This window comes from Alteromonas sp. I10, from assembly GCF_003201515.1.
Lineage (GTDB): Bacteria > Pseudomonadota > Gammaproteobacteria > Enterobacterales > Alteromonadaceae > Alteromonas > Alteromonas macleodii.
Genome location: NZ_QJJN01000001.1, coordinates 681,158 through 738,828 on the forward strand (window position 1 = coordinate 681,158; position 57,671 = coordinate 738,828).

The following is a 57,671-nucleotide window of genomic DNA, read 5'->3' on the forward strand; positions in this document are numbered from 1 at the left end:
TGCGCAATGCTTGCACGAAAAAGCTGCATGTTTGTTAGCTGCCCCTGTAGCTGCTGAAACCGAATGGAGAGATAAGAAGTGGCACATGATAATGACCGCCATTCTCATCAAGTTCAAATGTAATATCAATGTGTGGGTAGAAACTTTTGCCATGCGTTTCTACAAGGTAAGGCTTGCAGTGAAAGCGCAGGGTATAAACGCCTGCGGCAAAACCGTCTTCAACGCCCCAGTTGTTAAAACGTCCGTCATTATCCGTTTCACCCGAAAGGGTGCTACCGTCAGGTAGTGTAAGTGTAAGGGCAATGCCTTGTGCTGGCTTACCTAATGTAGTGTCGAGTACGTGGCTAGAAAGCGTATTCATACTGTTTTCCTTAAAAACTATTCAATGCGTATTGACCATTTTTTTGAAAATACGGGGGTTAATCCAGCGCTTTGTTAATACGCAATAGGGTTATCTTTATTTGCTCTGCAGCAGCATTGGTAATCTCTTGCTGTGTGGTATTGGGTAGCCTAGCTTGTAATGCTTCTAACATAGTCTGCGCAGAAAGACCGGTGGCACAAATAATAAAGATAAACCCGTGCTTGTCTAAATAGGCGTGATTGGCTTCTTTTAACTGGCGTAAAACGGCCTCGGACGCGCTGGCTGTACCCGACTGCTCGCCCGCAGCAATGGCTTTAGTATTTGCAAACTTTTTACGCAATGAATCAACGTCGCCAATCATGGGGTGTGCCGTAAAAGCTTCAAGGTAGTCGTCATCACTGCACTTGGCCCACGCGCTCTTCGCTTGATTAACAAGTGCGTCCTTGTCGTTGTAGGGGCGTGCTTTTACCATTTGATAAACCCAGGTTTTCGCCGCGCAGCATTGCTCAAACCAAGATGACGCCTCTTCAGCGCTTAGCGTATTTAATTCTTTAAGTATCACTGATGGTGTCCTTTTCTTTGTGAAACGCTATAGCGGGTTTCTCACTGTATTTGTTACTGTTGCCTGCCGTTACTTCTTTTACATGAAGACGCTCGATAATTTGCGCAGATATAGAAACGGCAACTTCAATTGGTTGCTTGCCAGGAATATCTCGGTTACCTATTGGCGTAAATAGCCTTGCCAGCGCGTTGTCGTCAAACCCACGCTGAGTCAGCTTGGTAATAAAGCGCTTTGCTTTGGTGTCTGAACCAATTAACCCAACAAAGGGGAGGGAAGGTTGCTTTAACGCCTGCTCTGTAATGCGATAGTCCAATTGATGATCGTGGGTGAGTATAATCAGCCAACTGTTCTCATCAAGGTGTCTAACTTCGCTCTCTGGTGCTTCTTCCACGACTTTGTGCACGTTGGCTGGCAAAGACGATGGAAACAGTTCCTCGCGACTGTCTATCCACGAAATGCGTACAGGCAATTGAGCCAAAATAGGCACCAGTGCTTTTGCAACATGGCCAGCACCAAAAATGGCGATGTGCTGCTGATGAACGTTACACACGTCAAATAGCACCTTTACTGCGCCGCCGCAGCACTGTCCTAAAGAACTGCTTAACGGGTAGCTGTGAAGTTCAGTGCATGCTTCGCCCTTTGCAAGGTACTCTCGTGCGCGGGCAATGGCATCAAACTCAAGGTGCCCGCCGCCAATGGTATCGATGCTTTGTGAAGCGGTAACCACCATTTTACTACCGGGTTCACGAGGCGTAGAGCCTGCAGTGCCAACCACAGTCACAAGCACATAGCCTTCATTACGCGCTTGGCATTCGGCTATTCCCTCATACCAGTTTGTTGCACGAAATGATTGGGGCGCGCGAGATGACTTTGCTGCAGTGAGTGTCATAAAACACCGCCTCGACTGGAAGAATGCTGCATAGCACTTACTGCATTTAACACCCGTTCTGGTGTGGCTGGTGTATCTAGTTGCGGATCAACTGTGTAGCCAGATAGGCTAGATATGGCGTCTTTAAGGGCGCACCACACTGAAATAGCAAGCATAAATGGTGGCTCGCCAACCGCTTTTGAGTGGTAAATGCTGTCTTCAGCATTTTTTCTACCGAACAGCTTCACATTAAACTCTTTTGGCGTATCGCCAATGGCTGGAATTTTATAGGTCGCCATATTTTCACTTATCAGCTTACCCGCTTCATTCCATTTAAGGTCTTCTGTGGTAAGCCAGCCCATACCTTGAATAAACGCGCCTTCTATTTGGCCAATATCAATGGCAGGGTTAAGACTGTTGCCAACATCGTGGAGCACGTTAACTTTATCTACCGTATATTCACCGGTAAGTGTGTCGACAGAGACTTCGCTCATTGAGACGCCATAAGCAAAGTAGAAAAACGGACGGCCTTCACCGGTATCGCGGTTATACTGTAATTTTGGGGTTTTGTAGAAACCGCTTGAAGACAAAGATACACGAGCAAAATACGCTTGCTGCACAAGCTCGGTAAAGGTAATTTTGTGCTCATCCAATACCACGTGCTCATTAATGAATAGCACGTCGCCAGCGCGGTCCTCTAGACCTAAGCTTTTGGCAAAGCACTCGGCCAAACGGGCTTTTAGCGTAATACATGCATTTTGTACGGCTTTTCCGTTTAAGTCAGTGCCGCTTGAAGCTGCTGTTGGTGAAGTGTTAGGTACTTTGTCAGTGCGTGTTGCAGTGACTTCAATCATATCCAAATCTAGTCCAAATTCATTGGCTGCAATTTGGCCTATTTTGGTGTGAAGCCCTTGGCCCATTTCAGTACCACCATGGTTCACCTGAATACTACCATCAGTATAAATGTGCACTAAAGCGCCAGCTTGGTTTAAATGCTTCGCGGTAAATGAAATGCCAAACTTAACAGGCGTTAGCGCTAAACCTTTCTTAATCACCGGGCTTTCGCGGTTAAACGCTGCAATAGCTTCACGGCGCTGCCAATACTGAGCGGTTTCTTCTAGCTCGGCAATCATATCGGGCAGAAGGTTATGTTCTACCTTCATTCCGTAGGGAGTAAAACTACCTGTAGTGGGGCCGTATAAATTACGTTTTCTCACCGATAGGGGGTCGCTGCCAATAGCACGGGCAATTCTATCAATCATGGCTTCAGCCATAATCATACCTTGCGGTCCGCCAAAACCTCGATAAGCGGTGTGCGATACCATATTGGTTTGCAATCTGTGGCCAACAATGTCGCTATCACCTAAGAAATAACCGTTGTCCGCATGGAACATGGCTCTATCGACAATGGCGTCAGATAAATCAGGCGAGTGCCCACAAATACCATTGATTGTCATGCGGGTGGCTTCAATTTTACCTGTCTCGTCAAAGGCCACGTCGAACTCGTTTTCGAACGGGTGACGTTTGCCAGTAACATGCATATCAGTGAAGCGTGGTAAGCGAAGCTTAACCGCACATTGATTGCGCGATGCCAGTAGAGCCGCTATACAGGCCCATTGCGCGGCTTGAGTTTCTTTTCCGCCAAAGCCGCCGCCCATACGTCGCATGTCTACCATTACACGGTGCAATTTTACATCGAGCACTTCGGCAACGAGTTTTTGTACCTCACTGGGATGTTGACTAGACGTATAGATTTTCATGCGATCTTCTTCATCAGGGATCGCAAGGCTCACTTGTCCTTCTAAGTACATATGTTCCTGTCCACCAATACTGAGCGTGCCATGTGCTTGGTGGATCGCTTTTTCAAATGTACTTTCAACGCGGTCAGTGTGTTGGCCAAACCGATGTAGGGGACGCACAAACGTTTGCTGCTGGTGGGCAGCTTCGGCACTAAGTATAGGTTTGGCTTCACTCACCTCTAATTTCCCTTTTAGCGCAGCTTGTCGGGCAAGGTTTATCGAAGTGGCAAGTACTGCAAATAAAGGCTGACCGAAGAATTTGATTTCGCCATTAGCAAGTAACGGATCGCCTTCGAATACAGGTCCAATATCTTTATGGCCAGGCACGTCGTCAATCGTAATCACATCTACAACGCCTTCACTTTGGCGAACAGCGTCAAGATTTATCGAGTTAATCGTACCTTTTGCGCATTGGCTTACACCAACTGCAGCATAAAGAGTGCCTTGAGGTTCAATAACATCGTCAACATAGTTGGCGCTGCCCTGAACTTGGCGTGTTGCGCTCTCGTGCTTTTTAGATACGTGAACGACACTTTGCTTGTCGTTTTGTTGCAGTGGATTAGGGGCATCAATTAACTTACGCATGCTGCACCACCCGTGTTTCAATTTGGTTTGCTGTTTGGTTCTCTAACCAGAAGCGATGCCACAGGTTAGCTAAAACAGTTTTACGGTATTGGGCTGTAGCGCGCACATCATCGATAGGTGAAAATGCATCGAATAAGACTTGTTTGCCCAACGTTAAACATTCGTTGCTAGCGAACTGCTTACCTTTCAAAACGTTTTCTAACGCATTGCAGGTTGACGGAACTGCTGCTACACCACCAAAGCCACTGCTAATGGCTTCTACCTTGCCGTTGTCGAGTGTGACATTAAATACGGCGCATACTGCAGAAATATCATCTTCAAATCGTTTCGATATCTTATATGCAGCTAATGCTTGATTGGGCTGTTTCAATGGTATTTCTATTGCACTTATCCATTCATCTTTCGCCAGCATGGTCTCGCGATAGCCTGTGAAGAATGTGCTAATTGGGATCATACGAACGCTCTCGCCGTTATCTAAATGCAGTATGGCATTCAACGCGAGTAGTAACGGTGGCATATCACCAATAGGGGAAGCGTTAGCCACGTTACCGCCAATGGTAGCCTGATTGCGGATAGGCAACGAGGCAAATCGGGTAACAAGCTCAGCCACTTGCGGAAATGCATTTAGTAATAAAGGTGCCGCATCATTTAGCGGTACAGCTGCACCAAGAATAAGAGAATGCTCGCTTTTGGTGCATTGTTTTAGTGCATCAATATGCGTCACACTGATAAGCGTTTCTACATCTTTTAGCTGTTGCGTGAACTGAAGGCTTAAATCCGTGCTGCCAGCGACTAGCTGTGCAGTTGGATGCGCTTGAATCAGAGTCTTCAGTTCTTCGCGAGACGTTGGCGTATGGATATTGCCCGTACCAGTGGGTTTCTCACCAGATAATGACAGCAATGTAGAAAGGGTGGCAGCTTGGCGTGCAGTGAATTGATCATCAGGTGTTTGTTCGCACACCGCCATCGTAGCATCGATAATAGGGCGGTAGCCTGTACAGCGACACAAGTTGCCTGATAAGGCGTGCAGCACATCGTCGCGATTTGGTTTTGAATTGCTGTGATATAAGGCAAACATCGACATGATAAAACCAGGTGTGCAAAAGCCACACTGAGAACCATGGTGATCAACTAACGCCTGCTGTACGGGGTGTAAGTGTTTACCATCGTTCAAATGCTCAACAAATAAAAGCTGCTTCCCATGAACTGCACTCATTAGCGTGATGCAGCTATTCACTGTTCGATAATTAAGTTCTGCAGCGCTATTTGAGGAGGCTGGTTCCACAAGTACTACGGTACATGCACCGCAGTCTCCTGCTGCACAGCCTTCTTTTGTGCCTGTTTTTTTGCGATGTTCGCGAATAAATTGTAGAAGGGTGAGGTCGGCCCGCGCTTCATTTAATTCAACGACATCGTTATTTATTAGAAAGCGAATCATACTCACACCTTCTTGTTCTATTCATTCTTGTATTCATTAATATAGCTGTATTTTTTCAATAAAAGTAGACCATTTGGTCAATTTATTGCTTATAAAAAAAGGCCGAGTTCTAAAAGGCCATGATTTTGCGCAAATTTGATTGGAAAAAAAGAAGTGATACCTTTCTATTTTTCTTTTGCTAAGCACTACGCCGATTTGTTAATAAAGATTAAGGCAAGATTCGTGCAAGGTTTTGAACTATTCGCGTAATTCGTGTTTTAGTATGGTTAACACTCCCTGCATAGGGTATGTATGATCTATAAGAGCATAGCAACTCGTCGGCAATAAATGCTAACCTATCGAAAAGGCATGCAGCATTTATACTGCCCGTGCGCTTGCAAAGTAGATTGCAAAGGAATTTTAATAATAATGATGAAGGTAAAAAGTGCTGACGCTGGCGTTGGCGCTATGAACAGAAGAAAAATACTCCAAGCCGCTGAAAAATGTTTTGCACAGTTTGGCTTCAAAGGCACAGCAGTACAAAAAATTGCTGATGAAGCAGGACTTCCTAAGACTAACGTTTTGTATTATTTCAAAACAAAACAAGAGCTCTACGTAGCGGTACTAGAAGAAACCCTCTCGCTGTGGAACTCACGTTTTGATAAAGCCACAGTAGAAGACGACCCAGCCGAGGTACTCGCCAATTATATCGCCGAGAAAATGGAAGTGTCGCGAACGCATCCAATGGCCTCAAAGATCTTTGCGATGGAAATTATCAATGGTGCACAAAACTTAAGTGGCTACTTTGATGAAGAGCATGCGCTTTGGATGAAAGGGCGACTTGCGGTTATTGATGCATGGGTAAAGGCCGGCAAACTGCCACCTGTTGAAGGTGAATACTTGCTTTACACAATCTGGGCGAGTACCCAGCACTATGCTGACTTCTCTGCGCAAATAACCCGTCTACGCGGTAAAAAGATGACAAAATCAGATTTTGAAGACGCTACAAAACAAGTGGTAAAACTCGTGCTCGGTGGCTGTGGGTTATCTGTGCCAGAAAACTTCGAGGTGTAGCATGACAGAGTCTGTTTACCCTCGTGATCTGGTTGGTTACGGTCAACATGTACCTCACGCAAAGTGGCCGGGCGACGCAAAAATCGCGATTCAGTTCGTATTAAATTACGAGGAAGGTGGCGAAAATTGCGTGCTTCATGGTGACGAGGCGTCAGAAATATTCCTATCGGAAATTATCGGCGCACAAGCGTATAAAGATCGCCACCTCAGCATGGAGTCTATTTACGAATACGGCAGTCGTGCAGGGTTTTGGCGTTTACACCGTTTGCTTAATAAATACGACATTCCCGTTACTGTGTTTGGCGTCACTATGGCTATGCAACGACACCCTGACGCCGTAAAAGCCATGATGGATTCAGGTTGGGAAATCGCCAGCCACGCCATGCGCTGGGTGCATTATCAAGACATGGACGAAGAGCAAGAGCGTAAACAAATTGATGAGGCGATTATTCTTCATGAGCAGTTAACGGGCAGTAAACCTGTAGGTTGGTATACAGGAAGAACGAGTCCGAATACGCTGAAGTTGATTGCAGAGCGCGACGATATCTTATATTGCGCCGATTCATATGCTGACGACTTACCTTACTACGACTGCCATTACAGCAAGCCGTTATTGATGGTGCCGTACACATTAGACACCAATGATATGCGTTTTGCCACGCCTCAGGGCTTCAACAGTGGGGAACAGTTTTTCACCTACTTAAAAGATGCGTTTGACGTGTTGTATGAAGAAGGAGAAGAAGCGCCTAAGATGCTATCTATCGGCCTTCATAATCGCATAATAGGACGGCCTGCTCGACTCGCCGCACTTAAGCGCTTTATCGAGTACGTTAAGTCTCATGATAAAGTATGGCTAGCGACACGAGAGCAAATTGCCCGTCACTGGTTGGAGCTTCATCCTAAAGATGGTGGTGACAAGCCACGTACGTAGCGTTTACAGTACGCCTACTATATTTGAAGTACAGTAAAGTGAAGAGACGAAAGTGAAACAAATGGAGCGCTATCGCCTTCACTTAATAAAGGACAAAACCATGAAAACAAAACTAGCCATTATTGCCCTTGGGGCGCTAGCGCTGACAGCATGCTCAAAGCTGACTAAAGAAAACTACGATAAATTAGAAATGGGTATGTCTCAGGACGAAGTTGAAGCAATTCTGGGGTCAGCTGACAACTGCGGAAAAACAATGGGTACCATGGCATGTACATGGGGCAATGAAGACAGTAAGCACGTTAAAATCGTATTTATGGGTGATAAAGCCGTTACCTTCACTTACGATGGATTGAAGTAAACGTATATCTTTTTCACTTGCCTAGTTTAAAAAGAAAGGTGGCGTTGAAAGCCACCTTTTTTGTATCTAAGGCGTTAACTTACAGGCACGCAATAAGCCCCGTTGAATTATTTTAAATCCAATAAGTATCGTAATAAGAAAACAATCGCCAGTGCATAAGTGAGCGGTGTTACTTCTTTAAATTTTCCCGTACCTACCTTAATGCCAACATAAGTAATAAAACCAAGGGCAATGCCTTCGCTAATGCTGAATGTGAGCGGCATGGCGATAAGTGCAACAGAAGCAGTGGCTAACGCACCTAAGTCGTCGAAATCAACCTGTCGAATCGATTCCATCATTAAAATACCTACCATCAATAGCGCTGGCGTAGTGGCCATTAGCGGGATAACTTTCATTAGCGGTGTTAAAAATAGCGAGAGTAAGAAGCAGATTGAAACCACTACTGCGGTAAGTCCGGTTCTGCCGCCCGCCGATACGCCTGTAGCGGACTCCACATAGCTAGTTACTGGAGATGTACCCACTAATGCGCCAGCAATACTCGCTGATGCATCGGCTGTCATTGCTGAGCCAATTTTCGGTAGCTTGCCTTCGGGAGTAAGTAGATTGGCTTTTCGAGATACGCCGATTAAGGTGCCAATGGTATCGAACATGTTCACAAACATAAGTGCGAAAATGAGGTCCCACGTTTCAGCAAGGTGATCAATTGGGTACCAAAAGTCCATTGCCATAAAAGTGTTTGAAATAGATTCTGGCATGCCAACTACAGCAGAAGGCGTTGCAGTTAAGGTACCGTTTTCAGTGGGGATAAAAGCACCAATTAAGGTGAGTGTTACGATAGAGATTAAGATAGCGCCTGTAACGCGTTTCACCATCAAAACGATAGTAAAAATAATGCCGATGAGCGCTAACATTACTGCTGGCTCAGAAAGGTCGCCAAGCTGTACGAAGGTTGCGGGATTATCAACAATCAGCCCCGCATTTTTAAGGCCGATAAAGGCAATGAACAAACCTATGCCACACTGCACGCCGATTTTAAGAGAAGGAGGTATAGACTCGGCTATTTTGGTTCGAACTCCGGTGAGAGAAAGGAGTAAAAAGAGAATGCCGTTCCAGAAAACAATACCAAGCGCTGCTTCCCATGGAATTTCACGACCAAGACAAATGGTAAACGCGAAAAAGGCGTTCAAGCCCATACCTGGTGCCAACGCAATAGGGTAGTTAGTCATTAGCGCCATCATTAAAGTGCCAATACACGCCGCTATTGCTGTCACTGTAATTAGGCCCTCTACGGGCATGCCACTTAACCCAAGAATACCTGGGTTCACCACGAGTATATAAGACATGGCTGCGAACGTAGTAAGTCCTGCAATGATCTCTGTTCTTACTGTTGTTCCGTGTTCCTGCAGCTTAAATAGCCGTTCGATTACGTTGTTGGACATCAAGAGTTCTCTGTTAGTATTTCATTGTGTGTTTTGTGCGTTGAAAGCAATAAACTGACCAATTAGTCAACTTGTTGGTGTGTTTTGTGCTAACTTACTTTTCAGTACAATGACTAATTAATAGCCATTGCGTGACTCAAGGTCACTAGCCAGGCAGCACAAAGCCAGCCAAACGGTTAGTAATCAACATAGATGAAGTCAAAAAAACCGCAAACAAAACCTAAATGAGCAATAGAACTCGTTTACAGATAGCATTAAAGATAAACTATTACGCACCAATTAAATGCCATTGCATTGTTGTGGTGCAAATAAGTGAGGGGCCATGTCGCTGTCATCAATAATTAAAAACATTCCAAAGGCCGAACTGCATCTGCATATAGAAGGTAGCTTAACGCCTGAACTTATGTGGCGCCTAGCTGAAAAGCACAGTGTATCACTTCCTTATGCTAGCGTGGAAGAGATAGAAGCGGCGTATAACTTTGAAGATCTCCAAAGCTTCCTTGACTTATATTATGCAGGGGCGGGCGTGCTTCGCGATGAGGATGATTTCTTTGCTTTAATGTGGGAATACTTAACGCGGTGTCATGAGGACAATATCGTCCACACAGAAATTATGTTTGATCCGCAAACCCATACAGAGCGTGACATAGGTTTCGATATTTTCATGCCAGGCTTTTTGAAGGCGATGGAAAAAGCAAAAGATGAATACGGTATCAGTAGCTATTTAATCATGTCTTTCCTTCGCCATTTGCCAGAAGATGCTGCCTTCGATACGCTTTCTGCAGCAGAGCCCTACTACGAGCACATTACAGCGGTAGGGTTAGACAGCTCCGAACTTGGTCATCCGCCGTCAAAATTCGAACGCGTATTCAAAAAAGCCAAAGCGCTGGGATTTAAAATTGTCGCCCATGCTGGAGAAGAAGGACCGGCATCTTACATTTGGGAAGCCATCGAGCTATTGGACGTTGATCGTATTGACCACGGTGTGCGCTGCCAAGAAGACGAGGCGCTTATGGACCTCTTGAAAGAAAGACAAATTCCACTCACTGTTTGTCCGTTAAGTAACCTCAAACTGTGTGTGATAAATGATATGAAAGACCACAATATTGTCCAGCTTCTTGATGCTGGGCTTCTGGTCACGGTTAACTCTGATGATCCTACGTATTTTGGTGGCTTCCTAAATGACAATTTTGAAGCGTTGCACCAGTCTCTGGGTATTGACGAAAAAACAATTCGTACGTTGGTAGCAAATAGCTTTAAGGCAAGTTTTTTGCCGCAGGAGCAGAAAAATCAGCTTGTTGAAAAGGTTCTTTCAGCCTAGGGCCTGTTGACTTTTGGTGTACGAATTTTGGTCTAAATGGAAGCCTTTTAATCGCGAAACAGTCCTGCAAGCCTAGCGGGCTAAGTTAAAGGACTGTGACAAAGAGTAAAAGGCTTCCATAACGACCCCTTCGGGCAGCGCCTTTGTGCCATCTATACTGCGTTGAATGTTCTCGATTTAGAACCACTAAACCGTCAAACATTCGCCTTGTCTAGATGGCACACAGACCGCTGCAAAAATGTACAACAAAGGTCAACAGGCCCTAGCAAGGCGAGGAGTGGAAGATAGTCGAGTTAGCTTCTGGCGATTAATGCGAGAAGCTAATGTGATTTTACGATTGCATGACTGCAATAGTTTGCTTAATCAAATTGTCTAATTCTGTGATGTCTTGAACGATTTCGCTTAAATCGTCTTGCTTGGCTTTGTTTTCAATAGATGATGCCTTTTCCCGAATGGCATCGGCACCTACATCGCCCGACACACCTTTCATAGCATGACTGTTGAATCTAACGGCTTCAACATCTAATGCGGTCGCAGCACTTTGAAGTGCTTGTTGTTTTTGTTCTATTTGCGCGAGGAACATTTCAACAATACGGTTCAATAACCCCTCATTTCCACCCAATCTGCTTATTGCAGCATCGCGGTTCCATAATTGTTCTCGAGTGGGCGTATCGTTTGAGTTAGATGTGTCCATATGTGCCACCGTAATTGAAGCGTTAAGCCAGTGTACAATAAATGTTCTAAACAAAAAACAGCAAGTTCAGCCGCTTAGCATACAACGGTTCATAAACCGGCAAAACCTAGACTAAAGACTAATTTTTTTTTACGTATCTCGGGCGATACTTATTCTGATATTTGTTATATGGTGTGGAATTTCTCATGGATAATGAGACACAGAAAGTAGTCATCATTGACGATGAACCAACAACACTCTTGTTATTAGAAAGTGCAGTAGAATCTCTAGCAAAGGTTGTTACGGTCTCGCAAAGCGCGAATGCGTTTTCGGTGATAAAAGCACAACTTCCTGATTTGGTTGTTCTAGATATAAGCATGCCTGAGCTATCTGGCTTTGAGGTCTGCAAGCAGTTAAAAGCGTGTCCAGAAACGGCAGCTATTCCAGTAATCTTTGTCACTTCCCATAGCGATCCAGAAAATGAACATGTGGCATTGTCGTTAGGTGCCATAGACTTTATATCCAAGCCCATTGATATTGGGTTGTGCCAGATGCGAGTTAGAAATCATCTCACTATTCAGGACCAAAAAACGAAGCTTGCTCGTGTTAATCACGAATTAGAAGCAGAGAAAAAGCAGCTTGCTATTACTCTCAAATCTATAGCTGACGGCGTTATTTCAATTAACGCAGCAGGGGATGTAACTTTTATTAACCCGGTAGCGCAAAGGTTAACCGGTTATAGTGAAACGGAAGCCCTTGGCAAACCTATCGATGAGGTTATGAATTTAAGAGATGCCTCGACAAATGAGCGTCTTTTAAACCCCGCTCTTTACGCACTAGAAGTGATGCGTCCGGTAGCTATGTCTTATAACGCCACGCTGGTAAGCCGACACAATCAAGTATTCAGGGTAGAAGATACAGCGTCACCGATTATTGATGAGGATGGCCAGCTTTCTGGCGCGGTTATCGTTTTCCAAGATGTGTCAGAAGCCATTGAAATGGCAGTGAAGATGACACATTTAACCAATCATGATCAGCTAACGGGCCTGCCAAACCGAGTGCTGCTGCACGATAGAATTGTTCAGGCTATCACTCGTTGTTTTACCTCTAAGCAAAGCATAGCGTTATTGTTAATTGATATCGACAATTTCAAGTATCTCAATGACAGCCTGGGGCATCAAGTCGGCGATTATATTATTGCGTCTATTGCAAAGCGCCTTGCTAAGGTTGTTGGAGAAAGCGCTACGCTCGCGCGCGTGGGTGGCGATGAGTTTGCCTGCTTACTTACTGAAATTGGTTCAGGGTACAGTGCAGACAGTATTGCTATGGCGTGTTTGCAGGCGGGCAGAGAGCCCATTGATATAGACGGTAAGGCCCATCAACTTAGCTTAAGCATTGGAATTAGCCTTTATCCCCAAGATGCTGTTAATGCGGAAGAGATGATGCGCCATGCAGACTCAGCCATGTACCGCTCTAAATCAAAAGGAAAAGACACTTTCAGTTTCTTTTCAAAAGACCTGCAGCATGCCATGCATCATCGTGTGGAGATGGAGATAAAGCTTAGAAATGCTATCGAGAACGACAGTCTAGCTATTTACCTACAGCCAAAATATAACTTTGACGATAGCGCAGTATTAAGTGCGGAAAGCTTAGTCAGAATGTTCGACGAAAATGGAAAAGTTATTGGACCCGATGAATTTATCCCGCTGGCAGAAGAGACTGGGCTAATACATCAGTTAGGTAAGCAAGTGTTGCAAAAAAGCTGTGAGTTTGTCGCTAAATGCAACGAATTGGGGCAAGACTTCAAAGTGGCAGTCAACGTAGCTGCTAAACAGCTTTCAAACCCAGGCTTCGCAAAAGAAGTTGCTGAAATTATCAACGAAGCGGGTATCGCCGCGTCGTCTATAGAATTGGAGGTAACAGAATCAGCCCTAATGCACGACTTTGAGCAAACCCGAGATATCCTGAACGACTTGGCTTCATTGGGCGTTACTATTGCGTTGGATGATTTTGGTACGGGCTATTCAAGTCTCTCTTATTTGCGTCAGTTCCCATTGAATGTGCTTAAGATAGATCGCTCTTTTGTTATTGATATGGGTAAAGAGCAGCAGGCACACGACATCGTAACGGCAATAGTGCATTTAGCATTAAGCTTAGAGTTAACCATTGTTGCCGAAGGGATAGAGACTCAATCTCATTTTGCCGCGCTCAAAGCACTTGGGTGTCACTTAGGGCAGGGGTATTTTATGTGTCGCCCTATGGCGATGGCGGATTTCTTTACAAAGTTCATCGATGATTGCCAAGTTGCGTAAAGTTCACTGGACGCTGAGTAGAGTGCTAATCGATAGTCTCTTCTTTATAACCTTGTCGTTCAAACCATACCTACTTGGAAGCAAACTAGCTGACTTTTCGATACAAATTTAGATGTAAGGTGTTAGACTTGCGTAAAACGTTGTTATTACTTTGATATTGTAAAAGTAGAAACAACGCAAGCGAGAATGGTCACCTTGGTGTAGTAATAATAAAAGTACCCGATGAATCGAAAAGAAATAAAACCCTACGCAGAGTGTAACGTACTTATTGTGGACGATGAGCCGATGAGTCGTATGCTGCTTGAATCCATCCTAGAGTCGGTGTTTACCTGTGCTACAGCCGAGTCAGGAGAAGAAGCCATATCCTACTGCGAGGCAAACCTTCCTGACCTAGTCCTGCTTGACATGAACATGCCAGACATTAGTGGGTTAGATGTTTGTACCGCTTTAAAAGCCTCGCCTGAAACGAATCATATCCCCGTCATTTTCGTTACATCTACAATGGATATTGAGAGTGAAAATGCGTGCTGGGAAGTAGGGGCGTCAGACTTTGTCATGAAACCGGTTAACGCTTCTACGTTAACGCATCGCATCAAAACACATCTGCAAAATAAGCTTCGCACTGAATTCCTTGAAATGATGACATTTCACGATCAGCTAACGGGTTTGTACAATCGTATGTACTTAACCAACGAAATTCCGTTACTCATTAAGCAAGTTGCGAGAGACAAAGGTACGGTTGGAGCAATAATGATCGACATCGATTATTTTAAGCTTTTCAACGATACGTATGGGCATCTCGAAGGCGATATTTGTCTTCAAAAAGTGGCGCAAATTGTATCGGATACGGTTAAACGGCCGAAAGATGCCGTTATTCGCTTTGGCGGCGAAGAGTTTTTAGTCGTCCTCCCCTATATCGACCATCAGGGCACAAAGCTAGTGGCACATCAGCTTGTTGAGGCTGTCGCCAATGCAAGAATTCCACATGGTAAAGGGATAGAAAACCGCGTATCAATAAGTGCAGGCTTTGCAGTTTGGAAAGCTACGGATGTGGTTGAAGACGATGTGGCTGCGCTTATAGAAGACGCTGACATTTCACTGTTTGAAGCAAAAGAATTAGGGCGAAACCAAGCCAAGGGCTGAGGCCACCGCCCAATATCCCATCATAAAAATAGAATTTCTAGCCTATTGTTTAATATCCCGTATTCAAATCCCAAGCTATCATTATAAATGCGGGGCCGCTGTGACGAATCGAGCAAGCGGCAAGAATCTTGTGGTCTTTACGCTTGGGTAGCGAACCATGGTTTATTTTGACGAACAATCGAGTTTGAATGTGAAACTGGAACACCAGTTGAAGGCATCGCTAACCAGCTTGGTACAGCGAGGCTGCGATTCGTTTGGTGTGTTTCAAGGTTTACTTTTACAGCTGGACGAAGAGACAGTTAATATATTGGTTAAAGCTTCGTCGGCGTATGCACCCAACTTTAAGTCGGTCCCTTCTTTCTCTACCTGTGTGCCTGTAGACAACTGTTTCCCTGTAAACAGCGCTAAGTGTTCTACTGCATTTAAACAATGGTTTTCTACTTATTTTAATGCCGAAAAATACATCCGAGGCCGTGTTCATACCCTAGATGGAAGCCAAGTCTGCTTAGTCTTTATTAATGCGTGCCCGGAACAGTCGGTAAACCTCGACAAGCTGTCGCTGTTAGACGATTGCCTGAGCGTGATGTTGGATAAGTTTCATCTCGAAAAAGCAGAGACCAATCAAAACACGTTGTACGAAAAGTTACAAAGTGTAGCGAACATAGGCACATGGGAAGTTGATTTGACCACTAATGCACTTAGCTGGTCTTCACAAACTCGGCTTATTCACGAAGTCTCAGAAGACTTTGTCCCCACATTAGAAACAGCTATCAACTTCTACAAAGAGGGGTTTGATAGAGATGAGATAAACCGCATTGTCTCCCACACGGTCGCTACGGGTGAACCGTGGAGTGCAACGCTTGAACTTGTCTCCGCCAAAGGTAATTCGGTTTGGATAGAAACCCACGGCATGGCTGAGATGAAGCACGGAAAGTGTATTCGTTTGTTTGGGACTTTCCAAAACGTAAACAAGTCGGTGCAACTTAGACTCGAATTGGATGAGAGAAGAAGAGAAGCCGAAGCTGCGTCTAAAGAGCGTGGCATGTTGTTATCCCGCATAAGCCACGAATTAAAGACGCCGCTTAATGGCATTACCGGCATGCTGCAGGCGATCAAGTTCGAAAATAAAGAAAATGTGCGAATGCGTAAAGCGGACGTGGCGCTTCATAGCGCAGACCGCTTATTGTCTCTTATAAACGATGTTTTGGATTACACCTCCATCATTAACGGCGAATTCTCACTAAAATATAGCGATTTTTGTGCGCGTTCGTTAATTGAGGATATCCTGGATGTGTTTAAAACAAAATGTGCAGAGAAAGGCGTAAGGCTTTACGCGGTGCTGTCTTTTGACGAAAACACTTATGTTCACGGAGATGCCGCCCGAATCAGTCAAGTCATTACAAATTTACTATCGAACGCGGTTAAATTTACGCCGAAAGGGTATATTTCGGTGCAAGTTACGTTAAAGCATCAAGGCGATGTGCCTATCTTACTTGCGTCAATTGAAGACACTGGTGTGGGCATGAGTGATGAAATATTGTCACGTATTTTTAGACCATTTCAAAACGACACCGCCAGTGCCTCTGAAGAGTTAAATGGAAACGGTTTAGGGTTGTCTATCGTCAATCAACTTGTTGGCAAAATGGATGGCGAGCTTGAAGTGCGGTCAAGCGCAGGGAAAGGCTCCTGTTTCGATATTGCTATACCTGTAGAAATGGCAGTTTTAGATAAAGAAAAGCAGAGAGACGTTGTCCTCTCTTCAGACCTGCTTAGCGTTCCTCTTAACGTTTTGGTTGTTGATGACAACGATATAAACCGTTTCGTGCTTGCATCCATGCTAGAGAAGTTTAATTACCTTCCAGATGAAGCTGAAAATGGCGAAATAGCCGTTCAAATGGCCCGAGCTAAAAAATACGACATTATATTTATGGATTGCGCTATGCCAGTGCTCGATGGGGTAAGTGCGACTAAGATTATTGTCCAAGAAAACTTATTGCCCAAGCACGGCCGTATTGTGGCTGTAACGGCAAATACTACACCTGAAGACAAAACTAATTGTAGCAATGCGGGCATGGCCGATTTTCTTGCCAAGCCCGTGGTACAAAATGACGTTACCCTTCAGGTGCGCCATGCACTAAATGCTAAATCAGTGACAGCGTAGAGGTTAAAGTGCGTTTATTCCGCTGAAGGGGGCGTATCTTTTACGGTTTCCCAATGCGTTACAATATAGTCTGTCACCTGTGAGCCGACTTTATAGGCGGCTTCTATAGCGGCTCCCATTGCTGCATATCCATCGCCAGAACTCTCTAACTTTAGGTTCTCCGCAGCGCTCAATGATGGTGGCTGCATGGTAAAATTGCTCGCCGTTCTAAGAATAAGTAAGCGGTCTTTGTTGACTAACCCTGCATTGTCCAAGTAGCTCAAGCTTTGAAGTGTTGCTGAATCTTCCATGCCCGAGGTAACAAAATTTCCTTTGCCCTGCGTCCAGTATGCTACCCAATCGTTTGCCCACGTATTTAGTTTTTCGCCATGCCAAAAGGTAGAAGCAGATAAATGCGCACCCATAGATACATTTGGAAGTGCTTTAGCACTAGCTGAGTTGGTGTACTTGGCTCTCAGTGCATCCATCGCTTCGTTGTTTAAAAGCTTGGTGTCTTTTGTCAACGAATAGGCCCACTTTGCTAACGGTAAGTTCAGCGCGTACACCTCGCCATTTGGGCTGTTGTTTACGTCTACAGCGTCAGCGTTTTCAAAAGGCGCATGAGTAAAGAGGGGGAAATAACCCGTACTCCACTGAGACGGAATTTCTCTAGCGTCAATTTGATGTGCTAGGTCGCCATCAACTACGTAATCGGTCCAAATTGCACTTCCAATGGTGTTATCCGCAGGGTCGACTCCCGCGATCCCTGCGACCAACCAATAGGCTTGGGATAAATCAAAGCGAGGATCAAGACCTAGTGCCATTATTGCTGCTGAAGCGCGCGCAATGCCCATTCCCGTAACCATACCGATTACACCTGTATCAGGATTGGCGTAAATATCGTGAAAGCCATGAGGCAAAGGGTATTGGGTTGTGAGTTTCTGGCGAGCTTTCCACAATTGAAATTCACCAGGCGCGTCGCCTTCGTCGCTGCCAATTTCGAACATACTTACCACAACAACCTTCACTTTCATTGGCGGCTTAGCGTCATTGGTTTTAACACTGGCAGAATAACAACTGCTACAGAAACCCAAAAACATAGCCAATATAAGCAAAGCGTTGAAAAAGGCAGACCGTTTTTGTTTAAGCAGTGGATAAAAAGAAAGATGCATTTAGTACTCCTAAAAAAGAGCCCAGCATTATTAAACTGGGCTTCTTATCGAAAAAACTTACAGGCCTGAGAGCGTGTGTCGAACGTTCAATCTACACGTGAAGCACGACCACGCTCAAAGAGTATGCGAACTTAGAATGAGTAAGTAAATTTAGCATTCCAGTGACGCGGTAGCTCAGGTAGTACAATTTGACTACCAAATAGATCAGGGAAGTTAGAGCGGAAATAACGCTCGTCAGTTAAGTTTTTAACGGTTAAGTTCAACGACCAATCTTCTGCCTGATATGACAAGCCAGCATTGACTAACGTGTAGGCTGGAAGTGTCACTGCAGCTGAGTAGCCAGACGCGACCTCATCCACATCCACAATACTCACGTTGGCAGCATAACCATTTTGGAAGTCATAGGTTGCTGTCAGCGTGTAAATATTTTCAGGAATACCGGCCTTTCGTCCGTCAGAGTTTGTTTCTCCTTCACCAACAAGGTTAAGACCTACTACGTTCCCGCCAAAAATTAACGAAGGATCATCAAGAGCAACTAAATCGTCAGCACCTAAGAATCCAAATTGGTTTCCATTGGCAAGTGCAGTTAAGTTAATAACTTCTATATTTGTATAGCCAGCAGAAACAACAAGGTTCTCATTGACTACCCAACGAAGTTCAAATTCGGTGCCTTCGTTATTGGTTGTGTTGTTGGTGACCGTATTCTGAGTATTGAAGTCGGTACGCTCTTGCTCAAAGAATGAAAGGGCAAAATAGAGTGTATCGTCAACGAGAGAACCTTTAATACCGTATTCCATCAGCTCAGAGGTGTCGAATGCACCGCCACCACCAGGTTGATTGAGTTGGCCAACACCAATCTCGGCGCCCTGGCCTGCAACAAGGGTAGCTTGCTCTGCTGCAGTGATATAAGGAATAAGGCCAAATTCAAACTCATATGAAATACTTGCGTTCCAAGACCATCCATCTACGGTTTCTTCAGCATAAACTGGTGTTTCATCTCCAGTAGCGCCCAAAAGTAAATCCGTACGCGATGTACTTTCAATGTCAATAGTGTCGTATCGTAAACCTAGTACTAAGTTTAAACCCCAGTCCCAAGTTAAATCGGTCATTGCAGCAATGCCTAAGTCTAAGTAATTACCTACGTCATAGTTGTCGTAGTTTTTACCCGAGCGGGTAGACAAAAGGCGGCGATCGAGCGCTGAAGACGGCATGGTTAGGTCGCGACGATTAAAGAACTCGTAAGTGAAGTCATCGCCGTGCTCAAAGTCGGTATAGCGCACAGACGGAGAAAATTGAAATTGCGCTAATAGTCCGTCGTTCTCATATTCTGTCGCAAAAATTAGTTTGTCTTCTATAACCCAGCTGTCATGGAATTGTGAGAAGCCATAAGCATTTTCGTTTATGTTGTCGTATGCATCATAGAAAAGCTGGTTGCGAATTTCCCAATTATCCGTGTAGTAAATGGTGTCGAAGTAGAGCGTTATGGCTTCGTTACCAAGTTGGTCATCAGGTGCTACCAAAGTTTGGCTACCACTTAAGGTCGTAGTACCTGGGTTTTGTAATGCCATTAGAGGATCGAAAAAGTCGCCTGTAACCGAATCTAATGGGACAGCTGGCGTGAAAATAAACGGTGAAATCAAGTCGGCGACTTCAGCATATTCTTCGTGACTGATTTGACCGTCGCCGTCCGTATCTAATGGTTGAGCCGTACCTGTAATATAGGTTCCGTCGTCAACTAACTCCTGAGTTAATCGGTTCCAGCCGGCCACTTGGTTACCATCGTAGTCGTGGTACATACCACCAAATTCAAAGCGAAGGTTATCGGTTATATCGATATTAAATGATGCTTGAAGTACGGTTTGATCAGTCTGGGTATTGTCGTAGTAACTGTCAGAGTTTTCTAGCTCACCGTATATGTAATAGCCCATTTCTTTACCGGCAACACTAGTCGGTCCGCCAACTTCTGCGGTTAAAATGCTTTTGTTCCACGACCCCGTTGTGTAAGACAACGCGCCTGTTGGTGCATCTAAATACTGCCCCGATGACGCACGGGCAGACTTGGGATTAAAGTTCAGATAACCACCAATTTTTGATGGGCCGTAAATAGGTGATGCCGGACCACGAACGATGTCGATTCGGCTGGACGCGCCAATAGGCGTAGGGTAGTTACCTGGGTTGTCTAAGCGCTTAACACCGCGGAAGTAAGTTTCCCCGGGCGTGCCCCGCACATCCAGAGAGCCTGCAACACCGAAGAACGACTGTGTGAATGTACCTGGTGCGAACGCGACGAGTTCATCAATGTCTGAAACGTTGAAGCGCTCCATTTGCTCTTGAGAAATCGTGGACGCTGAGCGAGGCGTTTCGAGAATAGATTTGCCAAAGCCAAAAACTGACTCAACGTCTTGGCCAGGAAGGCTCCCAAGGGATCCTGTTACCTGAATTTTTTCAACGTCTTTTTCTTTAACCTCTGTCTCTTCTTGAGCAAAAGCTTGCGACGATAGCGCGACCGCGGTAGTCATTGCAAAAGCTTTTGCTAGAGGAGATAAATTGAATGTAGTGTTTTTCATGGTTTCCTCGTTATTTTTAGTTGCCCCTTTTTAGGGCTCTTTTCACGCATTTTTATATGCGTTTTGTTATTGGCAAGAGAGTTAGCAGGATGAGTGCCAACTACTTGTCCAGTTGGTCAACTTTTAACCTTCTCTTAAGTTGCTGAATTATAGGGATAAAAATATATAATGTTGTTCTTATATTGTTATTTTTATGTAAATAAACTCAATCGCATAAATGCATGCACTTATAAGGTGATTTTTAGCGAGCTTTTGCACTAAAAAGAGCAGAGGTTACGCCCGGTTGTCCGTCTATACTTAAAATGTGTGTCGAGTGAGCTGAGTGCTTAACAGCCTCATGGTTTACAACGGCTTTTTCATTGAGTACTTTCGGCGCCCTACGGTTACCTTCTGGCTTTGGGTTGTGAATAGGCTCGTAAGCAGGGTTGTCCTGAGCAACGCCAGTGCTGCTTTCAATTTTTTGTGCACTAGCGTGTGGGGAAGCAAGGGGCTTTTTTCCAGGTAAGGTTAAATCAAGGATGACGGCGGTAAGGCCGGCCGAGGTTACTGGGGAAAGTAAGATATTTTCAAGCCATGAAGGCAATTCAGAAAGGGCTTCTGGTACCATCATTACACCAATCGCCATACCTAGCGCACACGCTGTCACCAAACTACTGCGCCTATCAAGTGCGTAGCTGGCTAATAGCTTTAAGCCACCCACGGCCACCATGGCAAACATAACCAGAGTAGCACCGCCAAGAACTGGCTTGGGAATAGCCTGCAGCACACCACCTACAATGGGGAAGAACCCAATAACAACGAATAGCGCTGCAACAAAAAAGCCGACCTTACGGCTGGCGATGCCGGTTAATTGGATAACCCCGTTATTCTGGCCAAATGTAGTATTTGGAAAGGTGTTGAACATGCCAGCAAGTAACGAATTAACGCCGTCGCCCAAAATCCCGCCTTTCACTCTTGCAAGATAAATCGGACCGCTCACAGGCTGCTTACAGAAAAGGCTATTTGCGGTTAAGTCGCCGGCCGTTTCTATTGCACTAAACAAATAGATGAGCGCGATAGGTAAAAAGAGAGTGATATCAAATGCAATGCCAAAGGCAAAAGGGGTGGGGATCGCTACGACGGAAAGCGAAGCAAGGCCGCTGAAATCTAATCCTTTTGTAATGCCGACATAGGTTGCGCCAATCGCCATACCTATAAAGATGGCACTCAAACGCAGCCAATGATTTGTTGAGGCGTTCAAGAAAACAATAATGAGCAACACGCCAAGGCCGACGGCTAAGTTTTCTGTGCTGGCGAAGTCAGCAGCGTGAAAGCCGCCCGCAAGATCAGTCATGCCTACGTTTATCAAGCTTAGCCCAATAGCGGTTATTACAATTCCTGTAGTTAATGGTGTAATGATACGTTTGAGTTTATGTACAAATAGACTGAACATCACTTCGACCATGGCACCCGCCATAGTTAATCCAAACAACAAAGACAGAACATCTTCGGGTGTTCCTCCATCCGCCTTGACCTGATTTCCTGCCAGTATCAACGCGCTAATAAACGCAAAACTGGTACCTTGGATGGCTACCAATCCACTGCCTACCGGGCCTATACGCTTTGTTTGAATTGCCGTGCCTAAGCCGCTTACAAACAAGGCCATACTGATAAGATAAGGTGTGTATTCAGTAAGGCCCAGTGTTGATGTAACAATAAGAGTCGGGGTAATGACACCGACAAAGCTTGCAAGTAAATGCTGAAATGCCGCGGTAAGTGAAGGAAGAAATGCCGGACTATCATGTAAATCGTAAAGTAGTTCGCTGTGATTTGAAGACATGGTTATTTCCTTGTTATTTCCTTGTTATTTCCTTCATTGGTGCAGACCGAGGCGGCAAACTCGCAGATGAAATCACTGTAGCGTTCCACGTTGCTGTTAAGAGGTTGTACTTTGCTGTTTGCAGAAGGTATTTGGTTAGCGTTTTCCGCTATTAAGGCTAAAAACTGTGTTAGATCTCGGTTTAGCTCAGTAAGTAGTTGCTCTTTTTTCTCGTCTTGTAAAAAGCTGTACTTGATACTGTTTTGACTTAATGTAACTAGCTCACTCCAGCTTAGATTGAACTGGGTAAACGCCAGGTAATATTCATCTGTGAGTGTGGCATCCCACATCCCTCGGTCGTCGGTTGAAAGTGCAGTGGGTACACCGGTTCTTAAAAGTTGAGGAAAGGGATGAGCGCTCAAATCATCGATGTATTCTAACTTTAGGTTTGAAATTAAATTGGTTTCAATCAAATAGCGGTTATGGCGCATGAGCAAATACGTTGAAGGATCTTTTAGCAGATTAATGCCATGGCCTATTCGCTCTGCGCCTAACAGTAAGGTGTCGCGAATATTGGTATCTGCATGCTCAGATTCACCTGCATGAAAGGAGAGGCGAATGGCTGGATATTGAGCTCTAAGTCTCGTTATAGGCGCTAAAAAGCGTTTGGGTTGACCTCGGGGATCATCCTCCCTGCCAACCAAATTTATCCCTACATACCATTTTCTGTTGGCGTCTACGAATTTGAAGATCCAGTCTAATTGGGCTTCAATGTTGTCAGTAAAACGAACCAAGGCATATTGAAAACGAACGGTGACACCGGTAGCTTTCGCTGGTTCGCTATCGAGCATGTCTGTAATAACTTTAAGTGCTTCAGCAGGGGGAAAGCGGCTCCCGTCTGCGCGATTCATAAACCTAACGTTCATTTGCGTTTCTAAATAGCGCACATTTTCTTGTTGATACAGCTGCATGTTTCTAAGCAGAACCTGCGCTGTAATATAGGGGTTTTGAGTAAGCTCGCTTAAACGCTGCCAGTGAAATTCAAAAAACTCCTCTCGACCTTCTTCTGGCTTATCAAGTTCAACACTATGGATAAACGCGTCTTGCTCTTTGTTACTTAGGGCATTCAATGCTTTATATTGCTTTTGTTTACATTTCGTTAGTTTTGAGTGGGTAGTGTTAGAAATAGTATGAAACAACGGCGCCGAGTCACACTCGCTATGATTCACCTTCGTGAAGTACTGATAGCCGCCGTTTAGCGCTTGATTAGTTGCTAGCTCATACCACCATTTGCCGTACGCCGAGCCTGATAAGTGATGGTGCAAGTCACCGCCTTTTGGAAACTGTTTAAGTAGTTGATAGGTCTGTGAGTCGGTCAATGACTGTGTATATTGCTTAAACCAATTGTTTGCGTCTTCTTCAGTAGGAAAGGGGTTTGCGGCGGAATAAAAACCAACAAAGGATAAAGACAAAATGAACAGGGTTCGTACAACAAATGACATGAGCAATTTTTCTTAGCAATAGTTGCTCTGTGGTTGCAAGATATTGACCAGTTGGTCTGCTTGGTAGTGTGTTTTTAAGTTGTTGTTTTAAAGTGTTTTTTATGTGGATTTGGGTCAGGATCAAATAATTAGGCAATTCGTAAGCCCCATTTTGGTGCCTAAACAAAAAAATGCGCTAAATTAGCGCATTTTTTCAGAGCAGTGCGAACGGTCGTTTTATAGGACTACGCCTTCATCTAACGTCACAAAAATTGAGTGGCGTACTTCATTGTACATTGCGCGGGAACAATGGCCTTCGCCTTCTGTGTCTTCTAGCAATAGTACGTCACCTGCTCCAAACACGCGGCGTTCACCGTTAGACACCGTAAATTCAGCACGCCCTTTAATTATGAAAAGGAGTTGTCGCGCCGGCGCTGGATGCCACTTAAAATCATAATCTGCAGGCGTTTCGCGAAAAATGATCTTATCGGCTCCAAATTTTTCTGAAAGCATGCCGATGGGACCGCCGTCTTTTAGCGCAATCTCCACTTCGCCAAAATGACTTTTGCCTGCTTCATCGTTGTAAATCCTTGTTATTTTCATTATTAACCCTTCATTGAAACTTTACTGATTTGACCACTACGTATGCTTGAGCTTGCTAATGGTTTTATAAAGTACTGACAAACTTGCGGCCACGTCATCAATAGTAATAGATTCTGCAGGGTGGTGACTTATTCCGCCCTTACAACGTGTAAACAACATGGCCACAGGGCAAATATCTGCAATGGCCATAGCGTCATGACCTGCACCCGAGGCAAGTACCCTCGGCTTAATCCCGCTTTCTTCTACCCCCCGAACGAGTGCTTCTTTTAGCTGGCTATCGCAATGTACCGCAGGTGCGCTGTGGGTTTGCTCCCGTGTTAGCGTTATTTGTCTTGCATGCGCAATGGCATCAAACTTTTGCAATATTTCTGCCAATACAGAATCTCGCAATTCATCATCTTCGCTTCTGATATCGAGAGAAAAACGTGTGCGACCAGAAATGACGTTAACACCGTTTGGCGCATTTTCAATTTTACCTACCGTGGCTACAACGCCCGGACGCTGCAAGCTTATGCTCTCTACAGCCAATAGCATCTCTGCACTTGCGCACAATGCATCTCGTCGCATAGACATTGGCACAGTGCCAGCGTGACCCGCCATGCCTTCTACTGAAAAATTAAAACGTTTTGCACCTGCAATAGCACTGACAACGCCAACAGGCAGATTTTCTTGCTCTAAAACAGGGCCTTGTTCAATGTGAAGTTCTATGTAACCCAAAATGTCGGTACGGGAAATAGCGGCACTGTTTACTGCGTCGAAATTAAGGCCGAAGTTCGCCATGGCTTGCTCTAAGTTCACGCCATTTTCATCTTTTAAATGACGCCATTGCTCTTGCCACTTACCGGTGAGCGCGCGGCTTCCTAAAAGGGTGGTGCCAAATCGCGTGCCTTCTTCATCACAAAAACCCACAATATCGATATGAAAAGGGAACTTGGTTTGCGTGCCGTCAAACATAGCGACCAGCGAAATAGCGGCGACCACGCCTAGCATGCCGTCGTACTTTCCGCCGTTAGGCACAGTGTCGAGGTGGCTACCTAGAATTAATCGCGGTGCGTTGGGTACGCTTGATGTATAGCGCCCCCATATATTGCCAACGGCGTCTTGCCAGGTGGTCATTCCTGCTTCAATCATCCACCCTGAGGCTAGTTGATTTGCAAGCTTGTGTTGTTCGGTCAAATAGCGCCTGTCTAAACAGGCTGGGTCCTGGCTTAAGGTGCCTAATGTTTCGCACCTTGCCATGACTTGCGTAGCCAATTCAGCAAATTCTGCGAATTCACCCATTGGTGACTCCCGCCGCTTTAGCCTTAGCATAAACGCTAAGCGCAGCATCTACACCTTTACCAGCAGGTAGCGCAAACCCTTGCATACGAAGCACAGTTTCAAGGGACTGGAGGGTATGTAACACGGCATCTTCTCTGGCGTTATAGCCCATAGTGCCAATGCGCCAAATTTTTCCTTTTAGCGGACCAAAACTAGTGCCTATTTCAATGTTAAAACGCAGAAGTAAGGTTTCGCGTACCTCTTCGCCATGAACACCCTCGGGAATATGAACACCTACAACGTTGTACATTTTGTGTTTCAGATCGCCGAAGGGCTCAAGTCCCATGGCCTGAATACCGGCTAGCATCGCGTCGCCCGCTACTTTGTGACGAGCAATCACGTTCTCCTGGCCTTCTTCTAAATGTAGGCGCGCGCATTCACGGGCACAATAGAGCATACTGGCCGCTTCGGTGTGGTGATTTAGTCGCTCCTCGCCCCAATAATCCATGATCATGGGCAAGTCGAAGTAATTAGAACGAATTTTAGGGCCACGCGCGGATTCATGGTGAGCATCGCGAATGCCGGCTTCAACGTGGTGACGGGTACGCACGGTTTTAACAAACTTGTCGCTTAGTGTAATAGGAGCACTGCCTGATGGGCCTCCTAAGCACTTTTGCAGGCCAACTGACACCGCATCTAATTTCCACGCATCAACGTCTAGCGGGTTCCCACCTACTGACGCTGTTGCATCGCAGTAAAACAACACATCGTTTGCTTCACAAATCGCGCCAATTTCTGCAAGCGGTTGCAGCATGGTGGTGGACGTATCCCCTTGAACAATGGCAAGCAGTTTTGGTTTTACGTCTTTTATCGCCTTTTCAATCTGTTCAGGCGTAAACACTTCGCCCCACGGCACTTCAATGGTGTGAACTTCAGCGTCGGCGCGCTCTGCAATTTCAGCAAGCAAATGCCCAAAACGCCCGAAGATAGGTACGAGGACTTTATCGCCTGGCTCAATTGCCGATACCAATACAGCTTCAATTCCAGCGCGCGACGTACCGTCAACCAAGAAGGTTTGCTGGTTTTTCGTATTGAAAACATCGCGGTAAAGTTGCATCACCTCGTTCATGTAGCCAGTCATTACAGGGTCATATTGACCTAATAACTGGGTAGACATCGCGCTTAACACACGGGGGTAGCAGTTAATTGGGCCCGGGCCCATTAGCAAGCGAGGCGGCGGGGATAGTGGAGCAAACGTTCTGTTAGAAGCTTCTTTAGACATGTGGGCACTCCTAGATAAGCACTTGCGCTAGCATGCGCAAGCCAGTGATGATGAGAACAACGGCGAAGATTTTCTTAAGTAAGCCAGCGTCTAGCTTGTTGGCTATGCTTGCTCCGACAGGCGCAAATAACACGGTGAGCGGAACAATGCAGACAAACCCCAGCAAGTTTACATAGCCGTACGTAGCGAAGGGAGCGTCAACAGGAGTGGTACCAACAAATAGCAGCGTGAGTGCCGCTGGAAGCGAAATAATTAAACCGACTGCAGCAGCGGTACCCACCGCTTTGTGTGCTGGGTAGTTACAAAATGTGAGAGTCGGCACGGTTAACGTACCGCCACCAATGCCTACCATAGAACTAAATAGGCCAATGCAGGTTGCCATAATCGACTGACCCGCGCGGCCCGGTAGCCCTTTAAATAGCGCGTCTTTCTTGCCAATAAGCATATTAATGGCAGACAAGGTTGCAATAATGCCAAACAGTAAGGTAAGGAACGTCGGGTTAACAGCCGTCACCGCATAGCTTCCGGCAAGCACGCCAATTAAAATGAACACTGCCCACGCTTTTAGCAACGCAAAGTCTACATTGCCCTTACTGTGATGAGCACGAATAGAGCTTACTGAAGTAGGGACGATGGTTGCCAATGACGTGGCCGTGGCTATTACCATTGCGCTCTCAGGGGACACACCAAGGGCTTGGAACAAGAAAAACAGTACCGGCACAATAACAATGCCTCCACCTACGCCAAGCATTCCTGCTAGTATGCCTGCGAACACGCCTGTTCCCGCAAGCGATAATATAACCGTTAGGTTATCCATTAAAAACTGCATGTAATTTCTTTCTCTTTAACGTTTATTGGTTTAACTATTTGTCAGTGCTGCGTCTTAGCCACTGCGAATAAACTAGCGGTGTCCAAGGTAGGCTTTGCCGTCACTTCTTGGGTCGCTTGCGCCACTCACTGTACCTTCTGTGTCGCGAATGATTGCACCAGCATGACCCATGAGTTCGTTGCAAGGATCTACCGTCACCATATCGTGGCCCCGTGCCAGTAAGCTCTCACCTACGTACTCAACTAAGTCACGCTCAGCTTTTAAGTTGTGACTCTGATCGCCCCACGTTCTACCAAGTAGCCAACGGCCGAGGGAAATAGCTTTGGCGATAGGTTGGCCGTGGTAGACATGACGAGCAAACAGCGCCGCTTGGGTTTGAGGCTGACCTTCACCACCCATGGTGCCGTAACTCATGCGTCGACCGTTAACAAGCTCAGCGAAAGCGGGGTTAAGTGTGTGAAATGGTTTCAAGCCTGGGGTCAAATATTGGTTACTGTTTGGATCGAGTGAAAACGAAGTGCCACGGTTGTTCCAAACAATGCCTGTTTGCGGGCTCACTACGCCCGAGCCGAACTCCCAGTAAAGTGACTGTATGTAGCTCACCATTCGGCCTTCAGAATCGCAGCAACCCATCCAAATAGTATCGCCGTGCTTGGCTTCATGGGGCCAAGGAAGTGCTTTATCTAATGAGATGTTCTTCACCATTTCATCAAGCACATCGTCACTTAACAGGCTTTGAAGACTAACAGGCGTACGAGATGGGTCGGTTACGTTCGCGTTACGCGCAATGAAGGCTTGTTTCGTGCATTCAATAAGTAAATGCACCATATCAGCATCGGTGCTGCCTAAATGCTGAACTTTGTCGTACAAGGCTAAAATAATGAGCGACGCCACACCTTGTGTGGGCGCCGGCAAGTTATAAAGCTTGCCTTTGCTGGTGGACACTGACAATGGCTCAACAATTGTCGCTTTGTAATTGTTAAAATCTTCAAGACGAATAGGGGAGCCGGCGGCTTCTAAGTCTTCAGCCAGCTGTGAAGCTAACTCACCGTGATAAAAATCATCTAACCCTTTTTCTGCTAAATGCTTCAAAGTTTCAGAGAGCTTTGTTAGCTTTAAAATTTTACCTTTTTTAAGGGCTTTCCCCTTAATCAAAAACTGAGCGAAATTTTCATCCGCACTTAGCTCGTCAAAGGTTTTGTTGCTGGCATCCACCAAGCTTTGGGTAACTTCAATCCCCCAGTTAGCTTGACTGATCGCCGTATCGAACAATGTACTTAACGGTAAACCGCTTTGCCATTTGTGACTTAATTCAAGCGCGGCTTGCCAACCAGCAACTGCGCCTGCCATGGTTAATGCTGACTTTCCGCCTCGACTCGGTATGGCATCGCTACCCTCGTAGAAAGAAGGTGTCGCGCCCTTTGCTGCTACGCCAGATGCATCAATACCAATCGGCTTTTTACCAGGTTCACTGATTAGCCAAAATCCATCACCACCCATGCCATTCATGTGCGGGTATTCAACCGCGATAGATGCTGCAGCAGCTACCATAGCTTCAATAGCGGTGCCGCCTTTTTCTAATATGTTTAAGCCCACTTGCGATGCCGCAAAGTGAGGGGCAGTAAACGCTATATTTGGTTTTTCACTCATTTTTAATTCCTTCAAAAACTCGGCAACCGCGCAGTCAGGTTAAGCCCAAATCAGGCAAAATGACGGGCGCTTAGGTCTTACTTCCGCTTTCTAGTTTCAACTTGAATGCGATAGGGCGCTAATGTTTTTTTTAAGTGCAACTTAAAAAAACAGGCGCGCTTTACACGTTTAGCGAGTGGTTAGCTTTTTTGCTAACGCGAGAAGTGCAAGATCGTTGCCTTTTTTGCCCACTAGCGATAATCCGCATGGGGCGTTGTGTAGGGTAAACAACGGCAAATGAAGTTGGGGTAATCCCGCAAGCCCAGCTATCGCCGTGAGTGCGAGCAGAGCGTTTCTATCATTTGCCAGCGTTGTTTCATCGGCATCACATCGAGGTGCTACACCGGGTGTCGTGGGAATAATCAATACATCTATTTCTTCAAACAGCGTGTTTAAATGATTGATTACCACAGATTGTTGCGCTTTAGCTTGTTCTACTTCTTGCGTTGTTATGGTTTTACACCAATTCAAGCGCAACATTATATCTTTGGCGATATCGGGTTGAGTGTATTCAATCCATTCGCCATGTTGCTGCCATATTTCATTGCCCTGTAAGGTACGAAAGGTAGCGGCAGTTTGTAAGGTTTTTAAATCTAGCTGTGTCTCTGACAATACAATACAGTCGTTGTTATCTGCCAGCGCTGCAAGCCATGTTTTGCACAGCGATTTGTGAGCGGCCTGCTCAAATAAATGCGCTGCTATGCCAAATCGAGGCGAACCTGATATTTCACTTTGTGTTGCGCTATCTATGCAGACATTGGCAACCTTAGTCAGCGTGTTTAGGTCGCGTGTCATCCAGCCCACGGTATCAAACGACGGGGCAAGTGCCACCATATTGTCGCAGGCCACAACGCTGTGCGTGGTGCGAAGCCCCCATAACCCTTGATAGCTCGACGGTACGCGAATAGAGCCGCCGGTGTCGGTGCCAAGCCCTATGTCGGCAAGGTGTGCGCTAACAGCCACCGCTGAACCTGATGAAGAACCACCAGGTATATGAGCCGGCGCCGCCGGGTTAACCAGTGTATCATAGTGCTTATTCTGCCCGTGTAAACTGTAGGCAAGTTCATCAGTGATGGTTTTGCCTTTGAACGCGGCACCCGCTTGAAGCATCTTTGCTACGCAACGATTTGTGTTTTTCGGAATCGCGTGTGTGGCTAACCAATCAGGATTTCCTGCTGCGGTTGGCAATCCTTCAATGTGAAACAAATCTTTTACTGCCAGACCTAGTCCGCTAAGCGGCAATTTACTTTGACTTTTTGCCTGATTCAGCGCTTTTCCTGACGCCGAAAATGCGTCATCTTTAACACTACCGTCAAGACTGAATGCGATTTCTAGGTTTTTAATTGCCTGCGTGAACTTGGCATCACAGGGCTTCAGTACAAAAGGAGAGCTCACAGCGCGTTACTTATTCGTTATTGTTTCTTTATTCGTCTTTAGATTAATGAAACAACTGTTTCATTAAAAAGTCAAGAGAAACGAACGTTACTTCACTGGACACTTTAGTAAGTACGTTATTCTCTGTGAGTTACATAATTGGTAAAGCGCTGAGTAAATCGTTAAAAAACTAGATAAGTTGCTAGAAACCTTGGGGGTTTTGCTTCAGGTATGCAACTTCTTCTGGTGTCGACTCGCGCCCTAAAATTCGGTTGCGGTGAGGGTAGCGGCCAAACATTTCAATTATCTGTTGATGGCGCTTTTCAAAGGTGAATTCTCTTTCAAGGCCTTCTTGTGAAAATAGTTCCAATGCGACGTCGTGGATTGCGAGTGATTCACTATGCATAAACGGCATATACAGAAACGCGCGCTGCTGCGGTGTAAGTACCTTATCGGCTTCAACACTTACCGCTTCTTGCGCAAGAACCAAAGCCATGCTGTCTGCACTGAATGCATCTTTGTCATTGCGATGAATATTTCGCGAGAATTGATCGAGAAGAATTATTTCGGCAAGACGACCGGTAGCCGTCGCTCGCCAAGGCCACAACTCGCCCTTTATGGCTGCTGCGCGCAATTTTGAAAATCGCGAAGTGATCGTTTTATCTAGTGCTGCATCTTCCTTAAACCATTGCTCTGGGGAGAGTTCTCCAAACCAAAAGTCTAGCACACCGTTAGCTTCTTCCATGACTACTTGCGTTTTATCCATATCAACTCCAACCACACGCTTTTAGCAGTGAAATTAAATTAACAGGTACGTTTTTATGCATTAAAACCCAAAATAAGCGTTGTGAATTAATACTTATACCCATTTTTAAGCGCTTTAGTTCCCTTTACGCTTGCAAAATAACAATTCTCTGCTATCCGCTCTCTTTATAGTATTGCTTAAAAAGTGTTCCGTGGGAAGGGTTAACGCTTTGGACTTTCTAGTTCATCCATTTGAATGTAGATGTCAGTAATAGCGTCGACGCGGTCTGCGGCCTGGCTTCCTAATACTTCGTAGGTAAGGTTACACAGTGATGCAACCAGGCTCATTGGAGCCGCGTAACTATCAAAAGGCGAGTCACTGCCAATGTGGGTAACCAGCAGGTGGTCGACATCGTGACGATATCCTTGGCCCGTTGGATCGGTAATTAATACGGTTTTACAGTGTTTAATGCTATTTAAAACAAACTTGAATTGTCGGGTTCTACGACGAAAACCAAAAAGTACGACAAGATCATTTTCGGTTAGGTCGATAATATCTTCACTAAGTGTTTGACCGGGCTGGGGAAGCACCCGGACCGACGCACGAATTTGTTTGAGCTGCTGCCTAAAATGAAGTGCAATGGGGTAGGCGTTTCTAAAACCAATCAAGGTGACCTGGCCTGCTGATGCCAGCAATTTAGCAATATCTGTCAACGCCTCTGAGGAAGTGCTTTCAAATGTATTGGCCAAATTCTTACTATCATTTTCATGCTGAAGTACGCCACTTGAAGGGCTTACAACAGGCACGCCTTGCTCACGTAGCTGAACAAGCGCCTCTTTAGCTTGCTGATGCGAGTCAAAACCCAGCTGGCGAAAGAAGCGACTGACTGTGGCCTTTGACGTCCCCGTTTTTTCTGCAATTAAAGACGTAGATTGACTTAATACTGCGATAGGATTCTGCTGAATATAATGCGCAATAGCCTTGCCCGAAGGGGACAAAGAGGCATAGTGGTTTTCAATTTGCTGTAAAACGTCGCTAGGGCTATTTTTTGTCATTGGTATCGCCTTATACATCTTATGCAATTATTTCACGACTTTTGTGCGATATACAAACACTACCTGAATTCAACGCGTTCACGTACTTCAAAATAGGTTTTTCGAAGCCGATTATTGAAGTAGATCACTATAATAAGCGTTGTTGCTCATTACTAAAAAACGCTTACAAGTTTCGACTGCTCTTAAAAAACCTTATCTATATAGAGAGTTACGAATGCGCAGTAAAGCATAGGGCTAAAGTAGCACTTAATTAATCACTCATGCTTTGCAAGTTGGCACTACACTTTCATAGACATAAACCGTAAAAATTCACAAAAGTGTCATCGGTTGGTAATTATCTTGTTGGTTTAGCATCGATTCTAGTTAGTAAAAACGTTTGGGGAATCGACCAGCGAACCTAGCATGATCGAGAGAAAGAGGTGAGTTGTGGCAAAGCTGTGGTCTGAATTGATCTTGCTCTTTGTGGTGATTCCCTTTGCCGTTCTCTACTGGATAAAGCATTTTGCAAATTATCTCATGCCTATTTTAGGTGTTATGGGACTTTGTTGCTTAGCTATCTTGTTAGCAGATAAGCAATTTAAACGCATTAAATTGTGGCATTGGGAAGACTATCGAACGCATTTAAAAAGTACGCTACGGTTATTTTTGCCTTGGGCGAGCTTACTGGCGCTGGTAGTTTACTTTTTTAAACCGGAATTGTTCCTACATTGGCCTATGAACCAGCCATGGATGTGGGTAGCTACATTATTGATTTATCCGTTAGTGTCGGTCATCCCGCAAGAGATCATTTTTCGAACGTACTTTTTTCACCGTTACAAGCGAATACTGCCTTCGAAATATGCAAGGTGGGCCTTAAGTACTTTTTTATTTGGTTTAGCCCACTTAGTGTACGGTAACTGGATTGCTGTAGTCATTTCTTGGATTGGCGGTGGCATTTTCGGTTATAGGTATATGCAAACTAACTCGACGCCCGTGGTGGTTATAGAACACGCTATATGGGGCAGTTTTTTATTTACCATCGGGCTGGGATCTTATTTAGTTATCGCGTCGTAGTTATTTATATTAAAAACCGAAACACATGAACGCCAAGGAGTGAGGTGATGTTCAGTGCGCAACAAATATTACAACCCTCTATTTTAAATAATCGAGCGGGGCTTTCTTTCTCGCAAACCGACAGCGAACCTTTTATACAAACTTTGCTTCAACAAAGTGACGAAGGTGGCGCAATAAGCAGTTTATCAAGTGCACAGTCGCTACTCTCTCAGCTTTGGGAGAACTTTGTTTATCGTTTACCGGGGTTGGCGCTGGGTTTAGTTATCATGGCGGCGTTTATCCTTTTAGCGCCACATATTGCCAAGGTTTTAGTTAAACCGTTAACCCGTACGACCACATCTCCACTGCTGCGCTCAGTCATTCAAAGAAGTGTCAGTTTAGTCTTAATTTTACTCGGTATTTATCTATTTTTGTTCTTAGCTGGGCTCACTGGGTTTGCAATCGCGGTGGTGAGTGGTACAGGTGTGGTAGGGCTTATTCTTGGTTTCGCCTTTCGTGACATCGCCGAGAACTTTATTTCAAGCCTACTGCTTACTATTCAACGCCCCTTTAGAATAGGGGATATCGTACAAATCAACGATTTCACCGGCATCATTCAGAAAGTTACGGCACGTGCGACTACACTGGTGGATTTTGACGGCAACCATATTCAAATACCTAACGCAACTATTTACAAAGGGGTAATCAAAAACCTTACGGCCAACCCGCTAATGCGTGGGCAGTTTGTTATTGGCGTGGGTTACGATGCTGATATACAACACGCACAGCAGATGGCGCAAGAAATTACGTCAGCACAAGACAACGTGTTAACCGACCCTGAACCGCAAATTCTTATCGACGAATTAGGCCCCTCGACCTACAACATCAAGGTTTATTTTTGGGTGGATGTAGAGAAAACGAGTGTACTAAAAATGGCATCGGTGCTGATGCGTAAAATCACACAAGCCTTCTTAGAGGCGAATATCAGTATGCCTGATGACGCGAGAGAGCGCATTTTCCCTGAGGGTATGCATATTTACCACGCTTCCGAGAAAGACGCTTCAAGCGCTCGTCCTTCTGAAAATGAAGCAAATGAGTTAAGTGAAATAACTACAGGGCAAAAGAACGTAAAAAGCTTGGATAGCGAAAAGAATAGTGGAGCCACAGAAAATAGAAACGAAAGGTCAAGTGCTAAAGGGGCTGGAAATACGCGCCCACAAGACTCGAAAATTAATGATGATGTGTCTTCCGAAGCCCATGAGATACGAGAGCAGGCTCGGAATTCGAGAGATCCGGAAGCAGGAGCAAATATTCTTTAACATTTGTTATGTGAAGGATTATTGAAATGTGTAATTTGCCCTTTTTTCAAATCTAGAAGGGAAACGAACATATTGAACGTGCTGCAGCAAAGCTGGCCAGAGGTGAGGAGTTGTTCAGCAAAAGCTGGGCTTATGGATTTTCTCGTCGCGCTATTAAACAGGCGCGACGGGCGATAGATTACATCTACCAAGGAATCCTTGCCATAAGTTGACATGCGCTTTCATGGCGCTGCTGTATTGGTTGAATCCGTCTTGTGACTGTTGCCTGATGTAGCGTTTGAATTCCTCGTGAAGCGACGGCTGCGCAAGCCAGTCTTCCCATAATGGCGCTAGTTTGTAATGGTATTGATTTACCAAACTTCCTACAGGTTGTATTTCCTCAATAAAAAAAAGATAGAATACATTACGCAATATTTTTGCTTTGTCGCTAGCGCGGCCTTCTGGGCAGCTTACAGCATCAAGCTCGGTTTCAAGCATATCCGTAAGCAATGAGAGGTTTTGCGTTAAGGTTTGTTGTGTATGCCAAAGTGTAGCGGGTAACCTGGCTGAACGTATAATTTTTAGCTGTTGTTCAAGCTCGCTGCTCTCAATAATACGATCACTATTATTTTCATTCGTAGCCTCTGTTTCTGTATCGCTCGATGCTGTATTGGAAGAATACATATCGCTCAAGAGCAATTCTTTGTTACTTAAGCTGTTGATGTAATAAAGCGCGTTTACGCTAGAAAGTGCATCTCTATTATTTTCAACTGAGAAAAGACGTTCAGGTGTATTAAGCGCCAGACGCAATTCTTGGCTCCCTTGGACTAGGTTTGCCCACGTTTTACTGTAGTCTTGTATCTTTTGTTCACGCCACGATGCGATGGTTGCTGCCAGTGCCGCGTTTCTCTGGTTAGACTCGTTTTCTTTCGTGAGCGCTGCTTCACAGCTGTTGAGTACATTAAGCAGCTTGCTCTCATAAACAAGCCGCTGTGATGGCAGCTGACTTTTTCCTAGCGACGTATTGCGTTCGGCAACCACTGTGCCTAACTCACAATCTTGCAGCGCATAAAACTCACGCAGGTTTATACTCACGCCCTCAATAGTGTGTTTAAGCGTGGCGGAGTCTGCAAGTTTGGGAAGCGGGGTGGTAATCTTATCGTTAAACGAATCGGGGAGGGGCGTATCGAGTACACGCGAGAGTCGTGCGGCGTAATCGTCAATGCTTTGCTTTACGGTACTTCCGCCAAAACAGCCTAGCAAAGCAAACATGGCAACGCTGATGGCACCAGCGCGGCAAGCGTTTCTTAGTTGCGAAACTTTTGGGTGCCATGGTTTTACTAGGGAAATATTCACGCGGAGGCACCAGTATGAAGTCCGCGCCCGCCATCGACATAAATGATTTGTCCAGTGATGTAAGGGGCCGATGCCAAGAACGACAATGTTTTAGCAATGTCATTTGGTGTACCTAGTTCACCCAGTGGAATACTCGATATCAGTTTGTCTTTTTCGTCCTCGTCCATTTCCCGTTCTGGCCACAAAATTGCCCCTGGCGCAATACCATTTACGCGAACGTTGGGGGCTAAGTCTATAGCTAACGATTGGGTTAGTGAGGCAAGACCGGATTTAGCAATGAGGTAAACACTGTGTTTGGGGAGTGGGCGGTCGATATGCATGTCGACCATATTGATAATGCAGCCTTTACTTACCGCTAATGCTGGTGCCAATGCTTGTGACAAAAACAATGGCCCCTTCACGTTACTGCCTATCAGAGATATCCAGTCGTCTTCTGAAATTTCGCCCACCGGAGTGGGGTAAAAACTAGAAGCATTATTTACTAAAACGTTTATCTGACCCCAAATGCCTAATGCTCGCTGCCCAAGTGCACTTACTTCGTCTGAATTACAAAGGTTGGCTTGAAGACAGGTAGCAGAGTCCTCCCGCTGACTATTTAGCTTTTCAGCCAGTGCAAGTGCCTCGTCTTTAGAATGCCCATAATGGATAATAACGCGATAGCCTTCGCTATGAAGCTGACACGCCATGGCGGCGCCAATTCGCTTTGCTGCCCCGGTAATGAGTGCTACAGGGCCTGAGTTTGTCATAATAAAAGCTACTCTCTATTTTATATCGACTTATATCTATTTACAGTTTGCGGTGCTTTCTTTCTTCATCCGCAGGTAATACGGCTGATGGGCAACAAATGCAAGCGAATTTGTTTGTCACATCAATGCGTGTAAATGTCATCTATTATTTGTTTGGCTTGCGTAATGTAATGCGCGCCGAATAATAACCCGTGATTTAAAATATGGTAAAGCTGGTAAATTGGTTTTCTTAATGGGTAATTTTTTTCAATTGGGGTGTGTTGATGGTAACCCTCAAAGAATGATTGGGGAAAACCACCAAACAATTCGGCCATGGCAAGGTCGGTTTCCGCATCGCCAACATACACAGCGGGGTCAAATAACACCGGTCCTTTTTTACTAAAGCCTGCATTGCCTGCCCACAAATCGCCATGAAGTAGTGAAGGGTGGGGTTGATGTAAGCTCAAGAGATGTCTTACTCGAGTAACAATATCGTCTATATTGCCATCTCCGCTTTTCCATGTACCAATTGATGCCAAGCGTTCTAGCATGCTACCAATCCGTTTTTCTGCAAAAAAGTCAGCCCAAGACGCCATTCTTCCATTGGTTTGTACACTGGCACCAATGTAATTGTCATGCGGCCATCCATAGCTTGTGTAGGCGTTAACCGCATGAAGTGCAGCGAGTTGCTGCCCTAAAATGAAATAGTCATTATCAGTAGGTTCAATAAATCGAACGTGAGAAAGTACCAAATATTCCATATTAGGCGTTTCATTGGCTGTAATTCCATGGCAAATGACTCGCGGGGTAGCAATGGTTTGCGTGTTAGCGATGGCCGCTAGTCCTTCGGCTTCATGAGATAATTGCTGAGTATCATCATATTTGCGGGTTTTAACAAAGTAACGATGGGTCGTATCTTTTATGATGTAACTTTCGTGTGTATCTCCGCCACTTACTCGTTCGGCTTTTTGGCAGCTAAAAAACTGCTGGGTTTCATCTGAAATATGCTCGCTGATAAAATGCCACATATTGCACGCTCTGCTTGTTTTAATGCTTTTTTCAAGGCGATTGGAGTGTTGAGTGACTACTTTCCTAAGGCACACGAGAACACCAGCGAAGAGCCAGTCCAGCAACCTTTATCGCCTTACACTAAAGTATGGGATAAAAACGGTGAAATGCATAAATTCCTACTCAAAATCTTCCTAAACGAAATCAAACCTTCACAAATTAGCCAATAAAGGCTTTTCGATATTGAAGTTGCCCCTACACTGGTTATAATCCACAACTTGCTTTAATACTGAGAAAACTCAGTAAGTTCGACGCGTATACAGTTTTGCAGTACCAATGCGCTGTATTTTTATGCTGTACTTTAGTCGCTTCAAATAAAGCAAGTTTCGAGTGCTATAAAGCACGATTAAATTTTCAAAAATATGCATGTGGCGCAGAGTAGGCGTCACCACTGTAAAGGAATTAAAATGCCTGTAATTACCCTTCCTGATGGAAGCCAACGCGCTTTCGATAACGCTGTTTCTGTACTAGATGTTGCAAATGATATTGGCCCTGGTTTAGCCAAAGCAACCATTGCAGGAAAAGTAAACGGTGAGTTAGTTGACGCCGTTGATATGATTGACGCGGACGCACAACTTCAAATTATTACTGCAAAAGACGATGAAGGTTTAGAAATTCTTCGTCACAGTTGCGCGCACTTGTTAGGTCACGCTATCAAACAACTTTGGCCTAACACCAAAATGGCTATCGGCCCTGTTATCGACAACGGTTTCTACTACGATGTTGATATGGAAGAAAGCCTAACCCAGGAAGATTTAGCCAAACTAGAAAAGCGTATGCTTGAACTGGCTAAAACCAATTACGACGTGGTTAAGAACAAAGTTAGCTGGCAAGAAGCACGCGATGCATTTGAAGCGCGCGGTGAAAGCTACAAGATGGAAATTCTTGATGAGAACATCAGCAAGGACGACCGCCCAGCGCTGTATCACCACGAAGAATACACAGATATGTGTCGTGGCCCTCACGTGCCAAATATGAAGTTCTGCCATCACTTCAAACTGATGAAAGTGGCAGGTGCTTACTGGCGTGGCGATAGCGACAACAAAATGCTTCAGCGTATTTACGGTACTGCGTGGGCAGATAAGAAGCAGCTTAAATCTTACCTACAGCGCTTAGAAGAAGCTGAAAAGCGCGACCACCGTAAAATTGGTAAAGCACTTAACCTTTTCCATTGGCAAGAAGAAGCGCCGGGTATGGTGTTTTGGCACAACGACGGTTGGTCAATTTACACCGAGCTAGAAAGCTATGTGCGTAAGAAGCTTCGTGAATACGATTATGACGAAGTTAAAGGCCCATTAATGATGGACCGCTCGCTTTGGGAAAAATCAGGTCACTGGGACAAGTACGCTGAAAACATGTTTACGACTGAATCTGAAAAGCGTGAATATGCCGTTAAGCCAATGAACTGCCCAGGCCACGTACAAATTTTCAACCAAGGTTTGAAATCGTACCGCGACCTGCCTCTTCGTATGGCTGAGTTTGGCTGCTGTCACCGTAATGAACCATCGGGCGCACTACACGGCTTAATGCGAGTTCGTGGCTTTACGCAAGACGATGCTCACATTTTCTGTACTGAAGAACAGATCCTAGAAGAGGTGAGTGGCTGTATTAAGATGGTGTACGAGACATACGCTGCGTTTGGTTTCGAAAATATCAAAGTTAAGCTGTCTACTCGCCCAGAAAAGCGCGTAGGTGCTGACGAGATTTGGGACAAATCAGAAGCTGCGCTTGCAGATGCACTTAAAGCCAATGACATCGAGTTCGATTATCAGCCTGGAGAAGGTGCGTTCTACGGGCCGAAAATTGAGTTTACACTGCACGATTGCTTAGACCGTGCGTGGCAGTGCGGAACCGTACAGCTAGATTTCTCAATGCCAGGTCGCTTGGGCTCTACTTATGTAGCAGAAGATGGCGAACGCAAAGTGCCGGTTATGATTCACCGCGCTATTTTAGGTTCACTAGAACGCTTCATTGGAATTTTGACCGAAGAATTTGCAGGTTTCTTCCCACTCTGGTTGGCACCTCAGCAGGTTGTGGTAATGAATATTACCGACAAACAAGCTGAATATGCCTCAGATTGTGTAAAAAAACTGCAAGAATTAGGTTTTAGAGCAAAGTCTGACTTGCGAAATGAGAAGATCGGCTTTAAAATCCGCGAGCACACTTTGAAGCGTATTCCGTATATGCTAGTTGTGGGCGATAAAGAAATGGAAGCGGGCGAAGTAGCAGTGCGCTCTCGTCGCGGTGACGACCTAGGCAAAATGCGCCTGGAAGACTTTATTGCCATGGCTCAACAAGAAGTTGTTGAAAAGACGATTAAGTAGTTGAGCAAATTGTGTATAATACACAATTAAGGTGTCTGCTTTTGGTTTTACTTTGGGTCAACCGACCTCCCAAAAGCAGACAAAAGAATTAAATGTTTGGAGGAATAGCACATTAAAGGCGCTAACAACAAGGCTCAGGGCGACAAAGCCCGCATTAACGATGAGATTAAAGCCAGAGAAGTAAGATTAATTGGCAAAGACGGTGAACAGGTTGGTGTGGTTTCTTTAGCAGAAGCTACTCGTAACGCAGAAGAAGCGGGCCTAGATCTAGTAGAAATCAGTCCGAATGCCGAGCCGCCAGTCTGTAAAGTTATGGACTATGGCAAATTCCTCTTCGAAAAAAGTAAAGCTCAAAAAGAGCAGAAGAAAAAACAGAAGCAAATTCAGGTCAAGGAGATTAAATTTCGCCCTGGCACTGATGAAGGCGATTACCAGGTCAAACTGCGCAACCTGCGTCGCTTTCTTGAAGGTGGTGATAAAGCCAAAGTTACGATCCGCTTCCGCGGTCGTGAAATGGCGCACCAAGACATCGGTATCGATCTACTAAACCGTGTTAAAACCGATTTAGAAGATATCGCTACATGCGAGTCTTTCCCACGTCGTGTGGAAGGCCGTCAGATGATCATGGTGCTAGCCCCAAATAAGAAGTAGTAACGGTCTAAAGTTTTAAGGAATCTGCACCCTTAAACACCTTGCTGCTAAACATTAACCGGTATGAAGTGACTGCAACACGAAAAATACCGATATTAAACAATGCGGAGTTTTAGCAATGCCTAAAATGAAAACTGTAAGCGGTGCCGCCAAACGTTTTAAGAAAACGGGTTCTGGCCGCTTTAAAAGCAAACAGTCTCACTTACGTCACATTCTGACTAAGAAGAGCTCTAAGCGTAAACGTCACCTTCGTGGCAAAAAACTGGTTCATGACTCTGATACCAAATTGGTTCAGCGCATGTTGCCTTACGTATAAGACTTAGGAGACTGATTAATGGCTAGAGTAAAACGCGGCACTATCGCACGTGCTCGTCACAAAAAAGTCCTCAAGCAGGCAAAAGGTTATTACGGCGCACGTTCACGTGTATATCGCGTAGCGGTACAAGCTGTAACTAAAGCTGGTCAATATGCTTACCGTGACCGTCGTCAGCGCAAGCGTCAATTCCGTCAACTATGGATTGCACGTATTAACGCTGCTGCTCGTCAAAATGGTATGTCATACAGCCGTTTCATTAACGGTTTGAAGAAAGCGTCTGTTGAAATCGATCGTAAGATCCTTGCCGACATCGCAGTACATGACAAAGCAGCTTTCAGCGCACTAGTCGAAGCGGCTAAAGGCGCATTAGCTTAATTATTAACTAATTAAGTTTAAGTTCTTTCGGAAAAAGGCGAGCAGGATGCTCGCCTTTTTTCGTTTCTATGTCCCGTCCTAAAATACGTTGACATAAAGAGGATTTCTTTATGACAACTTCAAGTAATCAAAGACCTAAGCGCACACAGCGTGACTACACATTAGCTTTTAAATTGGGTGTGGTTGAGCGTGTAGAAAAAGGCGAATTCACTTATAAACAGGGACAAGCTCACTTCGGAATACAAGGAAGGTCGACGGTATTAGTTTGGCTCAGAAAGCATGGTAGACTCGACTGGTCGAAACCATTTCAGCATCCACTTATGCCAAGTTCAAAAGAAACACCAGCCGAAAAAATAAAACGCCTCGAGAGAGAATTAGCTGACGAAAAGCTCCGTAATAAAATCCTTAATGGAATGGTAGATATTATGGATAACGAGTATGGAGCGGGTCTCAGAAAAAAGTACTTATCCGGTACGTCTGGCAAGCCAAAAAAAGAAAAGAAATAAATTTGGCGGCAGCATGCCGGGTTGTGGGAATATCGAGACAGTCGGTTTACCAGGCTGTTTCTCGCATGGAATGTAGAAGAGCAGAGATATCGATAATTAAAGATTGGGTACTTTATTGGCGCAAGTATATGCCGCAAATAGGGACGCGTAAGCTCTATAAACTTATAAAACCAAAGTTGGTTGAGCATGGGATTAAACTAGGTCGAGATGGCTTTTTTACTTACTTAAGGAGCGAGGGACTACTCGTTAAGCCAAAGAAAAGCTTTACCAAAACTACATTCAGTAAACATTGGATGAAAAAGCATCCAAATTTACTTAAGGAAGAAGGTCTGCATAATGCAGAGCATGTGCTTGTTAGCGATATCACCTATCTCGAATCCGACCAAGGTGTACACTATCTATCGTTAGTAACAGACTCTAGCACGCGTAAAATTGTAGGGCACCACTTGAGCTTGGATATGAGGGCTGAAAATGTAGTCAAAGCACTGAAGATGGCCGTCAAAGATAAACGATATGCAGGTAACAGTGTTCACCACTCAGACAGAGGACTACAATACTGTTCAGCTATCTACCAGAATGAGTTGAATGCGAATGGGATCCAGCCGTCAATGACAGATGGTTACGACTGTTATCAAAATGCATTAGCAGAACGAATAAACGGTATACTCAAGCAAGAGTTCTTAATCTATCGGTGTAAAACAATAGAGGAATTACACATACTCGTTACCGAATTAATCAAGATTTACAACGAAATGAGACCGCACCTTAGTTTGGTATGAAAACTCCCAACCAAGTGCACGATCGAAAAGGCCAGCTACTAGAGCTGGCCTAAAAACTGTCAACCTATCTTAGGTCGGGTCACTATTTCCCCAAAATTGGATTGCGAGCACATCCCCACCTTAAAAATCTATTTTTACTAGAAAATTTTGTCAATATCAGCCATCTAGGCTAGCCCTTATATCAGTCACTCGTGTAAACTACTGCTTTTATTTCAGGCAAGCCTTAGCGCACAGAATAATTCTTCCTATGCTTTGGCCATGCAGTCATCATGTAAATTGAGGAAAACATGGAGCTTGACGCTATTATCAATCAGGCACAAAGCCAGATTGACGCTGCACAAGATGCAGCCACATTAGACCAAGTTAGGGTCGAATTCATGGGTAAGAAAGGTAAACTTACCGACTTACTTAAAGGGCTTGGAAAGTTATCTAACGAAGAACGTCCTGCCGCAGGCCAAAAGATTAACCAAGCTAAACAGGTTATTCAGCAAGCTATTTCTGCTAAAGGTGAGTTTTTACGCACTGAAGAGCTTAACAAGAAGCTAGCAGAAGAGGCAGTAGATGTAACTTTGCCTGGTCGCACAGAAAAGCCAGGAAACTTACACCCGGTTAGCCGCACGATTGCACGCATTGAGTCTTTCTTTGGCGAGCTTGGCTTTTCAGTTAAAACTGGCCCTGAAATTGAAGATGGTTTTCACAACTTCGACGCGCTGAACATTCCTGCGAATCACCCCGCGCGTGCCGACCATGATACTTTTTATTTCAACCCAGACATGATGCTTCGTACGCAAACCTCTGGTGTTCAAATTCGTACTATGGAAGCGGAAAAGCCACCATTGCGTATTATCTCGCCAGGCCGCGTGTATCGTAACGACTACGACCAAACACACACGCCGATGTTCCACCAAGTGGAAGGTTTGATGGTTGATAAGAATGTCAGCTTTACCGATCTTAAAGGTATCTTGCACGACTTCTTACATCACTTCTTTGAAGAGTCACTAGAAATTCGCTTCCGTCCGTCTTACTTCCCGTTTACTGAGCCTTCAGCTGAAGTAGACGTTATGGGTAAAAACGGTCAGTGGCTTGAAGTATTGGGTTGCGGCATGGTGCACCCAAATGTACTTAAAGCGGTAGGTATCGACCCAGAAGAGTACACAGGTTTTGCCTTTGGTATGGGCGTAGAGCGTTTAACAATGCTTCGTTACGGTGTTAACGACTTACGCGCGTTCTTTGAAAACGATCTTCGTTTCCTTAAGCAGTTCAACTAAGGCAGAGAGTACACATGAAATTCAGTGAAAAATGGTTAAGAGAGTGGGTTAACCCGTCGCTGTCGGCACATGAGCTGTCTGAACAGTTGAGCATGGCTGGCCTAGAAGTAGACGGCGTTGAGCCAGTAGCAGGCGATTTTAAAGGCGTGCTAGTAGGAGAAGTCGTTGAGTGCGGTCAGCACCCGAACGCCGACAAACTGCGCGTAACTAAAATAAACGTAGGTGGCGATGAGCTACTTGATATCGTTTGCGGTGCGCCTAACTGCCGTCAGGGCATTAAAGTAGCAGTTGCTGTTGTTGGTGCTGTATTGCCAGGCGACTTTAAAATTAAGAAAGCAAAGCTTCGCGGCGAGCCGTCATTCGGTATGCTATGTAGCTTCTCTGAGCTAGGTATTAGCGACGACCACGATGGTATTATCGAGCTTCCAGCCGATGCACCTATTGGCACAGACATTCGCGATTATCTTGGTCTTGATGACAACGCAATCGAAGTAGACCTAACACCAAACCGTGCAGACTGCTTGGGTATTCGCGGCATTGCCCGTGAAGTTGGCGTACTTAATAACCTTGACGTGTGCGAGCCTGAAGTAGCTGCGGTAAACGCAACTATTGAAGATAAATTATCAATTACGCTAAGCGCTGATGACGCATGCCCGCGTTATTTAGGCCGTGTGGTCAAGGGCGTTAACGTTAAAGCAGCGTCACCACTATGGTTAGTTGAAAAGCTACGTCGCTGCGGTATTCGCAGCATCGACCCCATTGTAGATGTGACTAACTTTGTATTGTTAGAGCTTGGCCAGCCAATGCACGCGTTTAATCTTGCCAGCATTGAAGGCAACATTAACGTGCGTATGGCTAATGAAGGCGAAACGCTTACACTACTTGATGAAACCGAAGCTAAGTTACAAAGCAATACTTTAGTTATCGCTGATGACAACAAAGCGTTAGCTATGGCAGGTATTTTCGGCGGCTTACATTCTGGTGTTACCACCGAAACCCAAGATATTTTACTTGAAAGTGCTTTCTTTAGCCGTGATGCGATTATGGGCCGTGCCCGTCAGTACGGTTTGCATACCGATGCGTCGCACCGTTACGAGCGTGGTGTAGACCCACAGCTTCAGCGTAAAGCCATGGAGCGCGCTACTGCACTGGTACTAGAAATTTGCGGTGGTGAAGCTGGCCCTGTTGTTGAAACAGTGGCTGAAGACAAGCTACCCAAGCAGGCTACGGTTACGCTTCGTCGCGAACGTTTGTCTCGCGTACTAGGCATTAGCATTGACGATGCAAAAGTAACCGAAATGCTAAACCGCCTTGGTTTAGACGTAACGCAAACCGAAGCTGGCTGGGAAGCGGTTGCGCCAAGCTATCGTTTCGATATTTCAATTGAAGAAGATTTGATTGAAGAAATTGCGCGTGTATACGGCTACAACAACATTCCAAACGTGGCACCAAAAGCGACGTTGGCAATGCTGCCTTCGCAAGAAGCCAAGCTGCCGCTAAACACTATGAAGTCATTGCTTCTAAGCCGTGGCTACAATGAAGCAATTACCTATTCGTTCGTTGATCCTAAAGTCCAAAACGCATTATTCCCAGACGTAAAGGGTATGGTGTTACCACACCCAATTTCATCTGATATGTCGGTAATGCGTGTAAGTTTATGGCCGGGTTTGCTAGGTGCTACTGCTTATAATCAGAAGCGTCAGCAGCAACGTGTTCGCATGTTTGAAACCGGATTACGCTTTATTCCTCAACAAGATGCGCCAAATGGTGTATTGCAACAGCAAGTAATTGGTGGTGTAGTAGCAGGGCGTCGTAATGAAGAACATTGGGACTTGGGCGACAGCCCGGTTGATTTCTTCGATGCAAAAGCCGACGTTGAGGCGTTATTGGCACTTACAGGCAGAACCGGTGAGTTCCAGTTCGTTACAGGGCAACACAGTGCGTTACACCCTGGCATGACGGCAAAAATTTTGCTTAATGATGAAGAAGTTGGCTATATTGGTGCTATACACCCGCAGTTCACTAAATTGCTTGGTGTTAACGGCCGTGTATTTGTGTTCGAACTAATGGTAGATGCCATTACTGATCGCAAGTTACCGTCAGCCGTACCAGTATCGCGCTTCCCATCGAATCGCCGTGATATTGCTATTACGGTTAAAGATGAAGTGCGTGTAGGGAATGTTCTTTCTTACATAGAAAATATTGGCGTAAATCAACTAGTTGCTCTAAACTTGTTCGATGAGTACAAAGGCAAGGGAATTGAGCCTGGCTATAAGAGCCTTGCTTTGTCACTTCATTTACAAGATCCGGATAAAACCTTGGAAGAAGCTGAGATTCAGCAAGCTGTAGATACTGTGGTTAAAGGTCTGGAATCTGAGTTTGGGGCCGCGTTAAGAGAGTAAACTATGGCATTGACCAAAGCCGAGATGGCTGAACACCTATTCGAGAAACTAGGCATTAACAAGCGTGATGCGAAGGATCTGGTAGAGCTTTTTTTCGAAGAGATTAAAGGCGCTCTGGAATCTGGTGAGCAAGTAAAACTGTCAGGTTTTGGCAACTTTGACCTGCGTGATAAAAATGAACGTCCTGGCCGCAATCCAAAAACCGGTGAAGACATTCCAATTAAAGCACGTCGTGTGGTTACATTCCGCCCGGGTCAAAAATTGAAAAGCCGAGTTGAAAACTCTGCACCTGTCGACCAATAATCTTTAGGTCGTTACAATACTGAAAAAGAGCGGGGTCTCTCGCTCTTTTTGTATTGCTTCTTTTATACAGTGCCGTCGCACTGGTTTTCATATGCAACTTCTTTGGAGGAAAGTGTGAAAAAAGCACTTGTCGTTCTTGCTATTATTGTTGCTGCTACATTTTCATGGTTTGCTTATTTGTCGCTAGATGCAGACAAACGAGATCAAGATGCAGCGCAAGTTCCACTTATAACGGTAATGGAAATTCTGCACGCAAGCGATTTGCAGGCAGGCGTTAAGCAGGCTGTTAAAAACGGCAATGAAGAAGAGATAGACGCGTGGATGTCACAAGCCCGCGAAGTAGGGCAGGCTGCTAACTTGTCACCTGAAGATATGGATTATCTTAGCTCGGAAACCGCCGAAGACTACGTAGTATTCAATGCTAAACGTCAGCTGTACAACGAAGCATTTGAAGCACGTTATTATGCGCTAGAAGATGTAGATGTGCTTAAAGAGCAATATCCTGAAGCCAAAGACTTGTTTGCTCGCACTGATGCGTTGATTGAAAAACGCGACGCAATTATTCAACAAATTGCTGTAGCTATCTCGGGCAACGAACAGCCTGACGAAGCCGCGCTTGAAGAAGCACGCAAACAGTGGTTAGCGCAGGCGGGTAATTAGGCAGTCGCATAACCAAAAGCTGCATTGTAAGTTTTCGCTAACGCAGCTAGCCATATATTGGGTTGTAATAAGTTAATTTACTGAAATATCCGCAAATTTGGCGCTTGTTAGCAAAGCTAAATCGGCAGGAGAAAGCGCCACTTCTAATCCTCGCTTTCCCGCGCTTACGTGCATAGTGGCAAGGCCTTCAGCGCTTTTGTGAATTACGCTGGCTAACCGCTTTTTCTGGCCCAACGGACTTACTCCACCTAATACGTAGCCTGTTGCAACCATTACCGCGTTTGCTTGCGCCATTTCTACCTTTTTAACACCTAACGCTTTAGCCATTTTCTTTTCGCTAAGTTTGGTGTTTACAGGGACCACGGCCACGGCAAGTTTGTTATTATCTGTACTCACTACCAATGTTTTAAAAACGGTATCCGCATTAAGGTTAAGCTTTTCAACCGCCTCTAGCCCGTATGACGCCGCATTTGCGTCGTGGTCATACTTTAATACCGTGTGCGCGATACGTTTTTTGGTAAGTAGTGTGATTGCAGGTGTCATTTAACCTCTTTTCTATAAAATGTTCGGCTGTATATGGGCTCATTGGGGAGTAACGGTGTAGCAGCGTGCGTTGCGTAGTCGTTAAATCCAGACGCGTAAAATTCTGAAAGCGGGTGGCCAGATTGTCCGCCAGGTAGTGTTAGAATGGCATCCTCTAAATGGCCAGGGCTGACAAATAGTCGCTCAGAGGCACCAAAACTAGGTGCTTGTACAGCAGGCATGTATGTATCACCAAAACCTTCTACTTGTTGCATGTTTAACATATCACCAACTAGAGGAATTTGATCAGCAAATGGATGTTTAACAGAAAGTGCGTTCACCTTGCCCCAGGCTAATGTTTCCATATTAGCGTCTACTGGTGAATACTTGTCTAACAGCTTGTGTTTGGCGCGCCTGTAAGCGTCTACAAGTAGCTCGTCGAAGCTTTCAGTATCGTTAGGTAGCCAAGAGTCAGGCTGACTATGAATAAGTTGCCACACAGCAGGTTCAATGCCACGTAAGAGTGTACGGCTGTTTACACCTTGTTGGTCTAACGTTGAAAGTACGCCTCCAAAAAGGGTTTGTACCACTTCCTGCCTAAAGTGCTTAACTAACGTGTAGCCAACCGAATCTTCACATGCGCATTCGTCCCATGTGTTTAGGTAAGCGAGGTCGGGTTTAAATTCAATGTCTTGCATATTGAGCAGCCCATACAAAAGGTGCTGCCAAGGAATAAGAAAGCGGGCATGATTATCTAACTGAATGGCGTAAAAGTCAGTCTCAGTAAAGGTGTCTTTTTCAAATAAACGGTCTCTTATTTGTTGTCCGCGAGCACCTAGCGCGTAACCACCGTCGCCCCAGACTTTGAAGTCATCAGCCGAAATTACTCTAGCATTTGCAGTCCATATTCTTCCCATATCGGGGTTTAAAACCATGGGAAGCTTCGATGCGCGCTTTGGTGGTGTGTTTACTGCTTCTTGTTCTTTTATAGCAGTGAATGAAGCCTGCTGCCTTTCCATAACTGCGCCGCCAGGAAGCCAAGCCGCATTGCCGCTTTCATCAACAATCACGAGGTTTTGCGTGGGAATAGCAATGCGTTGGCCCATCTTTATCGCTGCTTGGACATTTTTTGCATTGCCGAAGTTTATTATTCCCAAGTTTGCAGCAAACGGATGATGCGCTACCCAATTAAGTGCATAGCGCTTGCCATTGAGTTCTTTCACTGGCCCATACGAGCTTACTTCAAACTCAAATGTGTGCTCACCATCAGGTAAAGGAATACGCTCTGTTACCGTACTTGTGGCCGTCGATTCGCCTAGCTCAACCCAATCTACATTGTCTAAATTTGCATTCGTAAAACCCCAAGCGATATGCCCGTTGGTGCCTACAACAATGCCAGGAATACCCGGCAGGGAAACCCCGGTTACTTGCACATCGCCGCCCGATTCTTGATAGTTTAGCTGGGTGCGATACCAGATGATGGGAACCCGCAATCCTAAATGCATGTCGTTTGCTAAAAGGCCTGCGCTTGTCGTGGTGTGACTCCCGGTCACCGCCCAGTTATTGCTACCAATATCAGGAAGTTCAGTACCGTTATATTGTGCACGGGCAATAGCAGTATTGTCGTTATCGTTTGAGTACTGAGTAGTCGCGTCTTCAGGCTCTTGCTTAATGCTCTCGCCATTACTATCTTCTGGTGAGTGAGTAATTGGGCGTAGCGATGCAGGGTACTCTGGAATAGGTGCTTCAAGCAATGGTATCTCGCTGGCATCAAGCGCTGCCTGATAATTACTCGGCTGAGTAATGAAGCTGTATACATCATTCCCAAATGTTGAAAGCAGTGCCTCTCTTGCTAAATCAAGTTCTACTTGGCTACCTTGTAAATCCAAATACATACTGTAAATCACAAGAATACTGTCGGTGGGGCGCCATTGTTTTATATCAACGCCTGCAGCTAGGTATTCAAAAGGTGGCAGCGTATACTCAGACAATGCGTCATTTACGCCGTGGGCGTAACGTACAAGTAGTTCTTGTTGTTTTGAGGGAAGGTTATCGAATACGGCTTTTGCTCGTTTCTCAAATTGATGAAAGCGGGCTTTCTTATCGATATCTAGGGCAATGTCGCCCACCCACTGTGACAAACTACCCGATGCGGCGCGGCGCTGTAAATCCATTTGAAAAAAGCGATCTTGAGCATGCGCAAAACCCAGTGCATAGGCTGCGTCGAAAATATCGTTGGCTTTAATAACAGCTTGGCCTAGTTCGTCACGGCTTAGCTCAGTAGGTGCGTTTACGTGATAGGTGGCGCTATTTCCGTCAAGTGCGGGCAAACTCATACGAAGCGAGATGTACAATCCCAGTACCGTTAAAAAAAGCAGTGCTAAAACACTTAAAACCAACCACTTGAACCAATTTATCACGTGTAAAACTCCCTATTTTTCTCTATCCTAACTACAGAACTTGCAAAATTGAAGTGATGTTTTATGACACATACTAAGGCGGTGCCGTGGGGCCATTAATGTTGGATTGTCAGGCCGAAGAACTTCTGCCTGAAGAAAAGGAAAAGTTAACACATCCAGTAGTGGGTGGCGTTATTTTATTTAGCCGCAACTATCACGACAAGCGTCAGCTCTCTGCGCTGGTTCAAGATATAAGACGCTTTGCAAAGCGTCCAGTACTGATCGCCGTCGATCATGAAGGAGGCCGCGTTCAGCGTTTTCGTGAAGGCTTTACTGCCATACCTGCAATGGGCGATATTTTAAGGCAGTCAGAGCATCAAGATGAAAGTGCTGCATACGCAAAAGCGTGTGGATTAGTATTGGCTTATGAACTTAAAACCTTAGATATCGATTTTAGCTTTGCACCGGTGCTTGATATAAATGGTGTATCGCAAGTTATTGGTGACAGGGCATTTTCAGACAATGCAGACGACGTTATTCGTCTTGCCGCTTATCTAATCCAAGGTCTAAAAGCCGTAAATATGCCAGCTATTGGAAAGCACTTTCCTGGGCATGGCAGTGTAGCGCCAGATTCTCATGTAGCGTTACCCGTCGATGAACGCGAATTTGATGAAATACGCAGTACAGATATGGTGGTCTTTGAACGCTTAATTGAGCGTGCGTTGCTTGATGGCGTTATGCCTGCCCATGTTATTTATAATCAGGTGTGCGATAAGCCTGCGGGTTTCTCAACTAGATGGCTGCAGGATATCCTTAAACAGGATCTAGGCTTTGGCGGCGCAGTATTCTCTGATGACTTGTCTATGCACGGCGCAAGTGTTGCGGGAAGTTACGTTGAGCGTGCTGAGGCAGCACTGGAAGCAGGTTGTGATATGGTACTTGCCTGCAATAATCCGAAAGGGGCTGAGACTATCCTTGATGCATTGGAAACGCGCTTTGCTAACCCGTCTAAAAGCGATTTACAAAAGCGAGGGCGCGTTATGGCGCTTTACGATCGTATTATGCCAGTAGGGCTTAATGATAAATACGACAGTGCGGTTGAGCTGGTGAAGCGTTTAAGCGAACGGTAGTTTTTATAACTACCGTTTTTCATTTTCTGTTTTTAATGCCGTTTGCTTATACTGGTACTTCGTCTACGCCAGCTTCTACATTCATAAATCGCGCAAAAGTGAAGAGAAAATCGCTTAAGCGATTTAAATAAGCATGTACCACTTCGGGCACGTCATAATGTTTAGATAGGCTAATGACAGCACGTTCAGCCCGGCGGCATACAGCTCGACAAACATGAGCCTGGGCAGCAGCCTTACATCCGCCAGGCAGCACAAACGACGTATTAGGCGGCATTTGACGGGTAATATTGTCTATAAGGCTTTCTAGGTTCTCAATATCAGTTTGCGTCAGCGTTGAGCTTGCTGAAATAGCAAAGCCAGCTTGAAACAGGTTGCGCTGAATGTCCTGGAGCATTGGCTTATGTTTGTCAGTAACATGCGCTGCTAGTAGCCCGATGTGGCTATTAAGTTCGTCCATATCGCCGTAGCTTTGTACTACTAAATCATCCTTATCTACACGAACGGCTTTGTCAGCGTAAATTTGCGTGCTGCCCTTATCACCAGTGCGAGTGTAAATCTTCATAAAAACCTATATCTCTCTATCAATCGCAAATGTTGCTTTTTGTATTTAAAACCAAAGCACTTACACTAAGCGTTTACTCAAATCACTCGCTAACGTCAGGGCGATTGTAGCGACGAATTTGTACTACAAAACCAAACAGCGGGTGGTCGAAATAATGCAGTTGCGTACTGATTACACGTCTTTGTTCAGCTAACGGAACTGAAACCAGTTTGTACGCTGTTGATGTCGCCTGACGGGGCTTAGCAGCATTACCAGTGCTGTCATCTTCACTGCTGAAGTAGCTCATTGGTACCGGCTGGCGATAAAACATCTCGCCATCTACATGAAGGTAAGGTACGCGGTTGATATATTTAAGAAATACTTTGATAGTGCCGTCAATTTCCCAAATGGGGGTTCTTAATGAAGCATCGGTAGTGTCATCTTCACCTTGCTCTACAATCATCGGCGTATCAAGCGCTTTAAATGCGCCATACTCTATAGCCTGTGGGTTTGACAAACGGCGGTCCAAATCGGCAAAAATATCTGAAACAGCAAGATATTGATCAGTGCCTTGCGCTGTAGGCTTATCAGCTTCAAAAGCAGTACTTACACCACTTAGGCTGTTTTCATCTGTGCTCGATGTGTTTTTATAAGCATCATTATCAGTAAGAGCGGCGGTGGAGCCGTAACCAAACTCTGGAGCGGAATCGTCAGTTTCACTGTTTACATTATCAACGTGTTTTGGAGCTCGCATATCACCGTTCAAGTCAAACTGCTGCGCGTAGTTTTGCCCACCATAAAGACGCACGTTGAAAGCTTTGTTCTTACCAAACATAACTGGCTGACGCCAGGTTGCGTGAAACAAACGCTCTAGCTCGCGATTAGAACGTATTTGGCGAGAAATTGAAGACAGTGCTTGCTGATTACTGGTAAGCAGATGCGCTTTTGACGCAAGCGGCCAGTCGTGCCCTTCAATGATAATAGGTAAACTTGCTGGAGCGGGTAGCCTATTATCCGGCTGATTCACCTTCCATACGATTACAGGTTGAAGCGCGCTGCTTCTAGACTTGCTCTCGCTTGTCGAAACGCCTGAGTTTAGTTCGTCGTCGCCTGGAACAACAACGTTCAGTGCAGTGGTTACCTCAGCGCTAAGCCATGGCTTCGCTTCTTCACAGTACTTAAATACAGGCACCGTGACAGGTGAGGAATCTTTTACGCCGAAGAATGACGTCCAATAGCTGGCGATGGTTGCAGCATCAGGAGCGGGTGTGACGTCGTCAGTGATGAACCCCTCATTTGAGTAGTCAAGGCTATCGCTATAGTCGGAGTCTGTTGAAGAATAAGTAGCGCCATACTCATCGACATTAATGGTTTCGCTTTGTGCCTGACTCGCTACGTCTGGTGTAGGAGTTGGCTCATTGGCTGTTAAACCAGATGTTTCATTATATCCATAGCCCGCTTCTTCAGAGTAAGAGCTAGGAGACATGTCACCGTACTGCGCACTGTTATCTTTAGGCAGCGACAAAAAATCTACATCTTTTGCGGGCACGCTCAAAAGTCCGTTGCTAGGCCACTTAACCGATGTATCAGCGCCGCAAACGGCTAACCCTTGTTTTAGATAGCTTATATCAGGCGAAATGATATCGCTGATGATGTCTGCCTGAGCGCGAGGGGCTGACAAGTTGTCAGCCAAAGAAAACTGCTCTTCTAACTCAGTTAGTGCCACGTTGCGCTTAAACGCAATAACTTCCACATCGAACCACCAGTTGTCATTGGCGTTAGCTGCAGTTGAAATTGTCGTTGAGAAAACGGCGCTTATTGATGCAACTAACGGGCACCAGCGAGATAACTTCATGTTACCGCGACTCCTTTGCAAAATCGGCAATAATATCGCTAATAAACGCGATGCGCTCTTTAGCTGTTTCGGTCTTTTTCACCAAACGCAGTTTTTGGCTTCCTTCAAACTTAAAGGTGTTTGGTTTGGTTTGCACCAAACTAATAATATAGCCTGGGTTAACCTTAGTGGTTTCTTTAAACTCTATGGTACCGCCTTGGGCCGACAAGTCTACTTTTAGAATGCCTAACGCCTGGGCTTTTAGTTTAATTTCAGCCACTTCTATCAAGTTTTTAGCTGGCTCTGGCAATAGACCAAAGCGGTCAATACATTCTACCTGGAATTCATCAATGTCGTCTTGCGACATACAGCTTGCCAGGCGCTTATATAGCGATAGGCGAGTGTTAACGTCGGCAATATAGTCTTCAGGCAATAGGGCTGGAATACGCAGTTCAACTTCGGTATGGCCCGAGGTCGCGTCGTCTAATGAAGGCTCTCGGCCTTCTTTAAGCGCGTTAACGGCTTTATCAAGCATATCCATATACAAACTGAAACCAATACTCGCTATTTGCCCCGATTGGTCATCGCCTAACAGCTCACCGGCACCACGAATTTCTAAATCGTGGGTAGCAAGCGCAAAACCTGCACCTAAATCTTCAAGCTGCGATATTGCTTCTAAACGTTTTACTGCATCTTTGGTCATGCGCTTTGGATGAGGCGTTAATAAGTAGGCGTACGCTTGATGATGCGAGCGACCCACACGACCACGAAGCTGGTGCAGCTGCGCTAAACCTAAATGGTCGGCTCTATCCATAATAATGGTATTCGCACTTGGTACGTCGATACCTGTTTCAATGATGGTAGTACACACAAGTACGTTGTAGCGCTGGTGGTAGAAGTCGCTCATTACGCCTTCAAGTTCACGCTCGCGCATTTGGCCGTGACCCACTGCAATACGGGCTTCAGGAACGATTTCAGCGATTTCTTCGGCCGTTCGCGCAATGCTATCCACTTCGTTGTGAAGGAAGTAAACCTGACCGCCGCGCAGTATCTCACGCATAATGGCTTCGCGAATAACGGCTTTATTACGCTGCTGCACAAAAGTCTTAATTGATAAACGACGCGCCGGGGCTGTGGCAATAATCGATAAGTCGCGCATGCCTGATAACGCCATGTTAAGCGTACGAGGAATAGGCGTTGCCGTTAGGGTAAGGATATCAACATCGGCACGTAATGACTTAAGTTTCTCTTTTTGACGCACGCCAAAGCGATGTTCTTCGTCGATGATCACAAGGCCTAAGTCTTTATATTTAATATCGCTAGACAGCAGTTTATGTGTGCCTACTACGATATCTACTTTGCCTTCGCCGATACGATCAACCACAGATTTTTGCGCTTTGCCGCTAACAAAGCGGCTCATGACTTCAATTTCAAACGGCCATGCCGCGAAACGGTCTTTAAAGTTCTCATAGTGTTGCTGCGCAAGCAGGGTGGTAGGCACTAATATGGCCACCTGTTTACCTGCATTAGCGGCAAGGAAGGCTGCGCGCATGGCAACTTCGGTTTTACCGAAACCTACGTCACCGCAAACGAGGCGATCCATAGCCGATGGACTGCCCATGTCGTGCATAACCGCAGCGATGGCTTGGGCTTGGTCGGGTGTTTCTTCAAAGGGGAAGCTGTCTGAGAAGGCTTGGTAGTCATCCCAATTTATTTTGTAGGCAAAACCTGGCTTGGCTGCGCGGCGGGCATATACATCTAAAAGCTCAGCCGCTACGTCACGAACTTTTTCGGCGGCTTTTTGCTTGGCTTTTGTCCATGCGTCAGAGCCAAGGGCGCTAACTGGCGCACTGTCGGCGTCGCCACCGGTGTAGCGTGAAATTAAGTGAAGCGAGGCCACAGGCACGTAAAGCTTAGATTGCTTGGCATACTCGATGCACAAATATTCGGTTGCTACGCCGCCCGCGTCCAACGTTTGAAGGCCCAAATAACGGCCAACACCGTGATCGAGGTGCACCACAGGCTGACCAATAGAAAGTTCGGCCAGGTTGCGGATAATGGCGCTTTCGTCGGTGGCGGTGCGTTTATCGCGAAGACGGCGCTGGCTTACCTTTTGCCCTAATAGTTCGGTTTCGGTAATGAATAACAGCTCGCCTTCCTGAGTTTGCCAGCGGAAACTGTTATCAACCATACCCACGGTAATGCCAATGGCGTCGTGGCTTGCGATAAAATCGCTAAAGCTATCAACAATCTTTGGTTTGATGCCTGCTTTTGCGAGTACGGTTAGCAAACCCTCTCGGCGACCTTGGGTTTCAGCACAAAACAGTACCTTAGCCCCGTTGTCAGTGGCTTGATTTACCGTTTTAATAAGTCGTTCAGCAGGTACTTTTTTCTGCGAGTTAATCGCAATATCATCAAGCTTTTCGCACTGAAGGTTGCTAGTACCTGATTTTTCTTCAAGTACCTTGCTGGAAAGGGATGCACGTGGCCATTGTTTTATGGCACCAAATAGCTCATTTATAGGTAAAAACAGCTCGTCTGGTGCAAGCAGTGGACGGGCTAAGTTATAACGATACTGCTCGTAACGTTCTTGTACGTCGGCCCAGAAAAACTCGCTGGCGTCTTGAACATCACCGTGAAGTAATAGCAGGCTTTTAGGGTGAAGATAGTCAAAAAGCGTGGCGGTTTTTTCAAAGAAGAGAGGAAGATAATATTCCACACCGCTCGGCATGGTGCCCTTGCTTACCTGAGAAAATACGCTTTCAGATGCATTGTTTGCGTCGAACTTTTCTAAAAACTGCTGGCGGAAAAGCGTGATTGCCTCTTTGTCTGTGGGGAATTCTCGTGCTGGAAGCAAGCGAATTTCGTTAACAGCCTCGCCAGAGCGCTGGGTTTCAGTATCGAAATAGCGAATGGAGTCGATTTCGTCATCAAACAAGTCTATTCGAAATGGCTGGTCGCTTCCCATCGGAAAAAGGTCGATGATGCTGCCGCGCACCGAGAATTCGCTGTGGCTCATTACCTGACTAACATGCAGGTAGCCGGCTTGCTCGAGATTGCGTCTGAACTGATCTCTATCTAAGGTGTCGCCCTTATTTAGCATAAGCAAATACTTTGCTAAATAATCGGTAGGGGCTAAACGCTGCATTAACGTATTAACAGGCACGATGAATATGCCTTCGCCTTGCTGTGTGAAGCGGAAAAGGGTTTCTAATCGCTGAGAAACAATGTCTTGATGAGGCGAAAACGAATCGTAGGGCAGTGTTTCCCAATCTGGAAACAGGGTAATAGGTGTCTGCTTTGTATTATCGCTTAAGAAAAAAGCTATTTCTTTTTCGAGCTTC

At 45.4% G+C, this 57,671-nt stretch carries 47 protein-coding genes and 1 pseudogene (2 of these 48 running past the window's edge); 20 read left to right on the forward strand and 28 right to left on the reverse strand.

Annotation, left to right across the window (positions count from 1 at the left end):
• The 6 genes in view from guaD to xdhA are tightly spaced (at most 58 nt apart) and all read right to left on the reverse strand, a layout consistent with a single transcriptional unit that may run on beyond the window.
• Positions 1-29, reverse strand: the start of a protein-coding gene (guaD, locus tag BZA03_RS02960; RefSeq protein WP_110287930.1) for a guanine deaminase. The gene continues 1,264 nt to the left of window position 1, outside the view; the window shows 29 of its 1,293 coding nt (coding positions 1-29); it begins with the start codon at positions 27-29; the stop codon falls past the left edge of the window.
• Positions 30-34: 5 nt separating this feature from the next.
• On the reverse strand, positions 35-361 hold the full coding sequence (uraH, locus tag BZA03_RS02965; RefSeq protein ID WP_014976192.1) for a hydroxyisourate hydrolase: 327 nt from the start codon (positions 359-361) through the stop codon (positions 35-37).
• Between the two features lie 58 nt (positions 362-419).
• Complete coding sequence (gene uraD, locus BZA03_RS02970) at positions 420-923, reverse strand: 2-oxo-4-hydroxy-4-carboxy-5-ureidoimidazoline decarboxylase (RefSeq protein ID WP_110287931.1); 504 nt, start codon at positions 921-923, stop codon at positions 420-422.
• A complete protein-coding gene (gene xdhC, locus BZA03_RS02975; protein WP_110287932.1) occupies positions 913-1,812 on the reverse strand; it encodes a xanthine dehydrogenase accessory protein XdhC in 900 nt (299 codons plus the stop codon). Before xdhC ends, uraD begins: the two co-directional genes overlap by 11 nt.
• On the reverse strand, positions 1,809-4,175 hold the full coding sequence (xdhB, locus tag BZA03_RS02980; RefSeq protein WP_110287933.1) for a xanthine dehydrogenase molybdopterin binding subunit: 2,367 nt from the start codon (positions 4,173-4,175) through the stop codon (positions 1,809-1,811). Before xdhB ends, xdhC begins: the two co-directional genes overlap by 4 nt.
• Positions 4,168-5,613, reverse strand: coding sequence for a xanthine dehydrogenase small subunit (gene xdhA / locus BZA03_RS02985; RefSeq protein ID WP_075176333.1), 1,446 nt, complete (start codon positions 5,611-5,613; stop codon positions 4,168-4,170). Before xdhA ends, xdhB begins: the two co-directional genes overlap by 8 nt.
• Before the next feature lie 408 nt (positions 5,614-6,021).
• Between xdhA and BZA03_RS02990 the strand changes: the two genes are divergently transcribed.
• From BZA03_RS02990 to BZA03_RS03000, 3 genes are all read left to right on the forward strand, one after another.
• Positions 6,022-6,666 (forward strand): TetR/AcrR family transcriptional regulator, encoded by a 645-nt coding sequence (locus BZA03_RS02990; protein ID WP_014949073.1) that lies wholly within the window; start codon positions 6,022-6,024, stop codon positions 6,664-6,666.
• A gap of 1 nt (position 6,667) precedes the next feature.
• Positions 6,668-7,597 carry an allantoinase PuuE gene (puuE, locus tag BZA03_RS02995; RefSeq protein ID WP_075176335.1) on the forward strand — a complete coding sequence of 310 codons (930 nt, stop codon included), beginning with the start codon at positions 6,668-6,670 and terminating at the stop codon, positions 7,595-7,597.
• A gap of 100 nt (positions 7,598-7,697) precedes the next feature.
• Positions 7,698-7,955 (forward strand): hypothetical protein, encoded by a 258-nt coding sequence (locus tag BZA03_RS03000; RefSeq protein ID WP_014949075.1) that lies wholly within the window; start codon positions 7,698-7,700, stop codon positions 7,953-7,955.
• A 107-nt stretch (positions 7,956-8,062) separates the two neighbouring features.
• Here BZA03_RS03000 and BZA03_RS03005 read toward each other — a convergent pair whose 3' ends face one another.
• Positions 8,063-9,394 carry an NCS2 family permease gene (locus BZA03_RS03005; protein WP_101564103.1) on the reverse strand — a complete coding sequence of 444 codons (1,332 nt, stop codon included), beginning with the start codon at positions 9,392-9,394 and terminating at the stop codon, positions 8,063-8,065.
• A gap of 322 nt (positions 9,395-9,716) precedes the next feature.
• Between BZA03_RS03005 and BZA03_RS03010 the strand changes: the two genes are divergently transcribed.
• Positions 9,717-10,715, forward strand: a complete 999-nt coding sequence (locus BZA03_RS03010; RefSeq protein ID WP_014976199.1) for an adenosine deaminase — start codon at positions 9,717-9,719, stop codon at positions 10,713-10,715.
• Between the two features lie 331 nt (positions 10,716-11,046).
• On the opposite strand, the gene BZA03_RS03015 is transcribed toward BZA03_RS03010, so the two are convergent.
• Complete coding sequence (locus BZA03_RS03015; protein WP_039227191.1) at positions 11,047-11,409, reverse strand: Hpt domain-containing protein; 363 nt, start codon at positions 11,407-11,409, stop codon at positions 11,047-11,049.
• A gap of 185 nt (positions 11,410-11,594) precedes the next feature.
• Between BZA03_RS03015 and BZA03_RS03020 the strand changes: the two genes are divergently transcribed.
• From BZA03_RS03020 to BZA03_RS03030, 3 genes are all read left to right on the forward strand, one after another.
• Positions 11,595-13,700 (forward strand): EAL domain-containing protein, encoded by a 2,106-nt coding sequence (locus tag BZA03_RS03020; RefSeq protein ID WP_110287934.1) that lies wholly within the window; start codon positions 11,595-11,597, stop codon positions 13,698-13,700.
• Between the two features lie 222 nt (positions 13,701-13,922).
• On the forward strand, positions 13,923-14,843 hold the full coding sequence (locus BZA03_RS03025; RefSeq protein WP_110287935.1) for a diguanylate cyclase: 921 nt from the start codon (positions 13,923-13,925) through the stop codon (positions 14,841-14,843).
• A gap of 157 nt (positions 14,844-15,000) precedes the next feature.
• Positions 15,001-17,004, forward strand: coding sequence for an ATP-binding protein (locus BZA03_RS03030; RefSeq protein WP_110287936.1), 2,004 nt, complete (start codon positions 15,001-15,003; stop codon positions 17,002-17,004).
• Between the two features lie 14 nt (positions 17,005-17,018).
• Here BZA03_RS03030 and BZA03_RS03035 read toward each other — a convergent pair whose 3' ends face one another.
• The 12 genes from BZA03_RS03035 to BZA03_RS03090 form a co-directional block, all read right to left on the reverse strand.
• Entirely contained in the window at positions 17,019-18,155 is a 1,137-nt protein-coding gene (locus BZA03_RS03035; protein ID WP_110287937.1) for a purine nucleoside permease, read from the reverse strand.
• 131 nt (positions 18,156-18,286) lie between these two features.
• Positions 18,287-20,722, reverse strand: coding sequence for a TonB-dependent siderophore receptor (locus BZA03_RS03040; RefSeq protein WP_014949083.1), 2,436 nt, complete (start codon positions 20,720-20,722; stop codon positions 18,287-18,289).
• A gap of 241 nt (positions 20,723-20,963) precedes the next feature.
• The gene (locus BZA03_RS03045) at positions 20,964-22,541 is read right to left on the reverse strand and encodes a uracil-xanthine permease family protein (RefSeq protein WP_110287938.1); all 1,578 of its coding nucleotides are present in this window, start codon (positions 22,539-22,541) and stop codon (positions 20,964-20,966) included.
• A gap of 2 nt (positions 22,542-22,543) precedes the next feature.
• Positions 22,544-24,022 (reverse strand): adenosine deaminase, encoded by a 1,479-nt coding sequence (locus BZA03_RS03050; RefSeq protein WP_110287939.1) that lies wholly within the window; start codon positions 24,020-24,022, stop codon positions 22,544-22,546.
• A gap of 216 nt (positions 24,023-24,238) precedes the next feature.
• On the reverse strand, positions 24,239-24,604 hold the full coding sequence (locus BZA03_RS03055) for a DUF861 domain-containing protein (protein ID WP_110287940.1): 366 nt from the start codon (positions 24,602-24,604) through the stop codon (positions 24,239-24,241).
• Positions 24,605-24,640: 36 nt separating this feature from the next.
• Positions 24,641-25,885 (reverse strand): allantoate amidohydrolase, encoded by a 1,245-nt coding sequence (locus tag BZA03_RS03060; protein ID WP_014949087.1) that lies wholly within the window; start codon positions 25,883-25,885, stop codon positions 24,641-24,643.
• Complete coding sequence (locus tag BZA03_RS03065) at positions 25,878-27,146, reverse strand: alanine--glyoxylate aminotransferase family protein (protein ID WP_110287941.1); 1,269 nt, start codon at positions 27,144-27,146, stop codon at positions 25,878-25,880. Before BZA03_RS03065 ends, BZA03_RS03060 begins: the two co-directional genes overlap by 8 nt.
• A 10-nt stretch (positions 27,147-27,156) precedes the next feature.
• Positions 27,157-27,975, reverse strand: a complete 819-nt coding sequence (locus BZA03_RS03070) for a sulfite exporter TauE/SafE family protein (protein ID WP_014949089.1) — start codon at positions 27,973-27,975, stop codon at positions 27,157-27,159.
• Between the two features lie 72 nt (positions 27,976-28,047).
• Positions 28,048-29,625, reverse strand: coding sequence for a gamma-glutamyltransferase family protein (locus tag BZA03_RS03075; protein ID WP_110287942.1), 1,578 nt, complete (start codon positions 29,623-29,625; stop codon positions 28,048-28,050).
• A 168-nt stretch (positions 29,626-29,793) separates the two neighbouring features.
• Complete coding sequence (locus BZA03_RS03080) at positions 29,794-31,059, reverse strand: amidase (protein WP_110287943.1); 1,266 nt, start codon at positions 31,057-31,059, stop codon at positions 29,794-29,796.
• A 181-nt stretch (positions 31,060-31,240) separates the two neighbouring features.
• Complete coding sequence (locus BZA03_RS03085) at positions 31,241-31,804, reverse strand: DUF924 family protein (protein WP_110287944.1); 564 nt, start codon at positions 31,802-31,804, stop codon at positions 31,241-31,243.
• A 200-nt stretch (positions 31,805-32,004) separates the two neighbouring features.
• Complete coding sequence (locus BZA03_RS03090; protein ID WP_039227167.1) at positions 32,005-32,838, reverse strand: MurR/RpiR family transcriptional regulator; 834 nt, start codon at positions 32,836-32,838, stop codon at positions 32,005-32,007.
• Positions 32,839-33,264: 426 nt separating this feature from the next.
• Here BZA03_RS03090 and BZA03_RS03095 point away from each other — a divergent pair, with 426 nt between their 5' ends.
• Both BZA03_RS03095 and BZA03_RS03100 read left to right on the forward strand, forming a co-directional pair.
• Positions 33,265-33,891 carry a CPBP family intramembrane glutamic endopeptidase gene (locus BZA03_RS03095; protein ID WP_014976215.1) on the forward strand — a complete coding sequence of 209 codons (627 nt, stop codon included), beginning with the start codon at positions 33,265-33,267 and terminating at the stop codon, positions 33,889-33,891.
• 47 nt (positions 33,892-33,938) lie between these two features.
• On the forward strand, positions 33,939-35,189 hold the full coding sequence (locus tag BZA03_RS03100; RefSeq protein ID WP_110287945.1) for a mechanosensitive ion channel family protein: 1,251 nt from the start codon (positions 33,939-33,941) through the stop codon (positions 35,187-35,189).
• Between the two features lie 153 nt (positions 35,190-35,342).
• On the opposite strand, the gene BZA03_RS03105 is transcribed toward BZA03_RS03100, so the two are convergent.
• The 3 genes from BZA03_RS03105 to BZA03_RS03115 form a co-directional block, all read right to left on the reverse strand.
• The gene (locus BZA03_RS03105; RefSeq protein WP_110287946.1) at positions 35,343-36,524 is read right to left on the reverse strand and encodes a DUF3080 family protein; all 1,182 of its coding nucleotides are present in this window, start codon (positions 36,522-36,524) and stop codon (positions 35,343-35,345) included.
• Positions 36,521-37,270 (reverse strand): pteridine reductase, encoded by a 750-nt coding sequence (locus BZA03_RS03110; RefSeq protein WP_110287947.1) that lies wholly within the window; start codon positions 37,268-37,270, stop codon positions 36,521-36,523. The genes BZA03_RS03105 and BZA03_RS03110 overlap by 4 nt, the downstream gene beginning before the upstream one ends.
• A 122-nt stretch (positions 37,271-37,392) precedes the next feature.
• The gene (locus tag BZA03_RS03115) at positions 37,393-38,277 is read right to left on the reverse strand and encodes a fructosamine kinase family protein (protein ID WP_061485561.1); all 885 of its coding nucleotides are present in this window, start codon (positions 38,275-38,277) and stop codon (positions 37,393-37,395) included.
• Positions 38,278-38,322: 45 nt separating this feature from the next.
• On the opposite strand from BZA03_RS03115, the gene BZA03_RS20395 reads away from it, so the two are divergent.
• The 10 genes and pseudogenes from BZA03_RS20395 to BZA03_RS03165 all read left to right on the forward strand — a co-directional run bounded on the left by BZA03_RS20395 (position 38,323) and on the right by BZA03_RS03165 (position 47,901).
• A complete protein-coding gene (locus BZA03_RS20395) occupies positions 38,323-38,487 on the forward strand; it encodes a hypothetical protein (protein ID WP_158511553.1) in 165 nt (54 codons plus the stop codon).
• Positions 38,488-38,724: 237 nt separating this feature from the next.
• Positions 38,725-40,641: a threonine--tRNA ligase gene (gene thrS, locus BZA03_RS03125; RefSeq protein WP_014976220.1), complete on the forward strand. Its 1,917-nt coding sequence runs from the start codon at positions 38,725-38,727 to the stop codon at positions 40,639-40,641.
• Between the two features lie 111 nt (positions 40,642-40,752).
• Positions 40,753-41,292 carry a translation initiation factor IF-3 gene (gene infC / locus BZA03_RS03130; RefSeq protein ID WP_071814473.1) on the forward strand — a complete coding sequence of 180 codons (540 nt, stop codon included), beginning with the start codon at positions 40,753-40,755 and terminating at the stop codon, positions 41,290-41,292.
• Between the two features lie 118 nt (positions 41,293-41,410).
• Positions 41,411-41,608 carry a 50S ribosomal protein L35 gene (rpmI, locus tag BZA03_RS03135; RefSeq protein ID WP_012518091.1) on the forward strand — a complete coding sequence of 66 codons (198 nt, stop codon included), beginning with the start codon at positions 41,411-41,413 and terminating at the stop codon, positions 41,606-41,608.
• Positions 41,609-41,626: 18 nt separating this feature from the next.
• A complete protein-coding gene (gene rplT, locus BZA03_RS03140) occupies positions 41,627-41,983 on the forward strand; it encodes a 50S ribosomal protein L20 (protein WP_012518092.1) in 357 nt (118 codons plus the stop codon).
• Positions 41,984-42,093: 110 nt separating this feature from the next.
• A pseudogene (locus BZA03_RS03145) lies at positions 42,094-43,321 on the forward strand (IS3 family transposase).
• Between the two features lie 234 nt (positions 43,322-43,555).
• Entirely contained in the window at positions 43,556-44,536 is a 981-nt protein-coding gene (gene pheS, locus BZA03_RS03150; RefSeq protein WP_012518127.1) for a phenylalanine--tRNA ligase subunit alpha, read from the forward strand.
• A 14-nt stretch (positions 44,537-44,550) separates the two neighbouring features.
• Positions 44,551-46,938 carry a phenylalanine--tRNA ligase subunit beta gene (pheT, locus tag BZA03_RS03155; protein WP_110287948.1) on the forward strand — a complete coding sequence of 796 codons (2,388 nt, stop codon included), beginning with the start codon at positions 44,551-44,553 and terminating at the stop codon, positions 46,936-46,938.
• Between the two features lie 3 nt (positions 46,939-46,941).
• On the forward strand, positions 46,942-47,241 hold the full coding sequence (ihfA, locus tag BZA03_RS03160) for an integration host factor subunit alpha (RefSeq protein WP_014949129.1): 300 nt from the start codon (positions 46,942-46,944) through the stop codon (positions 47,239-47,241).
• A gap of 114 nt (positions 47,242-47,355) precedes the next feature.
• Positions 47,356-47,901 (forward strand): hypothetical protein, encoded by a 546-nt coding sequence (locus BZA03_RS03165; RefSeq protein ID WP_110287949.1) that lies wholly within the window; start codon positions 47,356-47,358, stop codon positions 47,899-47,901.
• Between the two features lie 72 nt (positions 47,902-47,973).
• On the opposite strand, the gene ybaK is transcribed toward BZA03_RS03165, so the two are convergent.
• Both ybaK and BZA03_RS03175 read right to left on the reverse strand, forming a co-directional pair.
• Positions 47,974-48,444 carry a Cys-tRNA(Pro) deacylase gene (gene ybaK, locus BZA03_RS03170; protein WP_110287950.1) on the reverse strand — a complete coding sequence of 157 codons (471 nt, stop codon included), beginning with the start codon at positions 48,442-48,444 and terminating at the stop codon, positions 47,974-47,976.
• Entirely contained in the window at positions 48,441-50,843 is a 2,403-nt protein-coding gene (locus BZA03_RS03175; RefSeq protein WP_110287951.1) for a penicillin acylase family protein, read from the reverse strand. The genes ybaK and BZA03_RS03175 overlap by 4 nt, the downstream gene beginning before the upstream one ends.
• Positions 50,844-50,941: 98 nt before the next feature.
• Here BZA03_RS03175 and nagZ point away from each other — a divergent pair, with 98 nt between their 5' ends.
• Positions 50,942-51,952: a beta-N-acetylhexosaminidase gene (gene nagZ / locus BZA03_RS03180; RefSeq protein ID WP_110288081.1), complete on the forward strand. Its 1,011-nt coding sequence runs from the start codon at positions 50,942-50,944 to the stop codon at positions 51,950-51,952.
• Between the two features lie 46 nt (positions 51,953-51,998).
• Here the strand turns inward: nagZ and BZA03_RS03185 are convergent, their stop codons facing one another.
• The 3 genes from BZA03_RS03185 to mfd form a co-directional block, all read right to left on the reverse strand.
• Entirely contained in the window at positions 51,999-52,514 is a 516-nt protein-coding gene (locus tag BZA03_RS03185) for a cob(I)yrinic acid a,c-diamide adenosyltransferase (protein WP_014976252.1), read from the reverse strand.
• Positions 52,515-52,596: 82 nt separating this feature from the next.
• The gene (locus tag BZA03_RS03190; RefSeq protein ID WP_110287952.1) at positions 52,597-54,348 is read right to left on the reverse strand and encodes a CsiV family protein; all 1,752 of its coding nucleotides are present in this window, start codon (positions 54,346-54,348) and stop codon (positions 52,597-52,599) included.
• A gap of 1 nt (position 54,349) precedes the next feature.
• A protein-coding gene (gene mfd, locus BZA03_RS03195; RefSeq protein ID WP_110287953.1) for a transcription-repair coupling factor crosses the window boundary here: on the reverse strand, positions 54,350-57,671 show its 3' portion. The gene runs 176 nt beyond the window's last position; 3,322 of the gene's 3,498 nt are visible here — the last part of the coding sequence; the start codon falls outside the window, past its right edge; the stop codon is at positions 54,350-54,352.

Bases quoted from the DNA above. Each gene is read 5' to 3' on its own strand.
- uraH (WP_014976192.1), bottom strand. From the start codon at position 361: ATGAATACGCTTTCTAGCCACGTACTCGACACTACATTAGGTAAGCCA.
- xdhC (WP_110287932.1), bottom strand. From the start codon at position 1,812: ATGACACTCACTGCAGCAAAGTCATCTCGCGCGCCCCAATCATTTCGT.
- xdhB (WP_110287933.1), bottom strand. From the start codon at position 4,175: ATGCGTAAGTTAATTGATGCCCCTAATCCACTGCAACAAAACGACAAG.
- xdhA (WP_075176333.1), bottom strand. From the start codon at position 5,613: ATGATTCGCTTTCTAATAAATAACGATGTCGTTGAATTAAATGAAGCG.
- BZA03_RS02990 (WP_014949073.1), top strand. From the start codon at position 6,022: ATGATGAAGGTAAAAAGTGCTGACGCTGGCGTTGGCGCTATGAACAGA.
- puuE (WP_075176335.1), top strand. From the start codon at position 6,668: ATGACAGAGTCTGTTTACCCTCGTGATCTGGTTGGTTACGGTCAACAT.
- BZA03_RS03000 (WP_014949075.1), top strand. From the start codon at position 7,698: ATGAAAACAAAACTAGCCATTATTGCCCTTGGGGCGCTAGCGCTGACA.
- BZA03_RS03005 (WP_101564103.1), bottom strand. From the start codon at position 9,394: ATGTCCAACAACGTAATCGAACGGCTATTTAAGCTGCAGGAACACGGA.
- BZA03_RS03010 (WP_014976199.1), top strand. From the start codon at position 9,717: ATGTCGCTGTCATCAATAATTAAAAACATTCCAAAGGCCGAACTGCAT.
- BZA03_RS03015 (WP_039227191.1), bottom strand. From the start codon at position 11,409: ATGGACACATCTAACTCAAACGATACGCCCACTCGAGAACAATTATGG.
- BZA03_RS03020 (WP_110287934.1), top strand. From the start codon at position 11,595: ATGGATAATGAGACACAGAAAGTAGTCATCATTGACGATGAACCAACA.
- BZA03_RS03025 (WP_110287935.1), top strand. From the start codon at position 13,923: ATGAATCGAAAAGAAATAAAACCCTACGCAGAGTGTAACGTACTTATT.
- BZA03_RS03030 (WP_110287936.1), top strand. From the start codon at position 15,001: ATGGTTTATTTTGACGAACAATCGAGTTTGAATGTGAAACTGGAACAC.
- BZA03_RS03035 (WP_110287937.1), bottom strand. From the start codon at position 18,155: ATGCATCTTTCTTTTTATCCACTGCTTAAACAAAAACGGTCTGCCTTT.
- BZA03_RS03040 (WP_014949083.1), bottom strand. From the start codon at position 20,722: ATGAAAAACACTACATTCAATTTATCTCCTCTAGCAAAAGCTTTTGCA.
- BZA03_RS03045 (WP_110287938.1), bottom strand. From the start codon at position 22,541: ATGTCTTCAAATCACAGCGAACTACTTTACGATTTACATGATAGTCCG.
- BZA03_RS03050 (WP_110287939.1), bottom strand. From the start codon at position 24,022: ATGTCATTTGTTGTACGAACCCTGTTCATTTTGTCTTTATCCTTTGTT.
- BZA03_RS03055 (WP_110287940.1), bottom strand. From the start codon at position 24,604: ATGAAAATAACAAGGATTTACAACGATGAAGCAGGCAAAAGTCATTTT.
- BZA03_RS03060 (WP_014949087.1), bottom strand. From the start codon at position 25,885: ATGGGTGAATTCGCAGAATTTGCTGAATTGGCTACGCAAGTCATGGCA.
- BZA03_RS03065 (WP_110287941.1), bottom strand. From the start codon at position 27,146: ATGTCTAAAGAAGCTTCTAACAGAACGTTTGCTCCACTATCCCCGCCG.
- BZA03_RS03070 (WP_014949089.1), bottom strand. From the start codon at position 27,975: ATGCAGTTTTTAATGGATAACCTAACGGTTATATTATCGCTTGCGGGA.
- BZA03_RS03075 (WP_110287942.1), bottom strand. From the start codon at position 29,625: ATGAGTGAAAAACCAAATATAGCGTTTACTGCCCCTCACTTTGCGGCA.
- BZA03_RS03085 (WP_110287944.1), bottom strand. From the start codon at position 31,804: ATGGATAAAACGCAAGTAGTCATGGAAGAAGCTAACGGTGTGCTAGAC.
- BZA03_RS03090 (WP_039227167.1), bottom strand. From the start codon at position 32,838: ATGACAAAAAATAGCCCTAGCGACGTTTTACAGCAAATTGAAAACCAC.
- BZA03_RS03100 (WP_110287945.1), top strand. From the start codon at position 33,939: ATGTTCAGTGCGCAACAAATATTACAACCCTCTATTTTAAATAATCGA.
- BZA03_RS03110 (WP_110287947.1), bottom strand. From the start codon at position 37,270: ATGACAAACTCAGGCCCTGTAGCACTCATTACCGGGGCAGCAAAGCGA.
- BZA03_RS03115 (WP_061485561.1), bottom strand. From the start codon at position 38,277: ATGTGGCATTTTATCAGCGAGCATATTTCAGATGAAACCCAGCAGTTT.
- thrS (WP_014976220.1), top strand. From the start codon at position 38,725: ATGCCTGTAATTACCCTTCCTGATGGAAGCCAACGCGCTTTCGATAAC.
- rpmI (WP_012518091.1), top strand. From the start codon at position 41,411: ATGCCTAAAATGAAAACTGTAAGCGGTGCCGCCAAACGTTTTAAGAAA.
- rplT (WP_012518092.1), top strand. From the start codon at position 41,627: ATGGCTAGAGTAAAACGCGGCACTATCGCACGTGCTCGTCACAAAAAA.
- pheS (WP_012518127.1), top strand. From the start codon at position 43,556: ATGGAGCTTGACGCTATTATCAATCAGGCACAAAGCCAGATTGACGCT.
- pheT (WP_110287948.1), top strand. From the start codon at position 44,551: ATGAAATTCAGTGAAAAATGGTTAAGAGAGTGGGTTAACCCGTCGCTG.
- ihfA (WP_014949129.1), top strand. From the start codon at position 46,942: ATGGCATTGACCAAAGCCGAGATGGCTGAACACCTATTCGAGAAACTA.
- ybaK (WP_110287950.1), bottom strand. From the start codon at position 48,444: ATGACACCTGCAATCACACTACTTACCAAAAAACGTATCGCGCACACG.
- nagZ (WP_110288081.1), top strand. From the start codon at position 50,942: ATGTTGGATTGTCAGGCCGAAGAACTTCTGCCTGAAGAAAAGGAAAAG.
- BZA03_RS03185 (WP_014976252.1), bottom strand. From the start codon at position 52,514: ATGAAGATTTACACTCGCACTGGTGATAAGGGCAGCACGCAAATTTAC.
- BZA03_RS03190 (WP_110287952.1), bottom strand. From the start codon at position 54,348: ATGAAGTTATCTCGCTGGTGCCCGTTAGTTGCATCAATAAGCGCCGTT.